Origin of the sequence: Burkholderia sp. Ac-20384 (assembly GCF_017104605.1) — a bacterium.
In the GTDB taxonomy this organism is placed as follows: Bacteria; Pseudomonadota; Gammaproteobacteria; order Burkholderiales; family Burkholderiaceae; genus Burkholderia; species Burkholderia lata.
This window is the reverse complement of sequence record NZ_JAAGPE010000026.1, coordinates 1-56,906: the sequence shown is the minus strand read 5'-3', so window position 1 is coordinate 56,906 and position 56,906 is coordinate 1. Positions and strand designations below refer to the sequence as shown.

At 65.7% G+C, this 56,906-nt stretch carries 50 protein-coding genes, 2 tRNA genes and 1 pseudogene (1 of these 53 running past the window's edge); 33 read left to right on the top strand and 20 right to left on the bottom strand.

The features are described 5' to 3' along the window. Nucleotides 1-819: the 5' portion of a glycine betaine/L-proline transporter ProP gene (gene proP, locus G3O00_RS07820; protein WP_206142630.1), read on the bottom strand. 669 nt of this gene lie to the left of the window's left edge; only the first 819 of its 1,488 coding nucleotides appear in the window; its start codon is at nucleotides 817-819; its stop codon lies off the left edge, out of view. A gap of 538 nt (nucleotides 820-1,357) precedes the next feature. Between proP and G3O00_RS07815 the strand changes: the two genes are divergently transcribed. Further along, complete coding sequence (locus G3O00_RS07815; RefSeq protein WP_011351591.1) at nucleotides 1,358-1,690, top strand: YnfA family protein; 333 nt, start codon at nucleotides 1,358-1,360, stop codon at nucleotides 1,688-1,690. Between the two features lie 36 nt (nucleotides 1,691-1,726). Here G3O00_RS07815 and dnaQ read toward each other — a convergent pair whose 3' ends face one another. From dnaQ to G3O00_RS07800, 3 genes are read right to left on the bottom strand one after another with little or no spacing between them, the layout of a single operon-like run. After that, nucleotides 1,727-2,461 (bottom strand): DNA polymerase III subunit epsilon, encoded by a 735-nt coding sequence (gene dnaQ, locus G3O00_RS07810; RefSeq protein ID WP_174935428.1) that lies wholly within the window; start codon nucleotides 2,459-2,461, stop codon nucleotides 1,727-1,729. 37 nt (nucleotides 2,462-2,498) lie between these two features. After that, nucleotides 2,499-2,942 carry a ribonuclease HI gene (gene rnhA, locus G3O00_RS07805; protein WP_011351593.1) on the bottom strand — a complete coding sequence of 148 codons (444 nt, stop codon included), beginning with the start codon at nucleotides 2,940-2,942 and terminating at the stop codon, nucleotides 2,499-2,501. Then, a complete protein-coding gene (locus G3O00_RS07800; RefSeq protein WP_011351594.1) occupies nucleotides 2,939-3,751 on the bottom strand; it encodes a class I SAM-dependent methyltransferase in 813 nt (270 codons plus the stop codon). Before G3O00_RS07800 ends, rnhA begins: the two co-directional genes overlap by 4 nt. 18 nt (nucleotides 3,752-3,769) lie before the next feature. On the opposite strand from G3O00_RS07800, the gene gloB reads away from it, so the two are divergent. From gloB to G3O00_RS07750, 10 genes are all read left to right on the top strand, one after another. Then, entirely contained in the window at nucleotides 3,770-4,576 is an 807-nt protein-coding gene (gene gloB / locus G3O00_RS07795) for a hydroxyacylglutathione hydrolase (protein ID WP_174935426.1), read from the top strand. 151 nt (nucleotides 4,577-4,727) lie between these two features. Further along, a complete protein-coding gene (locus G3O00_RS07790; protein WP_011351596.1) occupies nucleotides 4,728-6,302 on the top strand; it encodes a transglycosylase SLT domain-containing protein in 1,575 nt (524 codons plus the stop codon). A gap of 157 nt (nucleotides 6,303-6,459) precedes the next feature. Then, a complete protein-coding gene (locus G3O00_RS07785; protein WP_206142629.1) occupies nucleotides 6,460-7,677 on the top strand; it encodes an MFS transporter in 1,218 nt (405 codons plus the stop codon). A 365-nt stretch (nucleotides 7,678-8,042) separates the two neighbouring features. Further along, nucleotides 8,043-9,188, top strand: a complete 1,146-nt coding sequence (carA, locus tag G3O00_RS07780; protein ID WP_041492797.1) for a glutamine-hydrolyzing carbamoyl-phosphate synthase small subunit — start codon at nucleotides 8,043-8,045, stop codon at nucleotides 9,186-9,188. Nucleotides 9,189-9,225: 37 nt separating this feature from the next. After that, a complete protein-coding gene (gene leuE, locus G3O00_RS07775; RefSeq protein ID WP_174935422.1) occupies nucleotides 9,226-9,885 on the top strand; it encodes a leucine efflux protein LeuE in 660 nt (219 codons plus the stop codon). A gap of 109 nt (nucleotides 9,886-9,994) precedes the next feature. Next, nucleotides 9,995-11,086, top strand: coding sequence for a toxic anion resistance protein (locus G3O00_RS07770; protein ID WP_206142628.1), 1,092 nt, complete (start codon nucleotides 9,995-9,997; stop codon nucleotides 11,084-11,086). Then, a complete protein-coding gene (locus G3O00_RS07765; RefSeq protein WP_206142627.1) occupies nucleotides 11,086-12,147 on the top strand; it encodes a hypothetical protein in 1,062 nt (353 codons plus the stop codon). Before G3O00_RS07770 ends, G3O00_RS07765 begins: the two co-directional genes overlap by 1 nt. 65 nt (nucleotides 12,148-12,212) lie before the next feature. Continuing rightward, nucleotides 12,213-15,467 carry a carbamoyl-phosphate synthase large subunit gene (gene carB / locus G3O00_RS07760; protein WP_011351600.1) on the top strand — a complete coding sequence of 1,085 codons (3,255 nt, stop codon included), beginning with the start codon at nucleotides 12,213-12,215 and terminating at the stop codon, nucleotides 15,465-15,467. Between the two features lie 118 nt (nucleotides 15,468-15,585). Further along, on the top strand, nucleotides 15,586-16,062 hold the full coding sequence (gene greA, locus G3O00_RS07755; protein ID WP_011351601.1) for a transcription elongation factor GreA: 477 nt from the start codon (nucleotides 15,586-15,588) through the stop codon (nucleotides 16,060-16,062). 14 nt (nucleotides 16,063-16,076) lie between these two features. Then, nucleotides 16,077-16,535 (top strand): DUF4149 domain-containing protein, encoded by a 459-nt coding sequence (locus tag G3O00_RS07750; protein WP_011351602.1) that lies wholly within the window; start codon nucleotides 16,077-16,079, stop codon nucleotides 16,533-16,535. Nucleotides 16,536-16,614: 79 nt separating this feature from the next. On the opposite strand, the gene G3O00_RS07745 is transcribed toward G3O00_RS07750, so the two are convergent. Then, nucleotides 16,615-17,142: a YhbY family RNA-binding protein gene (locus G3O00_RS07745; protein ID WP_011351603.1), complete on the bottom strand. Its 528-nt coding sequence runs from the start codon at nucleotides 17,140-17,142 to the stop codon at nucleotides 16,615-16,617. A gap of 193 nt (nucleotides 17,143-17,335) precedes the next feature. Between G3O00_RS07745 and G3O00_RS07740 the strand changes: the two genes are divergently transcribed. The 11 genes from G3O00_RS07740 (at nucleotide 17,336) to phoR (ending at nucleotide 29,581) form a co-directional block, all read left to right on the top strand. After that, nucleotides 17,336-17,998 carry an RlmE family RNA methyltransferase gene (locus tag G3O00_RS07740; protein ID WP_011351604.1) on the top strand — a complete coding sequence of 221 codons (663 nt, stop codon included), beginning with the start codon at nucleotides 17,336-17,338 and terminating at the stop codon, nucleotides 17,996-17,998. A 166-nt stretch (nucleotides 17,999-18,164) separates the two neighbouring features. Then, on the top strand, nucleotides 18,165-20,063 hold the full coding sequence (gene ftsH, locus G3O00_RS07735) for an ATP-dependent zinc metalloprotease FtsH (RefSeq protein ID WP_011351605.1): 1,899 nt from the start codon (nucleotides 18,165-18,167) through the stop codon (nucleotides 20,061-20,063). Between the two features lie 36 nt (nucleotides 20,064-20,099). After that, nucleotides 20,100-21,041: a dihydropteroate synthase gene (gene folP / locus G3O00_RS07730; protein ID WP_174935421.1), complete on the top strand. Its 942-nt coding sequence runs from the start codon at nucleotides 20,100-20,102 to the stop codon at nucleotides 21,039-21,041. 28 nt (nucleotides 21,042-21,069) lie between these two features. Beyond that, the gene (gene glmM / locus G3O00_RS07725) at nucleotides 21,070-22,425 is read left to right on the top strand and encodes a phosphoglucosamine mutase (protein ID WP_174935418.1); all 1,356 of its coding nucleotides are present in this window, start codon (nucleotides 21,070-21,072) and stop codon (nucleotides 22,423-22,425) included. 453 nt (nucleotides 22,426-22,878) lie between these two features. After that, nucleotides 22,879-23,913, top strand: a complete 1,035-nt coding sequence (pstS, locus tag G3O00_RS07720) for a phosphate ABC transporter substrate-binding protein PstS (RefSeq protein WP_166963134.1) — start codon at nucleotides 22,879-22,881, stop codon at nucleotides 23,911-23,913. A 94-nt stretch (nucleotides 23,914-24,007) separates the two neighbouring features. Continuing rightward, a complete protein-coding gene (pstC, locus tag G3O00_RS07715) occupies nucleotides 24,008-24,994 on the top strand; it encodes a phosphate ABC transporter permease PstC (protein WP_206142626.1) in 987 nt (328 codons plus the stop codon). Continuing rightward, nucleotides 24,991-25,884 carry a phosphate ABC transporter permease PstA gene (pstA, locus tag G3O00_RS07710; protein WP_206121885.1) on the top strand — a complete coding sequence of 298 codons (894 nt, stop codon included), beginning with the start codon at nucleotides 24,991-24,993 and terminating at the stop codon, nucleotides 25,882-25,884. Before pstC ends, pstA begins: the two co-directional genes overlap by 4 nt. A gap of 15 nt (nucleotides 25,885-25,899) precedes the next feature. Beyond that, nucleotides 25,900-26,748, top strand: coding sequence for a phosphate ABC transporter ATP-binding protein PstB (gene pstB, locus G3O00_RS07705; protein ID WP_206142625.1), 849 nt, complete (start codon nucleotides 25,900-25,902; stop codon nucleotides 26,746-26,748). Nucleotides 26,749-26,766: 18 nt separating this feature from the next. Beyond that, nucleotides 26,767-27,471, top strand: coding sequence for a phosphate signaling complex protein PhoU (gene phoU / locus G3O00_RS07700; RefSeq protein ID WP_174983237.1), 705 nt, complete (start codon nucleotides 26,767-26,769; stop codon nucleotides 27,469-27,471). A gap of 31 nt (nucleotides 27,472-27,502) precedes the next feature. Continuing rightward, nucleotides 27,503-28,204: a phosphate regulon transcriptional regulator PhoB gene (gene phoB / locus G3O00_RS07695; RefSeq protein WP_011351614.1), complete on the top strand. Its 702-nt coding sequence runs from the start codon at nucleotides 27,503-27,505 to the stop codon at nucleotides 28,202-28,204. A 57-nt stretch (nucleotides 28,205-28,261) separates the two neighbouring features. Next, nucleotides 28,262-29,581, top strand: a complete 1,320-nt coding sequence (gene phoR / locus G3O00_RS07690) for a phosphate regulon sensor histidine kinase PhoR (protein WP_174935416.1) — start codon at nucleotides 28,262-28,264, stop codon at nucleotides 29,579-29,581. A gap of 127 nt (nucleotides 29,582-29,708) precedes the next feature. Here phoR and ppk1 read toward each other — a convergent pair whose 3' ends face one another. Continuing rightward, nucleotides 29,709-31,772 (bottom strand): polyphosphate kinase 1, encoded by a 2,064-nt coding sequence (gene ppk1, locus G3O00_RS07685; protein WP_206142624.1) that lies wholly within the window; start codon nucleotides 31,770-31,772, stop codon nucleotides 29,709-29,711. Nucleotides 31,773-32,051: 279 nt separating this feature from the next. On the opposite strand from ppk1, the gene ppx reads away from it, so the two are divergent. After that, the gene (gene ppx / locus G3O00_RS07680) at nucleotides 32,052-33,566 is read left to right on the top strand and encodes an exopolyphosphatase (RefSeq protein WP_011351617.1); all 1,515 of its coding nucleotides are present in this window, start codon (nucleotides 32,052-32,054) and stop codon (nucleotides 33,564-33,566) included. A gap of 95 nt (nucleotides 33,567-33,661) precedes the next feature. Here the strand turns inward: ppx and G3O00_RS07675 are convergent, their stop codons facing one another. Continuing rightward, entirely contained in the window at nucleotides 33,662-34,096 is a 435-nt protein-coding gene (locus G3O00_RS07675; protein WP_206142623.1) for a hypothetical protein, read from the bottom strand. Nucleotides 34,097-34,450: 354 nt separating this feature from the next. Continuing rightward, a tRNA-Pro gene (locus G3O00_RS07670) sits at nucleotides 34,451-34,527 on the bottom strand. A gap of 160 nt (nucleotides 34,528-34,687) precedes the next feature. Here G3O00_RS07670 and sixA point away from each other — a divergent pair. Both sixA and G3O00_RS07660 read left to right on the top strand, forming a co-directional pair. After that, the gene (gene sixA / locus G3O00_RS07665; protein ID WP_174935381.1) at nucleotides 34,688-35,149 is read left to right on the top strand and encodes a phosphohistidine phosphatase SixA; all 462 of its coding nucleotides are present in this window, start codon (nucleotides 34,688-34,690) and stop codon (nucleotides 35,147-35,149) included. Nucleotides 35,150-35,319: 170 nt separating this feature from the next. Further along, entirely contained in the window at nucleotides 35,320-36,126 is an 807-nt protein-coding gene (locus G3O00_RS07660; protein WP_011351620.1) for a GNAT family N-acyltransferase, read from the top strand. 201 nt (nucleotides 36,127-36,327) lie between these two features. On the opposite strand, the gene G3O00_RS07655 is transcribed toward G3O00_RS07660, so the two are convergent. Continuing rightward, the gene (locus tag G3O00_RS07655; protein ID WP_011351621.1) at nucleotides 36,328-36,498 is read right to left on the bottom strand and encodes a hypothetical protein; all 171 of its coding nucleotides are present in this window, start codon (nucleotides 36,496-36,498) and stop codon (nucleotides 36,328-36,330) included. A 136-nt stretch (nucleotides 36,499-36,634) separates the two neighbouring features. Here G3O00_RS07655 and G3O00_RS07650 point away from each other — a divergent pair, with 136 nt between their 5' ends. Continuing rightward, on the top strand, nucleotides 36,635-36,811 hold the full coding sequence (locus G3O00_RS07650) for a hypothetical protein (RefSeq protein WP_206142622.1): 177 nt from the start codon (nucleotides 36,635-36,637) through the stop codon (nucleotides 36,809-36,811). A 19-nt stretch (nucleotides 36,812-36,830) separates the two neighbouring features. Here the strand turns inward: G3O00_RS07650 and G3O00_RS07645 are convergent, their stop codons facing one another. From G3O00_RS07645 to G3O00_RS07620, 6 genes are all read right to left on the bottom strand, one after another. Beyond that, a complete protein-coding gene (locus tag G3O00_RS07645) occupies nucleotides 36,831-38,195 on the bottom strand; it encodes an MATE family efflux transporter (RefSeq protein WP_206142621.1) in 1,365 nt (454 codons plus the stop codon). 10 nt (nucleotides 38,196-38,205) lie between these two features. Beyond that, entirely contained in the window at nucleotides 38,206-38,529 is a 324-nt protein-coding gene (locus tag G3O00_RS07640) for a DUF2288 domain-containing protein (RefSeq protein ID WP_206142620.1), read from the bottom strand. A 76-nt stretch (nucleotides 38,530-38,605) separates the two neighbouring features. Next, entirely contained in the window at nucleotides 38,606-40,225 is a 1,620-nt protein-coding gene (locus tag G3O00_RS07635; RefSeq protein WP_206142619.1) for an acyl-CoA synthetase, read from the bottom strand. A 152-nt stretch (nucleotides 40,226-40,377) separates the two neighbouring features. Continuing rightward, nucleotides 40,378-40,524, bottom strand: a complete 147-nt coding sequence (locus G3O00_RS07630) for a hypothetical protein (protein ID WP_174935323.1) — start codon at nucleotides 40,522-40,524, stop codon at nucleotides 40,378-40,380. Between the two features lie 68 nt (nucleotides 40,525-40,592). Continuing rightward, on the bottom strand, nucleotides 40,593-41,294 hold the full coding sequence (locus G3O00_RS07625) for a peptidoglycan DD-metalloendopeptidase family protein (RefSeq protein ID WP_174935375.1): 702 nt from the start codon (nucleotides 41,292-41,294) through the stop codon (nucleotides 40,593-40,595). A 152-nt stretch (nucleotides 41,295-41,446) separates the two neighbouring features. Next, nucleotides 41,447-42,358, bottom strand: a complete 912-nt coding sequence (locus G3O00_RS07620; RefSeq protein WP_206142618.1) for an aldose epimerase — start codon at nucleotides 42,356-42,358, stop codon at nucleotides 41,447-41,449. Nucleotides 42,359-42,838: 480 nt separating this feature from the next. Between G3O00_RS07620 and G3O00_RS07615 the strand changes: the two genes are divergently transcribed. Next, the gene (locus G3O00_RS07615) at nucleotides 42,839-43,669 is read left to right on the top strand and encodes an undecaprenyl-diphosphate phosphatase (protein ID WP_011351628.1); all 831 of its coding nucleotides are present in this window, start codon (nucleotides 42,839-42,841) and stop codon (nucleotides 43,667-43,669) included. 167 nt (nucleotides 43,670-43,836) lie between these two features. Beyond that, nucleotides 43,837-43,913, top strand: a tRNA-Arg gene (locus G3O00_RS07610). A 51-nt stretch (nucleotides 43,914-43,964) separates the two neighbouring features. Here the strand turns inward: G3O00_RS07610 and glmS are convergent. Next, complete coding sequence (gene glmS / locus G3O00_RS07605; protein WP_206142617.1) at nucleotides 43,965-45,782, bottom strand: glutamine--fructose-6-phosphate transaminase (isomerizing); 1,818 nt, start codon at nucleotides 45,780-45,782, stop codon at nucleotides 43,965-43,967. Between the two features lie 48 nt (nucleotides 45,783-45,830). After that, nucleotides 45,831-46,919, bottom strand: coding sequence for a hypothetical protein (locus tag G3O00_RS07600; protein WP_174935369.1), 1,089 nt, complete (start codon nucleotides 46,917-46,919; stop codon nucleotides 45,831-45,833). 1,317 nt (nucleotides 46,920-48,236) lie between these two features. Here G3O00_RS07600 and wecB point away from each other — a divergent pair. Beyond that, nucleotides 48,237-49,454, top strand: a complete 1,218-nt coding sequence (gene wecB, locus G3O00_RS07595) for a UDP-N-acetylglucosamine 2-epimerase (non-hydrolyzing) (RefSeq protein WP_206142616.1) — start codon at nucleotides 48,237-48,239, stop codon at nucleotides 49,452-49,454. 109 nt (nucleotides 49,455-49,563) lie between these two features. Here the strand turns inward: wecB and G3O00_RS07590 are convergent, their stop codons facing one another. Both G3O00_RS07590 and G3O00_RS07585 read right to left on the bottom strand, forming a co-directional pair. After that, nucleotides 49,564-50,085 carry an ureidoglycolate lyase gene (locus G3O00_RS07590; protein ID WP_206142615.1) on the bottom strand — a complete coding sequence of 174 codons (522 nt, stop codon included), beginning with the start codon at nucleotides 50,083-50,085 and terminating at the stop codon, nucleotides 49,564-49,566. 23 nt (nucleotides 50,086-50,108) lie between these two features. Further along, a complete protein-coding gene (locus tag G3O00_RS07585; protein WP_206142614.1) occupies nucleotides 50,109-51,056 on the bottom strand; it encodes a LysR family transcriptional regulator in 948 nt (315 codons plus the stop codon). Between the two features lie 366 nt (nucleotides 51,057-51,422). On the opposite strand from G3O00_RS07585, the gene G3O00_RS07580 reads away from it, so the two are divergent. From G3O00_RS07580 to G3O00_RS07565, 4 genes are all read left to right on the top strand, one after another. Continuing rightward, a complete protein-coding gene (locus G3O00_RS07580) occupies nucleotides 51,423-52,508 on the top strand; it encodes a branched-chain amino acid ABC transporter substrate-binding protein (RefSeq protein ID WP_241025024.1) in 1,086 nt (361 codons plus the stop codon). 656 nt (nucleotides 52,509-53,164) lie between these two features. Then, complete coding sequence (locus G3O00_RS07575; protein ID WP_011351636.1) at nucleotides 53,165-53,626, top strand: (2Fe-2S)-binding protein; 462 nt, start codon at nucleotides 53,165-53,167, stop codon at nucleotides 53,624-53,626. Beyond that, complete coding sequence (locus G3O00_RS07570; RefSeq protein ID WP_206142612.1) at nucleotides 53,623-55,947, top strand: molybdopterin cofactor-binding domain-containing protein; 2,325 nt, start codon at nucleotides 53,623-53,625, stop codon at nucleotides 55,945-55,947. Before G3O00_RS07575 ends, G3O00_RS07570 begins: the two co-directional genes overlap by 4 nt. 68 nt (nucleotides 55,948-56,015) lie before the next feature. Further along, nucleotides 56,016-56,783, top strand: coding sequence for a class II aldolase/adducin family protein (locus tag G3O00_RS07565; RefSeq protein WP_206142611.1), 768 nt, complete (start codon nucleotides 56,016-56,018; stop codon nucleotides 56,781-56,783). Here the strand turns inward: G3O00_RS07565 and G3O00_RS07560 are convergent. Continuing rightward, nucleotides 56,780-56,906, bottom strand: a pseudogene (locus G3O00_RS07560) (IS481 family transposase); the annotation flags it as partial. The gene G3O00_RS07565 and the pseudogene G3O00_RS07560 overlap by 4 nt on opposite strands.

Here is a 56,906-nt window from a genome sequence, read left to right as displayed (position 1 = left end):
CAGCAGGGCACGCCAGTTGCGCATCAGCGTTTCGCGGAAGCGCGTCTTCGGCACGGCCTTGTCCTGCGCTTCGCGCTCTTCGGCCTGGCGCTTGAACGCCGGTGTTTCCTCGAGCTTCATCCGGATGTAGAGACCGATCAGGCCGAGCGGGCCGGCGATCAGGAATGGCACGCGCCAGCCCCACGACAGCAGCGCTTCCTGCGACAGCGACGCGGTGAGCAGCGCGACGACGCCCGCACCCATCACGTAACCGATCAGCGTGCCGAATTCGAGGAAGCTGCCCATGAAGCCGCGGCGCTTGTCGGTCGAGAATTCGGCGATGAAGGTGGCGGCACCACCGTATTCGCCGCCGGTCGAGAAACCCTGCACGAGGCGGGCGACGAGCAGCAGCACGGGGGCCATGATGCCGATCGACGCGTAGCTGGGGATCAGGCCGATCGCGAAGGTACCGACGGCCATCATGATCATCGTGGCGGCGAGCACGCGCTGGCGGCCGATGCGGTCGCCGAGCGGGCCGAACACCATGCCGCCGAGCGGGCGCACGAGGAACGCGGCCGCGAACGTGCCGAAGGTCGCGAGCAGCTGCGCGGACGGGCTGCTGGACGGGAAGAACACCTTGCCGAGCGTGACGGCGATGTAGCTGTAGACGCCGAAGTCGAACCATTCCATCGCGTTACCGATGGCCATCGCGCTGACGGCGCGCTTGAGGAGGCTCTGGTCGACGACGGTTATGTCGTCCGCGACGAGCGGGGCTTCGCCGGACGACGAAGCGGAGGAAGAAGCAGCGGTCGGGCTGGCGTGTGTTGCGGTCAAGGTCATGCACTCCTTTGACTGCGCCGAACGGGCGGGCCGTCCGACACGGTTTGCCGGCGAGCGCGGTGTCGGGTGCGGCGCGTCGGGGCAAACCTTTAAGCACTTACTGCACGATGGGCGGTAAAGGGCCGTAAGGGGCTGCTTCGACGCGGGCCCGATGGGCCGTCGCGACAGTGCGCTCATGAAGAATGGGCCGCGTGATGCAGGCGGCAGATGCCGGGGCGGACGGTGTCCAGCGTTCCGGCAAGCGCCCCGGAGGGGCAACGAAACGAGAAAAGCGGGCCTGTCGGGCGGGCTTTCCTGTATGTGCAATTTCGGTCGAAGGGCCGGCCCGCAACGCGCGGACGGACTTCTCTCGAAATCGAATAGACAGAGATTGAATGTTGAAACAGGCGACATGATAGCACGATGACGGATGATCGTGCAAATTGCCGGGAAACGCCCGTCTGGCGGGGCGCCCGGCGGGGGCGGCTCGGGTATGATCGGCGGCGCGCGGCGGAGCCGTGCGGCCCCCGGTGACGGGGCCGAATTCACGAGGAACCGGATGACCGAACTGATGAGGATCGCGGCGTTGTTTGCCGCCACCGCGCTGGCCGAAATCGTCGGCTGTTACCTGCCGTGGCTCGTGCTGAAGGAGGGCCGGCCGGTGTGGTTGCTGGTGCCGGCCGCGCTGTCGCTCGCGCTGTTCGCGTGGCTGCTGACGCTGCACCCGAGTGCGGCGGGGCGCACCTATGCTGCGTACGGCGGCGTGTATATCGCGGTGGCGCTGGTCTGGCTGCGGGTGGTCGACGGCGTCGCGCTGACCCGCTGGGACGTGGCCGGCGCGGTGCTCGCGCTCGGCGGGATGGCGGTCATCGCGCTGCAGCCGCGCGCGTGAGCGCGGCCGCGGCGCGTGCCGCACCGTGTGCCTGCCTTAAGCCGTTTCTGCGGCGCCCGCGTCGGCCGACGTGCGCCACACGCAGGTGCCCTTGACCGATTTGTCGAGCTCGTCGAGCTGTGCCTGGTGGGCGGCGAGTTCGTCGTCGCTCGCGGCCACCACGGGCAGGTCGAGTGCCGCGAGCGACACGCGCTGACCATTGCCCGCACCGCCGTCGGCGCCCGCGTCGTCGAGCATGTCGATCACGAGGCTGTCCTGGCCGCGCGTCATCGCGAGATACACCTCGGCGAGCAGCTCCGAGTCGAGCAGTGCGCCGTGCAGCGTACGGTGCGCGTTGCTGATGCCGAAGCGGTCGCACAGCGCGTCGAGCGAGTTGCGCTTGCCCGGGAACATCTGTTTGGCCTGCACCAGCGTGTCGATCACGCCGCCGCAATGCTCGGTGAACGGCGGCAGGTCGAGCCGCGCGAATTCCGCGTCGAGGAAGCCAAGGTCGAACGGCGCGTTGTGAATGATCAGCTCGGCGTCCTGCACGAAGTCGCGAATCTGGTTGGCGACTTCCGCGAATTTCGGCTTGTCGCTGAGGAATTCGGTCGTGAGCCCGTGCACCGCCAGTGCGCCCGGATCGCTGTCGCGCTCGGGGTTCACGTAGAAGTGCAGGTTGTTGCCGGTGAGCCGCCGGTTCAGCAGCTCGACGCAGCCGATTTCGATGAGGCGGTCGCCCGTGCGGGCGTTCAGGCCGGTGGTTTCGGTATCGAGAATGATCTGGCGCATGTCGGGAAAAACGTAGAAAACAGGGGGCGGCTGGTGTTCAGGCCGTGAGCGATTCGACGCCGCGATTCGCGAGTGCGTCCGCGCGCTCGTTTTCGGGATGGCCCGCGTGGCCCTTGACCCAGCGCCACTCGACCTCGTGCTGCGCGACGAGCGCGTCGAGCCGCTTCCACAGGTCGGCGTTCTTCACGGGCGTCTTTGCCGCGGTGATCCAGCCTTTCTTCTTCCAGCCGTGGATCCACTCGCTGATGCCTTTCTGCACGTATTGCGAGTCGGTATGCACGATCACCTGGCACGGGCGCTTCAGCGCTTCGAGCGCGGCGATCACGCCCATCAGCTCCATGCGGTTGTTGGTCGTGTTCGGCTCGCCGCCGAACAGCTCCTTCTCTTTGTCGCCGTAGCGCATCAGTGCGCCCCAGCCGCCGGGGCCGGGGTTGCCCTTGCAGGCGCCGTCGGTATAGATGTCGATGGTATCGGTAGTCATGAATGTTCTTGATGGGTGGTCGGGGAGGCCGCCGGCGTCAGGCCCGGTGCGAGCACGGGCTTCTTCATCTTGATCTGGCCGACGAGGCGCATGCCGCGCACGCGCTTGACGGCCGTCACCATGTAGACGGCGCCGAAGATCGGCCACCAGCGGTCGCCGGCGGCTTCCATGAAGCCGTAGCGGGCCAGCCACTTGTCGGTGACGAGCGGCGGCCGGTAGCAGCCGAAGCGGCCGCGTTCGAGATCGAAGCCGAGCAGCTTGATCCAGTCCTTGAGCCGGATGAACGCGATCTGGTCGCGCGTGGCCGGCACGAACGGGCGGTTCGCCATGCGCCCGAACGATTGCCGCATGCCCCACAGGCTGAGCGAATTGAAGCCGGTGATCACGAGCTGGCCTTCCGGCATCAGCACGCGCTCGGCCTCGCGCAGCAGCCGGTGCGGGTCGGACGTGAATTCGAGCGTGTGCGGCATCACGATCAGGTCGACGCTCTGCGACTCGAACGGCAGGTCGAGCAGGTCGCACCAGGTCGTGCTGCGGCCGTCGGGCGCGTGCTCGGGCGCGTGCGCCTCGCGCGCCCACGGATACTGGTACGGCGCGCTCGCGCCGCTCGCCGGATCGAGCACGAGGCCGCGATACGGCATGCGGTTCTCGCGCAGCGCGTCGAGTTGCGGCAGGCCGAGCTGCAGCGCGTGGAACCCGAAGACGTCGGACACGATCCGGTCGAGCTGCGCCTGCTCCCAGCCGAGCACGTAGCGGCCGGGCGGTGAGTCGGTCCAGGCGGGCCAGTCTATAATTTGACGGTCAGACATAACGATGATTGCGCGCCCATGAACGAGCTGGAATACGTGCCGGTTCCGGCATTCGATGACAACTATATCTGGCTCGTCTCGGACGGCCGCGATGCGATCGCCGTCGATCCGGGTGAAGCCGCGCCGGTGCGCCGGGTTCTAGCCGAACGAGGCTGGCGGTTGACCGCTATTTTACTCACGCACCATCACGCCGACCACGTCGGCGGTGTCGCGGCACTGCGCGATAGCCAACCGGACGATGCTCCGCTCACTGTTTACGGCCCCGCGGCTGAAGCGATCGGCGTGGTCACGCGGCCGCTTTCGGGCGGCGATCGCGTGACGCTCGACGCGCCCGCCGCCACGTTCGACGTGCTCGACGTGCCGGGCCATACGCGCGGCCATATCGCCTATTTCCAGGCGGCCGGGCAAGGCAACGCGGCGCCGCACGTGTTCTGCGGCGACACGCTGTTCTCGTGCGGCTGCGGCCGCCTGTTCGAAGGCACGCCTGCGCAGATGCTCGCGTCGCTCGACGCGCTCGCGGCATTGCCGGGCGACACGCACGTGCATTGCGCACACGAATATACGCTGTCCAATATCCGCTTCGCGCTCGCGTGCGAGCCCGGCAATACGGCGCTCGCCACGTGGCGCGACGATGCGCAGGCGCTGCGCGCGCGCGGCGTGCCGACGCTGCCTACTACGATCGCGCATGAGCGTGCCGTTAACCCGTTCATGCGGGCGGACAGCGATGCGATCCGCGCGACGCTCGAGGCCGAGTTGCACGAAACAGTGCCGGATCGTCTGGCGGCGTTCACACTGATGCGCGAGTGGAAAAACCGGTTCCGATGATGATTTCCGGAGGACTCCAAAGCTCAAGCGGAGTCTGTAAAAATTGCTCCAAATGTAGGATTTCGCTGAGTTTTCGGTGTTTTTATTGACGTGAAGCACGCACTTCCGTAGTATCGCCTGCAATTTCCAGCCGTCGGAAGCCGAGATTTTCATGCGACTTATATTGAGTGCGATGGTGGTGCTGCTGCTCGCCGCTTGTGCGAGCCAGGCCCCTGTCGCCAACAACGCCGCCGATTCGCAGGCGACGTCCACCTACCTCCGTAAATCAGCCACCGCCAAAGAAACTGTCGACGTCGACAAGCAATCCGTCGGCGACCTGACCAGTGCGGACTCCGATCTCTGGGGTCGCATCCGCCGCGGTTTCCAGATGCCTGACCTGCAGACCGACCTCGTCGACATGCAGACCACGTGGTACACGCAGCGCCCGGATTACGTGCAGCGCATGACCGAGCGCTCGCAGAAGTACCTGTATCACATCGTCGAAGAGCTCGAGGCGCGCCACATGCCGACCGAGCTCGCGCTGCTGCCGTTCATCGAGTCCGCGTACAACCCGCAGGCGCTGTCGGTCGCGAAGGCGGCCGGCATGTGGCAGTTCATGCCCGGCACGGGCCGCACGTACAACCTGAAGCGCAACATGTGGCAGGACGAGCGCCGCGACGTGCTCGCGTCGACGAGCGCCGCGCTCGACTACCTGTCGCGCCTGCATGACATGTTCGGCGACTGGTATCTCGCGCTGGCCGCGTACAACTGGGGCGAGGGCAACGTGCAGCGCGCGATCGCGCGCAACCAGGCGGCCGGCCTGCCGACCGACTACCTGAGCCTGCGGATGCCGAACGAGACGCGCAACTACGTGCCCAAGCTGCAGGCGGTGAAGAACATCATCGCGAATCCGCAGCAGTACGGCCTCGCGCTGCCGGACATCCCGAACCACCCGTATTTCGTGACGGTCACGACGTCGCGCGACATCGACGTGGCGGTGGCCGCGAAGCTCGCGAACCTGTCGCTCGACGAATTCCGCTCGCTGAACCCGTCGTTCTCGAAGCCGGTGATCCTCGGTGCGACCGAGCCGCAGATCCTGCTGCCGTTCGACAACGCGTCGGCGTTCGAGAAGAACCTGAAGGCGTACAACGGCCAGCTCTCGACGTGGACCACCTACACGGTCAGCGAACGAGCGCGGCCGGCCGCGATCGCCGAGAAGATCGGCGTGGACGCCGATACGCTGATGTCGATCAACAAGATTCCGGCCGGCATGCGCCTGAAGCCGGGCTCGACGATCGTCGTGCCGCGCGGCGATGACGACGACGAGGACATCAGCGCCGACGTCGCCGAAAACGGCGCGCTCGCGATGGAACCCGATGTCCCCGACACGCGCAAGATGCTGATCCGCGTGCGCCGCAAGCAGTCGATGGCGGCGATCGCCGGCCGCTACGGCGTGTCGGTCGGCCAGCTCAAGGCGTGGAACCGCACGCACCGCGATCTCGCGATGCCGGGGCAGGCGCTCGTGCTGCACGTGCCGGTCGGCCGTTCGGTGCCGGCGGAACCCGGTCCGGAGCGGATCGCGACGTCGGCCGGCGGTGCGCACATCGAGCGCGCGAGCCTGGCGGTGGGCGGCAAGTCGCACGGCGCGAAGCGCGGCGCGGCGAAGCCGGCAGCCAAATCGGCGAAGGCGGCTCCCGCGAAAGCGGCGCCGGCCAAGGCCGCAGCGCACAAGGGCAAGAAGAAGTAACGCAGTCGCGAGCGCATCGTGCGGCCGGCCCGGTTTGCGCGATTGCGGTATCATCCGACGAAATACAAGGAAACGCCGTCACCGAGGTGACGGCGTTTTTGTTTGTACGCAGCGCGGGGGCGCCGCTTCGAAGGTCTTCATATAACAAGGGGAAGTGATGTCGTCGGTGCAGGTGAGAGTGCTCGCGCTGTTTTCGGTCGGGTATTTCGTGTCGTATGTGTTTCGCGGCGTCAATCTGGGCTTCGCGCCGTTCGTCACGCACGAGCTCGGCTTGTCGGCCGCCGATCTCGGCCTGCTGACCAGTCTCTACTTCCTCGGCTTCGCGGGCGCGCAGATCCCGGCCGGCGTGATGCTCGACCACTTCGGCCCGCGCCGCGTGACGGCCGGCATGCTGCTGTTCGCGGCCGCCGGCGCGGCCGTGTTCGGTGCCGCGCACAGCCTCGGCACGATGATGGTGGGCCGGCTGCTGATCGGCGTCGGCGTATCGGTGTGCCTCGGCGCGGCGTTCAAGGCGCTCGCGCAACATTTCCCCGTCGGCCGGCTGCCGCTCGTCAACGGCCTCGTGATGGCCGTGGGCGGCCTCGGCGGCGTGATGGTCGGCTCGCCGCTGACCTGGCTGCTCGGCTGGACGAGCTGGCGTGCGATCTGCTTCGGCCTCGCGGTGCTGACGGTGATCGTCGCGGCGTCGATCGGCCTGGGTGCGCCGGAGGCGAAGCAGGTGCGCCACCAGGGCGGGATCGTCAGCCAGTTCAAGGGCACGTGGCACATCCTGAGCAGCCGCGCGTTCTGGAAGATTTCGTCGTTCTCCGTCGTCACGCAGGGCGTGTTCTACGCGATGCAGTCGCTGTGGGTCGGGCCGTACCTGCGCGATGTCGCGGGGTTCGATGCGCCGCATGCCGCGCGCCTCGTGTCGGTGCTCGGCTTTGCGATGATGGCCGGCTGCGTCGGCTTCGGCGCCGCGGCGCGCGTGCTCGAGCGGCGCGGCGTGTCCGTGTATGCGTTCTGCGGCGTCGGCATGGCGCTGTTCGTCGCGACGCAGGCTGCGATCGTCGCGCGCGTGCCGTTGCCGCCGGCCGTGTTGTGGGCCGCATACGGGATGTTCGGCGGTGTCGGCATCCTGACCTACGCGGTGATGGCCGGGCATTTTCCCGCTCACCTGATCGGCCGCGCGAACACGACGCTCACGCTCGTGATCTTCCTGCTGATCTTTGCGTTCCAGATCGGTGTCGGCGCGGTGCTGTCGCACTGGCCGGCGGTCGACGGCCGCTATCCGGCCGCCGCGCACTTCACCGCATGGGGCGTGCTGCTCGCGCTGCAGCTCGCGAGCGCCGTCTGGTACGTCTGGCCCGCGCGCGGCGCTGGTCAAGCGCACTGATCCGGCGGTACGCTGGCGGGTAGGGCGGCCGCGGAAACGGGGCCGCAGCGCGTTGCGCCGCGTCGCCGGACGCGGCGCGCGCACGATCGGACGGCCATATCGATTGAAGATAGGGCCATTTTCAGGCTATAATTTGAAAGTTTGTGCTGATCAACCTCGCACCCTAGCGCCCACCTCATTCATCCCGTTCATCCGCCGCACGCCGCCTGCCGGGCGATGCCGCGAAGCCTCGTGCGCCACGCGCCGGGTTCGCGTCTCGACAACGCAGGCCGCGTCCAGCAAGCGACCACGCGCGCCCACGCAGCGCGGCGCTCGCGCGGCAGGGTAGACAGGTCGGCAGCAGGGTGTTCCCCAAGGAGCCTCCCGTGTTGCCGTCTTTTACTCCCGCCTTGCTTGCACTCGCCGACGGCACGGTCTTTCGTGGTTATTCGATCGGGGCCGAAGGCCACACGATCGGCGAAGTCGTGTTCAATACCGCGATCACCGGCTATCAGGAAATCCTGACTGATCCGAGCTACTCGCGCCAGATCGTCACGCTCACCTATCCGCATATCGGCAACGTCGGCGTCAACGCCGAAGACGTCGAAGCCACGAAAGTCCATGCCGCCGGCCTGATCATCCGTGATCTGCCCTCGCTCGCGTCGAACTTCCGCATGGACCGCACGCTCGGCGATTACCTGCGCGACGAAGGCGTCGTCGCGATCGCCGGCATCGACACCCGCAAGCTGACCCGCATCCTGCGCGACAAGGGCGCGCAGAACGGCTGCATCCTGACGGGTTCGGACGACGAAGCGAAGGCGATCGAGCTCGCGCGCTCGTTCCCGGGCCTCGCGGGCATGGATCTCGCGAAGGTCGTGTCGACCACGAAGCCGTTCGAGTGGAAGCAGACCGAATGGCGCCTCGAAGGCGGCTACGGCATGCAGGAAGCGCCGAAGTACCGCGTCGTCGCATACGATTTCGGCGTCAAGTACAACATCCTGCGCATGCTCGCGGAGCGCGGCTGCCACGTGACGGTGCTGCCGGCACAGGCGAGCGCGGAAGATGCGCTTGCGCTGAATCCGGACGGCGTGTTCCTGTCGAACGGCCCCGGCGATCCGGAGCCGTGCGACTACGCGATCGCGGCCACGAAGCAATTCATCGAGCGCGGCGTGCCGACCTTCGGCATCTGCCTGGGTCACCAGATCATGGGCCTCGCGGTCGGCGCGAAGACGCTGAAGATGAAGACCGGCCACCACGGCGCGAACCACCCGGTGAAGGATCTCGGCGACGGCCGCGTGGTGATCACGTCGCAGAACCATGGCTTCGCGGTCGATGCGGATTCGCTGCCGGCCAACGCGCGCGTGACGCACGTGTCGCTGTTCGACGGCACGCTGCAGGGCTTCGAGCTGACCGACAAGCCGGCATTCTGCTTCCAGGGCCACCCGGAAGCGTCGCCCGGCCCGCACGACATCGGCTATCTGTTCGACCGTTTCACCGCGCTGATGGACGCGGCGAAGCAGCGCAACGCTTAACGTCAACGACGCAACCGAAGGACGGGAGATTCGCATCATGTTCGGCCACGCACTCGGCATCACGGATATCTGGACCTACGTGTTCGGCGTGATCTTCATCATCCTGCTGCCGGGGCCGAACTCGATGTACGTGCTGTCGCTCGCGGCGCAGCGCGGCGTGAAGGCCGGCTATCGCGCGGCGTGCGGCGTGTTCGTCGGCGACACGGTGCTGATGGTGCTGTCGGCCGCCGGCGTCGCGTCGCTGCTGAAGGCGAACCCGCTGCTGTTCTCCGTCGTGAAATATGGCGGCGCCGCGTATCTGCTCTACATCGGCACCGGCATGCTGCGCAGCGCGTGGCAGAAGCTGCGCGCGCCGGCCCATGCGCCGGCCGATGCGCCGCCCGCGGTCGACGGCGAGCGGCCGTTCCGCAAGGCGCTGATCGTGAGCCTGCTGAATCCGAAGGCGATCCTGTTCTTCATCTCGTTCTTCATCCAGTTCGTCGACCCGGCATTCCCGCATCCCGCGCTGTCGTTCGTCGTGCTCGGGGCGATCGCGCAAAGCGCGAGCTTCCTGTACCTGAGCACGCTGATCTTCGCGGGTGCGCGGCTTGCCGAGCACTTCCGCCGCCGCCGCAAGCTTGCAGCAGGCGCGGCGAGCAGCGTGGGCGGCCTGTTCATCGGATTCTCGGTGAAGCTCGCGCTGGCGACGATGAGTTAAGCAATTCGCCCGACCAGCGAACGCTCGCGGGTCGGGTGTCGGACCAATAAGAAGAAGCGACCAAACATCCGGGGGAACCATTTTGACTGACACGCCAGGAAGCAATTCATTGAGCGAGAGCACTGCATCGATCGATTTGACGGCCGCACCCACGGCTGCCGCGCCGCGGAACGAAGCGGACGGGGCGGTCGCACGCATCCGCACGTCGATCGACATCGAGTCGTCCACCGCCGTGCTGTCCTTCGGCGACGATGCGATGCGCGAGCTCAGCGCGTATTCGGATCGCATCCTGGCGGACGTGAAAGGCAAGGATGTCGGCGAAGCGGGGGCGCTGCTGTCGAATCTGCAGGACCAGATCCGCTCACTGGATCCGGAGTCGTTGCAGAAGCAGGGCTTCGTCTCGCGGATGCTCGGCACCGCGCAGCGGGCAGTCGAGCGCTTCGTGCGCCGCTACGAGGATGTGGCGGGCCAGATCAACGAGGTGGCGCTGCGGCTCGAGATATGGCGCGAGGCGATGCGTCGCGACATCGCGATGCTGGACGACCTGCACGCGAACGGCGTCCAGTACGTGAAGAACCTGGACACCTACATAGCGGCGGGCGAGCAGTACGTCGCCGAATTCCGGCAAAGCCGTATGCCGGAGCTGCAGGCGGCGATGAGCGGCCTGTCGGACGATGAGCGCGCGCTCCAGCAGGAGAAGGTGCAGGATCTCGCGCGCAACATCGATCGGCTCGAGCGCAAGGTGCATGACCTGAAGCTCGCGCGAATGGTCGGGTTGCAGCGCCTGCCGCAGATCCGCATCGTGCAGAACGGCGACGCCCTGCTGGTGGACAAGATCCATACGGCGATTCATACCGCGATTCCCGCATGGAAGGCGCAGTTCATCACCGCGCTTGCGCTCGAGCGGCAGAAGCAGGCGTACGAGACGCAGCAGGCCGTGGTCGACATGACCAATGAACTGCTGCGCAAGAATGCCGAGCAGTTGCACCGCAGTGCGACGTCGATCGAGCAGGCCAGCCAGCGTAGCGTCATCGATATCGAATCGGTGCGCCATGCCAATGAACTGCTGCTGCGCACGGTCGGCGACGTGATGGAAATCCAGGCGGAAGGTCGGAAGAACCGCGCAGCGGTCGAGGTCGAGCTGAAGAAGCTCGAATCGGATCTGCGGACGTCGCTGGCGCGTCAGGCGGCGGGGGCGTAATGCTGCGTTGGGGCGGACGTCTCCAATTGCCCAAGATGCGGCCGAAAGGCGGCACCCGGCTCTTTGTCCGTGCGCTGTGGATGAGCTTGTGGCACGGATTCGTGGCTTACGGTTCCGCGTTCGCGGGAACGGCGGTCGGGGTCGGCGCGGCGTCGCTGGTCGCCGCGGTCGGCCTGGTGGACAGGTTGCACGAATTCGACAAGCACGCCCGGTTCGTGGATTTTGGAGCGTGGGTGATCGCGGTGGTGACCGCGGGTGCAGGCATGTCGCTCTTCCTGATGGGAGCGGTGATGGGGTTGGCGTTCCGCCACCTGTACCTGGTGCCGCGCGTCCACCTTGCCGTCGGGCTCCTGACCGCTTTTGCTTTTTTTCTGCCGACGGTCGGGCTGAGCGTAGGATGGATCGTGTTGCCGGCTGCGCTGCTCGTCTGGTGGGGGCTGCGCGCGCTGGAAACCCCGGACTCCGCGCGGATCGAGTGGCTGTTGCACAAGTATTACCGCGGGTTCCCGGAACTGCAGGACTGGATTCGGGAATACATCGTGACCGCGTGGATGTCGGCGTCTCGGCCGGCGCCGCAGCCATTGCCGCAAACGGAGCTTCCGTCCGTGGCAACTGCGGTGGTGAACAGGCGCGGACTGGCATCAAGCCTCTTCGACGAACATTTGTCCGAGATGAGCCAGATGTACCCGCGGCTGAAGGGCAGTGTGATCGAGGACGAGTGGAGCGCGCTGATCAGGACCAGCAAGCGTATTCATCAAATGGTGGGCACCGATGCCGAGAGGTACAGCCTGTTGAACCACTTTCTCGCGTCGCAAATGCCCAACGCGATCAGGCTCGGTTGGTTTTTCGTCAAGGCTGACGGATTGACCGAATCGAATCCGTCTCGAGCGGAACACATGCATGAAATCGAGGCGGGTCTCAAGGGGCTGCTCGGGCAGTTCGAGAAGGTGCAGAACCAGATGGCGGAGAGTGATCTGGAGGGACTCCAGGCGCTACTTCGCGTCCTGAATGAAGATTTGAAGCAGGCAGAGCAGCGGGAGGCCAGCGCGCCTCCCCTGTGAAGTCGGCGGCCGGCAAACCGGTCGCGACGTGCAGCATTAACGTTTATTTATTGATTGACAGAGCCATGCCAAAACGCACAGACATCAAGAGCATCCTCATCATCGGCGCCGGCCCGATCATCATCGGCCAGGCGTGCGAGTTCGACTATTCGGGCGCGCAGGCTTGCAAGGCGTTGCGTGAGGAGGGCTACAAGGTCGTTCTCGTCAACAGCAACCCGGCGACGATCATGACCGACCCGAACACGGCCGACGTGACCTACATCGAGCCGATCACGTGGGAAGTCGTCGCGCGCATCATCGAGAAGGAGCGCCCGGACGCGATCCTGCCGACGATGGGCGGCCAGACCGCGCTGAACTGCGCGCTCGACCTGCACCACCACGGCGTGCTCGAGAAGTTCGGCGTCGAGCTGATCGGTGCGTCGCCGGAAGCGATCGACAAGGCGGAAGACCGCCAGAAGTTCAAGGACGCGATGACCAAGATCGGTCTCGGTTCCGCGAAGTCGGGTGTCGCTCACTCGATGGAAGAAGCGACCCAGGTGCACGCCGAGATCATGGCGCTCACCGGCGGCAGCGGCTACCCGGTCGTGATCCGTCCGTCGTTCACGCTCGGCGGCTCGGGCGGCGGCATTGCGTACAACCGCGAAGAGTTCGAAGAGATCTGCAAGCGCGGCCTGGATCTCTCGCCCACGCGCGAGCTGCTGATCGAAGAGTCGCTGCTCGGCTGGAAGGAATACGAGATGGAAGTCGTGCGCGACCGCGCCGACAACTGCATCATCGTCTGCTCGATCGAGAACCTCGACCCGATGGGCGTGCACACCGGCGACTCGATCACGGTCGCGCCGGCGCAGACGCTCACCGACAAGGAATACCAGATCCTGCGTAACGCATCGCTCGCGGTGCTGCGCGAGATCGGCGTCGACACGGGCGGCTCGAACGTGCAGTTCTCGATCAACCCGAAGGACGGCCGCATGGTCGTCATCGAAATGAACCCGCGAGTGTCGCGTTCGTCGGCGCTCGCATCGAAGGCAACGGGCTTCCCGATCGCGAAGGTCGCGGCGAAGCTGGCAGTTGGCTACACGCTCGACGAGCTGAAGAACGAAATCACCGGCGGCCTGACCCCGGCGTCGTTCGAGCCGACGATCGACTACGTCGTCACGAAGATCCCGCGCTTCGCGTTCGAGAAATTCCGCGAAGCCGATTCGCGCCTGACGACGCAGATGAAGTCGGTCGGCGAAGTGATGGCGATCGGCCGCACGTTCCAGGAATCGTTCCAGAAGGCGCTGCGCGGCCTCGAAGTCGGTGTCGACGGTCTCGACGAGAAGTCGACCAACCGCGACGAGATCGCGATCGAGATCCACGAGCCGGGCCCGGACCGCATCTGGTACGTCGGCGATGCATTCCGCATCGGCATGACGGCCCAGGAAATCTACGCGGAAACCGCGATCGATCCGTGGTTCCTCGAGCAGATCGAGCAGATCGTCCTGAAGGAAAAGGCGCTCGGCGGCCGCACGCTCGCATCGCTGTCGTTCGACGAACTGCGCTACCTGAAGCAGAGCGGCTTCTCCGACCGCCGCCTCGCGAAGCTGCTCGGCGCGAGCCCGGAAGACGTCCGCAAGCGCCGCGTCGAACTCAACGTGCGCCCGGTCTACAAGCGTGTCGACACCTGCGCGGCCGAGTTCGCGACGAAGACCGCGTACATGTACTCGACCTACGAGGAAGAGTGCGAGGCGCAGCCGACCACCAACAAGAAGATCATGGTGCTGGGCGGCGGCCCGAACCGGATCGGCCAGGGCATCGAATTCGACTACTGCTGCGTGCACGCGGCGCTCGCGATGCGCGAGGACGGCTACGAAACGATCATGGTCAACTGCAACCCGGAAACGGTGTCGACCGACTATGACACGTCCGACCGCCTGTACTTCGAGCCGCTGACGCTGGAAGACGTGCTCGAGATCGTCGACAAGGAAAAGCCGGTCGGCGTGATCGTCCAGTACGGTGGCCAGACGCCGCTGAAGCTCGCACTCGACCTCGAAGCGCATGGTGTGCCGATCGTCGGCACGTCGCCGGACATGATCGACGCGGCCGAAGACCGCGAGCGCTTCCAGAAGCTGCTGCAGGACCTCGGCCTGCGCCAGCCGCCGAACCGTACCGCACGCGCCGAAGACGAAGCGCTCGCGCTCGCGGAAGAGATCGGTTATCCGCTGGTCGTGCGCCCGTCGTATGTGCTGGGTGGCCGCGCGATGGAAATCGTCCACGAGCCGCGCGACCTCGAGCGCTACATGCGCGAGGCCGTGAAGGTGTCGAACGATTCGCCGGTGCTGCTCGACCGCTTCCTGAACGACGCGATCGAGTGCGATGTCGACTGCATCTGCGACGGCGAAGCCGTGTTCATCGGCGGCGTGATGGAGCACATCGAGCAGGCGGGTGTCCACTCGGGCGACTCGGCATGCTCGCTGCCGCCGTACTCGCTGTCGAAGGAGACCGTGGCCGAGCTGAAGCGCCAGACGGGCGCGATGGCAAAGGCGCTGAACGTGGTCGGCCTGATGAACGTGCAGTTCGCGATCCAGCAGGTGCCGCAGGCGGACGGTTCGAAGCAGGACATCATCTACGTGCTGGAAGTGAACCCGCGCGCATCGCGCACGGTGCCGTACGTGTCGAAGGCGACCAGCCTGCCGCTCGCGAAGATCGCGGCGCGCGCGATGGTCGGCCAGAAGCTCGCGCAGCAGGGCGTGACGAAGGAAGTCGAGCCGCCGTACTTCAGCGTGAAGGAAGCGGTGTTCCCGTTCGTCAAGTTCCCGAGCGTCGATCCGGTCCTCGGGCCTGAAATGCGTTCGACCGGCGAAGTGATGGGTGTCGGCCAGACGTTCGGCGAAGCGCTGTTCAAGTCGCAGCTCGCGGCCGGTTCGCGCCTGCCGGAGTCGGGCACGGTGCTGCTGACCGTGATGGATGCGGATAAACCGAAGGCAGTCGAAGTCGCGCGCATGCTGCACGACCTCGGCTACCCGATCGTCGCAACCAAGGGTACGGCTGCCGCGATCGAAGCGGCCGGCGTGCCGGTGAAGGTCGTGAACAAGGTGAAGGACGGCCGTCCGCACATCGTCGACATGATCAAGAACGGCGAGATCGCACTCGTGTTCACGACGGTCGACGAAACGCGCCAGGCGATTGCCGATTCGCGTTCGATCCGCATGAGCGCGCAGGCGCACAAGGTCACGTACTACACGACGATGTCGGGCGCGCGCGCGGCGGTTGAAGGCTTGCGCTACCTGAAGGATCTGGAAGTCTATGATTTACAAGGTCTTCACGCTCGCCTAAACTAAGCAGTCAGTTACCTGTCGAAGCAACACGTGCCGCGATTAGGCGGTGTTTCCAGTGCATCGGAAACGCGCTTAATCGCGGTGATTTTTTTTATAGCCGTTTTTAGCGATTGAGCCGTTTATGAGCACCATTCCGTTGACAAAGCGTGGCGCAGAACTCCTGCGCGATGAATTGCAGCGCCTCAAGTCCGTCGAGCGGCCGGCCGTGATCAACGCGATCTCGGAGGCCCGCGCACAGGGCGATCTGTCCGAAAACGCCGAATACGATGCTGCGAAGGAAAAGCAGGGCTTCATCGAGGGTCGTATCGCGGAACTCGAATCGAAGCTGTCGGCTGCGCAGGTCATCGATCCGACCGTGCTCGATGCAGAAGGCCGTGTGGTTTTCGCATCGACCGTCGAACTCGAGGATCTCGAGTCGGGCGATACCGTCAAGTACCAGATCGTCGGTGACGACGAAGCCGATATCGATCACGGCCTGATCTCGGTCAGCTCGCCGATCGCACGCGCACTGATCGGCAAGTCCGAAGGCGACGTCGCGGCCGTGCAGGCGCCGAGCGGCGTGCGCGAGTACGAAATCATCTCGGTCAGCTACATCTGAAGCGGGGCGACGTGATGCCGCATCGCGTGTTCCGTCTGCTGTCGGCCGTATGGGTCGGCAGCCTGCTGACGATCGGGTATGCGGTCGCGCCCGTGCTGTTCAAAACGCTGGAGCGGATGACGGCCGGTTCGGTCGCCGCCCAGCTGTTCCGTATCGAGGCGATCCTCGGTGTCGTATGTGGCGTGCTGCTGCTCGCGCTGTCGAACCAGCAGGTGCGGCGGGGCAGCAACGAATATCGCCGCGTGCGCTGGGTCGTCGCCGCGATGGTCGTGTGCGTGCTGGTCGGGTATTTCGCGCTGCAGCCGTTCATGAACGCGCTGCGGGTAGCCGCGATGGACGCGGGCACCGATATCGCAAACTCGCCGTATGCGAGCCGCTTCGGGATGCTGCACGGCGTCTCGAGCGTGTTCTACCTGGTCGAGAGTGTGCTGGGGCTGATGCTGATCTGGCGTCTGCCGGCGCGCGACGCCTGACGCAAATGCCGCGCAGGCCCGGTCGATGCCGGGCCCGCGGGCAGGGCAGCGGTACGGCGCAGCCGTACCGCCTCGATGCTTACTTGTCCTGGAACGGACGCTTCGTGCTGGCCTGGCGCTTCTTGGCGCGCTTCACGTTGCCGCCTGCCGTCACACGCTCGTTGCCGCGCACGACGACCTTCGTCGGCTTCGGACGGCGCACCGGGCTCGCGTTCGGCGACACCTTGACGACCTTGACGGTGCGCGGTGCACGGCCTTTCTTGTCGTCGATGGCTTCGGCCGCGCTCGGCACGGTGCCGGCACGACGGCCGCGGGCCGGGGCCGCCACGGCGGCTTCGGGTTTCCAGATCACCAGCAGCTTGCCGATGTGCTGGATCGGCGCCGCGCTCAGGCGATCGCAGATCTCGTCGTAGATCGCGATGCGCTCGTCGCGCTCGTCGCCGAACACGCGGATCTTGATCAACTGGTGCGCGTCGAGGTGCACCTTGATTTCCTTCAGCACGGCGTCGGTCAGCCCTTCGGCGCCGATCAGCACGACGGGCTTGAGCGCATGGGCCTGGGAGCGCAGCGCGGAGCGCTCGGCGGGAGAAAGCGAAAGGGCGGGCATGGAAATGTCGAAATCTAAATAAGGGCGCGCTGACCGAATAGCGATCGCGGGAAGTTACCGCGTCAGCCGTGCGCCGAAACCACGTAAAATCGCGGCTTGGGCCTGAAAAGGGGCCGCAGCCGCGCGAAGAAGACGCGTATTATCCGCTAAAAGCGCGGCTTCACGAAGCAATTAGCAGCAATCTCTCTCTCGAATGGCAAAAAACCGCTTCAACCAGCACTGGCTGCACGACCACATCAACGACCCCTACGTCAAAATGGCGCAGCGGGAGGGCTATCGCGCGCGCGCCGCGTACAAGCTGAAGGAAATCGACGAGCAGGACAAGCTGATCCGTCCGGGCCAGGTGATCGTCGACCTCGGCGCGACGCCGGGCAGCTGGAGCCAGTATGCCCGCAACAAGCTCGCGCAGGGCAAGAAGCGCGACACGGAGCGCGAAGGCGGCATCGACGGCACGATCGTGGCGCTCGACATCCTGCCGATGGAGCCGATCGCCGACGTCCACTTCCTCCAGGGCGACTTCCGCGAGGACGAAGTCCTTCACCAGCTCGAAGAAGTGCTCGAAGGGCGCGACGTGGACCTTGTTATTTCCGACATGGCCCCCAACCTCTCTGGCGTGGCCTCGGCGGACGCGGCGCGCATCGAGCATCTATGCGATCTGGCGCTCGAATTCGCGCAGAATCATCTGAAGCCGGACGGTGCGCTGCTCGTGAAATGCTTTCACGGCAGCGGCTACAGCCAGATCGTCGAGAAATTCAAACAGCAGTTTAAGACCGTCGCGCCGCGCAAGCCGAAGGCGTCCCGCGACAAATCGTCCGAAACGTTCATTTTGGGTCGGCATCTGAAACGTCCGCGCTGATGCGCAACGAGGTGCCGCAAACGGGCTCCGGCCCTTGCCAGACAAGCGAAGCGCTATCGCGGCGGTTGTCAATGCTTATGGCGAGGGTGGTCGGACTGGATTAGAATGACCGAGGGGCGCCGCAAGGAAAATGTAGGCGCTCGTCTACGAGTGAAGGAGTGGTGCTTTGAACAACAATATGTTTTCGAAGGCAGCGGTGTGGCTGGTGATCGCACTGGTGCTGTTTACGGTGTTCAAGCAGTTCGACAAGCCCCGCGTCCAGGAAGGCGTGTCCTATTCGCAGTTCATGGACGACGCCAAGAACGGCAAGGTCAAGAACGTCATCGTTCAGGGGCGCAACCTCACCGTCACTCCGGCTGATGGCCAGAAATACCAGATCGTGTCGCCCGGCGACATCTGGATGGTTGGCGATCTGATGAAGTACGGCGTGCAGGTCAGCGGCAAGGCCGACGACGAGCCGAACGCGCTGATGTCCGCGCTGTACTACCTCGGGCCGACGATCCTGATCATCGTGTTCTGGTTCTACATGATGCGGCAGATGCAGGGAGGCGGCAAAGGCGGCGCATTCTCGTTCGGCAAGTCGCGAGCGCGGCTGATCGACGAGAACAACAACGCGGTGAACTTCTCCGACGTCGCGGGCTGCGACGAAGCGAAGGAAGAAGTGTCCGAGCTCGTCGACTTCCTGCGCGATCCGCAGAAATTCCAGAAGCTGGGCGGTCGCATTCCGCGCGGCGTGCTGCTCGTCGGCCCCCCGGGTACCGGCAAGACGCTGCTGGCCCGCGCGATCGCGGGTGAAGCGAAGGTGCCGTTCTTCAGCATCTCCGGTTCGGACTTCGTTGAAATGTTCGTCGGCGTCGGCGCGGCTCGCGTGCGCGACATGTTCGAACAGGCGAAGAAGCATGCACCGTGTATCGTGTTCATCGACGAAATCGACGCGGTCGGCCGTCATCGCGGCGCCGGCATGGGCGGTGGTAACGACGAACGCGAACAGACGCTGAACCAGATGCTCGTCGAGATGGACGGCTTCGAGGCGAACTCGGGCGTGATCGTGATCGCCGCAACCAACCGTTCCGACGTGCTCGACAAGGCGCTGCTGCGTCCGGGCCGTTTCGACCGCCAGGTCTACGTCGGTCTGCCAGACATCCGCGGCCGCGAACAGATCATGCGCGTGCACCTGCGCAAGGTGCCGATCGCGAACGACGTCGATGCGGCAGTCATCGCACGCGGCACGCCGGGCTTCTCGGGCGCCGATCTCGCGAACCTCGTGAACGAGGCTGCGCTGTTCGCCGCACGTCGCGGCAAGCGTATCGTCGAGATGCAGGATTTCGAAGACGCGAAGGACAAGATCTTCATGGGTCCGGAGCGCAAGTCGGCCGTGATCCGTGAGGAAGCGAAGCGTGCGACTGCTTATCACGAGTCGGGCCACGCGGTGGTCGCGAAGCTGCTGCCGAAGGCCGACCCGGTGCACAAGGTCACGATCATCCCGCGCGGTCGCGCGCTGGGTGTCACGTGGCAACTGCCGGAGCATGACAACGAAACGTACTCGAAGGACTACCTGCTGGACCGCCTCGCGATCCTGTTCGGTGGCCGGGTGGCGGAAGAGCTGTTCATGAACCTCGTCAGCACCGGCGCATCGGACGACTTCAACAAGGCAACGCAGACGGCACGCGCGATGGTGGCCCGTTTCGGCATGACCGACGCGCTCGGGCCGATGGTCTACGTCGACGACGAGAACGATGCATCGCCGTTCGGCCGTGGCTTCACGCGCACGATCTCGGAAGCGACGCAGCAGAAGGTCGACTCGGAAATCCGCCGCGTGCTCGACGAACAGTACAGCCTTGCGCGCCGCCTGCTCGACGAGAACCGCGACAAGGTCGAGGCGATGACCGCGGCACTGATGGAGTGGGAGACGATCGATGCCGATCAGATCAACGACATCATGGAAGGCCGTCCGCCGCGCTCCCCGAAGAGCTCGCCGGCTGTCGGCGGCGATTCGTCGGGTGGTGGCAGCAGTGCCGAGGTGAAGCCCGGCAACGCACCGGCACCTGCTTCGCCGGCGGCGTAATCTCCGCTTTAGCGCTTTAGCGCCGTTCACGGGCTGGTGTGGCTTCACACCGGCCCGTTTTGCATTCATTCACGCCAGTTGCTCGTGTCCGATCCTGCTGTTTCCCCATTCATTCCCGCGCCACTCCAGTGCGGCCGCTTCGAACTGACGTTCGAACGCCCGCTGGTGATGGGCATCCTCAACGCCACGCCTGATTCGTTCTCCGACGGCGGCCGCTTCCTCGCGCGCGACGATGCGCTGCGCCAGGCCGAGCGAATGATCGCCGAAGGCGTCGACCTTCTCGATATCGGCGGCGAATCGACGCGCCCGGGCGCACCGCCCGTGCCGCTCGACGAGGAACTCGCACGCGTGATCCCGCTCGTCGAAGCGCTGCGGCCGCTGAACGTGCCGTTGTCGATCGATACGTACAAGCCGGCCGTGATGCGCGCGGCGCTGGCCGCAGGCGCGGACCTGATCAACGACATTTGGGGGTTCCGCCAGCCGGGCGCGATCGATGCGGTGCGTGACGGTAATTGCGGGCTATGTGCGATGCACATGCTGGGTGAGCCACAAACGATGCAGGTCGGCGAACCCGATTACGGCGACGTCGTGACCGACGTGCGCGATTTTCTCGCCGAGCGCGCGCAGGCGCTGCGCGATGCGGGGATTGCGCCGGAGCGGATCTGCGTCGATCCGGGCTTCGGATTCGGCAAGGCGGTCATCGACGACAACTACGCGCTGCTGGCCGCGTTGCCGGACACGGCACCCGCGCGGCCCGACGGGCGCGCGTATCCGATCCTCGCGGGCATGTCGCGCAAGTCGATGCTCGGCGCGGTGATCGGCGGCAAGCCGCCGATGGAGCGCGTCGCGGCGAGCGTGGCAGCCGCAGTGTGTGCGGTCGAGCGTGGGGCGGCGATCGTGCGCGTGCACGACGTCGCGGCGACGGTCGACGCGCTGAAAATCTGGAATGCCGTGCGCGAAGCCGCGCGGCAACGATAAGTCAGAAGACGAAGGAGGAAGATTCGCTATGGGACGTCGATATTTCGGCACGGACGGTATTCGCGGCACGGTGGGCGAGGCGCCCATCACACCGGATTTCGTGTTGCGCCTCGGCTACGCGGCCGGCAAGGTACTGGCCAGCTCGGCCGAGGTCGCGGCGGGCTCGCGTCCGACCGTGCTGATCGGCAAGGACACGCGCGTGTCGGGCTACATGCTCGAAGCCGCGCTCGAGGCCGGGTTCTCGGCGGCGGGCGTCGACGTGATGCTGGCCGGCCCGATGCCGACGCCGGGCGTCGCGTACCTGACGCGTGCGCTGCGCCTGTCGGCGGGCGTCGTGATCAGCGCATCGCACAACCCGTATCACGACAACGGGATCAAGTTTTTCTCCGCTGACGGCAACAAGCTGCCGGACGACACCGAAGCCGCGATCGAAGCGTGGCTCGACAAGCCGCTCGAATGCGCATCGTCCGACGGTCTCGGCAAGGCGCGTCGCCTCGACGACGCGGCCGGCCGCTACATCGAGTTCTGCAAGAGCACGTTCCCGGCCGCGTTCAACCTGCGCGGGCTGAAGCTCGTGATCGACTGTGCGCACGGTGCCGCGTACCAGATCGCGCCGCACGTGTTCCACGAACTCGGCGCGGACGTGATCCCGATCGGCGTCGCGCCGAACGGCTTCAACATCAACGACGGCGTCGGTGCGACCGCGCCTGACGCGCTGGTGCGCGCGGTGCGTGCGAACCACGCCGATCTCGGCATTGCGCTCGACGGCGATGCGGACCGCCTGCAGGTCGTCGACGCGACCGGTCGCCTGTACAACGGCGACGAGCTGCTCTACGTGCTCGTGAAGGACCGGATCGCGACCGACGGGAAGGTCGAAGGTGCGGTCGGTACGTTGATGACGAACCTTGCGGTCGAAGTCGCGCTGCAGCGCGAGGGCGTGAAGTTCGTCCGTGCGGCGGTCGGCGATCGCTACGTGCTCGAGCAGTTGCGCGAGCACGGCTGGCAGCTCGGCGCGGAAGGTTCGGGCCACATCCTGTCGCTCGATCGCCATTCAACCGGCGACGGCATCGTGTCGGCGCTGCTCGTGCTGGCCGCGCTGAAGCGCAGCGGCCAGACCCTCGCGCAGATGCTCGACGGCGTCACGCTGTTCCCGCAGAAGCTGATCAACGTGCGGATGAAGCCGGGCGCCGACTGGAAGGGCAGCACGTCGATTCGCGCGGCGATCGACACAGCCGAAGCCGCGCTCGCCGGCAGCGGCCGCGTGCTGATCCGCGCATCGGGTACCGAGCCCGTGCTGCGCGTGATGGTCGAAGCGCAGCAGGCCGCTGACGCGGTCCGCCATGCGGAGACGATCGCCGACGCGGTGCGCGCGGCGACGACCTGACGCGCGGACCCGGCGCGGACAGGTCAAACGCCTGCGCGCCGGCGCTCCAGTGAATCCGCTCGCGGCGCCTTCGGGGCGCCGCGATTTCGTCAGACGCAAAGGTTTGCGATACCTGTAAGTGGGGCGCGTCGCCCACCTTGTTCCACGGTCGAGAAATCGTCTGACCCCTGATATCGGGCCAGTCACGAGCGGGGGCTTTCCATTGCGCAGACGCTGCGCTACGATCCGCTCGCACCCAGGTGAAACGGGTAGTCTCCCGTCCCTTCCGGGCAGGCAATTCTTGCCGCCACCGCCGTTCCGGCGCCGTCCGGGCGCCGCGCGCACCGCACCCGATACTCCCTTTCAACCAGTCATGTTACTGTCACGCCAGTTTCATCGATTGTCACATTACCGTCATGAGGACCCCCTAACCTTCGCGGTGCCGTAGTCATCCGCTCACACACTGGAGGTCTCATGAAATTGATGCAAACCGCGATTGCCGGCCTGGCTGGCGCGCTTTTCGCCGTCGCCGCTCACGCTGCCGACATCACGGGCGCAGGCAGCACGTTCGCGATGCCGATCTATACGAAATGGGCTGCTGACTACCAGCAGACCGGCGGCGCGAAGGTCAACTACCAAGGTATCGGCTCGTCGGGCGGCCTGAAGCAGATCGTCGCGAAGACGGTCGATTTTGCCGGTTCGGACGCTCCGCTGAAGGATGACGAGCTTGCAAAGGAAGGCCTGTTCCAGTTCCCGACGGTGGTCGGCGGCGTGGTGCCGGTCATCAACGTGCCGGGCGTGAAGGCCGGTGAACTGACGCTGTCGGGCCCGGTGCTCGGCGACATCTACCTCGGCAAGATCAAGAAGTGGAACGACCCGGCGATCGCCGCGCTGAACCCGAAGGTCAAGCTGCCGGACACGGACATCGCCGTGGTTCGCCGCGCTGACGGCTCGGGCACGAGCTTCATCTGGACGAACTACCTGTCGAAGGTCAACGACGAGTGGAAGTCGAAGGTCGGCGAAGGCACGACGGTCAACTGGCCGACGGGCACGGGCGGCAAGGGCAACGACGGCGTCGCAGCCTTCGTGCAGCGCCTGCCGGGCGCGGTCGGCTACGTCGAATGGGCGTACGCGAAGAAGAACAACATGGTCTACACGGCCCTGAAGAATTCGACGGGCACGGTGGTCGAGCCGAAGACGGAAACGTTCAAGGCCGCTGCTGCAGGCGCGAACTGGTCGAAGTCGTTCTACCAGATCCTGACGAACCAGCCGGGCAAGGAAGCATGGCCGGTCGTCGGCGCGACGTTCGTGCTGCTGCACGCGAAGCAGGAGAAGCCGGAGCAGGGCGCGGAAACGCTGAAGTTCTTCAGCTGGGCGTTCAAGAACGGCGAGAAGGCTGCTGACAGCCTCGACTACATCTCGCTGCCGCCGGCAGTCGAAGTGGAAATCCGCAAGCAGTGGAAGGCGAAGGTGACGGACGCTTCGGGCAAGTCGGTCGCCGCCGAGTAAGTATTGCAGCGGTTCGCTGCCCGGCCGTACCGGTCGGGCAGTGTGTGCGGTAAAGCCGGGCGTTACGGCGCTCGGCAATCAAAAGCAGGCACCCATGTCTGATATTTCCTATACGTCCTCACGGTCCGCCGACGTTGCGCAGCAACGCGCGCCGAGCCGCCTCGGGGATGTCGTATTCGGCGGTCTTGCACGGCTTGCCGCCATCGTGACCCTGCTGCTGCTCGGCGGGATCATCGTTTCCCTGATCATTGCGTCGATGCCGACCATCCAGAAGTTCGGCCTCGGCTTCCTGTGGCAATCCGAGTGGGATCCCAACTCGGACATCTACGGCGCGCTGGTGCCGATCTACGGCACGATCGTGACGTCGATCATCGCGCTCGTCATCGCGGTGCCGGTCAGCTTCGGCATCGCACTGTTCCTCACCGAGCTGTCGCCCGTGTGGCTGCGCCGCCCGCTCGGCATCGCGATCGAGCTGCTCGCCGCGATTCCGTCGATCGTGTACGGCATGTGGGGCCTGCTCGTGTTCGCGCCGATCTTCGCGGAATACTTCCAGAAACCGCTCGGCCACCTGTTCAAGGACGTCTGGATTCTCGGGCCGCTGACCGCCGGCCCGCCGATCGGTATCGGCATCCTCGCAGCCGGCGTGATCCTCGCGATCATGATCATCCCGTACATCGCATCGGTGATGCGTGACGTGTTCGAAGTCACGCCCGTGCTGCTGAAGGAATCGGCATACGGGATCGGCTGCACGACCTGGGAAGTGATGTGGAAGGTCGTCCTGCCCTATACGAAGACCGGTGTGATCGGCGGCGTGATGCTCGGCCTCGGCCGCGCGCTCGGCGAGACGATGGCCGTGACCTTCGTGATCGGCAACACGAACCTGCTCGACAGCATTTCTCTGTTCGCGCCGGGCAACAGCATCACGTCGGCGCTCGCGAACGAATTCGCTGAAGCGCAACCGGGCCTGCATACGTCCGCGCTGATGGAACTGGGCCTGATCCTGTTCGTGATCACGTTCATCGTGCTGTCCATCTCCAAACTGCTGCTGCTTCGTCTCGAGAAGGGAGAGGGCAAGAAATGAGCGAGCCCATCATGAATTTCCCGGGTCCGGACGGCGCCGTGCTCGACGCGATGCGCAACCGCCTGCAGCGCAAGCGCAAGGCCATCAACGCGATCGCGCTGGCCGCATCGCTCGGCGCGATGGCCTTCGGCCTGCTGTGGCTCGTGTGGATTCTCTACACGACGGTGCATCTCGGCGTGAGCGGCCTGTCGCTGCAACTGTTCACGGAATCGACGCCGGCACCGAACACGGAAGGCGGCGGTCTCGCGAACGCGATCGTCGGCAGCCTGCTGCTGTGCGGCTTCGGCACGCTGGTCGGCACGCCGATCGGCATCCTCGCGGGCGTCTATCTCGCCGAATACGGCCAGAAGAACTTGCTGGCGAGCACGATCCGCTTCATCAACGACATCCTGCTGTCCGCGCCGTCGATCGTGATCGGCCTGTTCGTGTATGCGATCGTCGTCGCGAAGTCGGGGCGCTTCTCGGGCTGGGCCGGCGTGATCGCGCTCGCCCTGCTGCAGATTCCGATCGTGATCCGCACGACCGAGAACATGCTGAAGCTCGTGCCGAACGCGCTGCGTGAAGCGGCCTTCGCGCTCGGTACGCCGAAATGGCGCATGGTGCTGAAGATCACGCTGCGCGCGTCGGTCGGCGGGATCGTGACGGGCGTGCTGCTCGCCATCGCACGGATCGCCGGCGAAACGGCGCCGCTGCTGTTCACCGCGCTGTCGAACCAGTTCTTCTCGTGGGACATGAGCCAGCCGATGGCGAACCTGCCGGTCACGATCTACAAGTTCGCGATGAGCCCGTTCGCGGAATGGCAGTCGCTGGCGTGGGCGGGCGTGTTTCTGATTACGCTCGGGGTGCTCGGACTCAACATCCTGGCGCGCTCGATCTTCTCGAAAAAGTAACGGCGGAGCAATCCGATGAATATGGCAGAAAGCCACCTGAATCCTGTCGAGCGCACTGCAGCGCCGGCCGGCACGCAAGAAGCGGCGCACGGCCGTCCGCTCGAGCCGCTGAACGCGAAGATCGAGGTCAACAACCTCAACTTCTTCTACAACAAGTTCCATGCGCTGAAGAACATCAACCTGAGCATTCCCGAAGGGAAGGTGACGGCGTTCATCGGCCCGTCGGGCTGCGGCAAGTCGACGCTGCTGCGCACGTTCAACAAGATGTTCGCACTCTATCCGGAGCAGCGCGCCGAAGGCGAAATCATGATGGACGGCGAGAACCTGCTGACGACGAAGCGCGACATCTCGCTGCTGCGCGCGCGTATCGGCATGGTGTTCCAGAAGCCGACCCCGTTCCCGATGTCGATCTACGACAACATCGCGTTCGGCGTGAAGATGTTCGAAAAGCTCACGCGCTCGGAAATGGACGACCGCGTCGAGTGGGCGCTCACGAAGGCCGCGCTGTGGAACGAAGTGAAGGACAAGCTGAACCAGAGCGGCTACGGCCTCTCGGGCGGCCAGCAGCAGCGTCTGTGCATCGCGCGCGGCATCGCGATCCGTCCGGAAGTGCTGCTGCTCGACGAACCGTGCTCGGCGCTCGACCCGATCTCGACGGGCCGCATCGAAGAGCTGATCGCGGAGCTGAAGAGCGACTACACGGTCGTGATCGTCACGCACAACATGCAGCAGGCTGCACGCTGCTCGGATTTCACGGCCTACATGTACCTGGGCGAGCTGATCGAATTCGGCGAGACCGAAAGGATCTTCATCAAGCCGGTACGCAAGGAAACGGAAGACTACATCACCGGCCGCTTCGGCTGATGACGGAGAACAACAGCCATGTCGGATAAACATCTGTCGAGCCAGTTCGACGCGGACCTGAATGCCGTGTCGTCGAAAGTGCTGGAAATGGGCGGGCTCGTCGAGTCGCAGATCGTCGGCGCGATGCACGCGCTGAACGAATTCGATCGCGATACGGCCGAGAAGGTCATCGCGGCCGAGGAAACGCTGAATGCGATGGAAGTCGACATCGACCAGGAGTGCGGCAACATCATCGCGCGGAGACAGCCTGCTGCGCGTGACCTGCGCCTTTTGATGTCGATTTCGAAAACGATTACGAACCTCGAGCGCGCAGGCGACGAGGCCGAGAAGATCGCGAAGCGTGTACGCCGCCTGGTCGACGAGCCGGCCGCGCGCACGGTCAACATCGCCGAGATCAAGGTGTCGGGCGAGATGGCCGTGACGATCCTGCGCCGCGCGCTCGACGCGTTCGCGCGTCTCGATACGGTGGCCGCTGCACAGATCGTCAAGGACGACAAGGAAATCGACCTGGAATTCCGCGCTTTCGTGCGCAAGCTCGTGTCGTACATGCAGGAAGATCCGCGCACGATCTCGGTCGGCCTGGAATACCTGTTCATCGCGAAGGCGATCGAACGGATCGGCGACCACGCGAAGAACATCGCCGAATTCATCATCTACATCGTGAAGGGCACCGACGTGCGGCACCAGCCGCGCGACACGCTCGATCGCGAAGCCAACAGTTAATCGACTCCGTACAGGAAGAATAGAGGTGCCGATGCCCAGCAACATTCTCGTCGTTGAAGATGAGCCCGCGATTTCCGAACTGATCTCGGTGAATCTCCAGCACGCCGGTCACTGCCCGATCCGCGCGTACAACGCCGAACAGGCTCAAAACCTGATCAGCGACGTGCTTCCCGATCTCGTGCTGCTCGACTGGATGCTGCCGGGCAAGTCCGGTATCGCGTTCGCGCGCGACCTGCGCAACAACGAACGGACCAAGCACATCCCGATCATCATGCTGACTGCCCGCGGCGACGAGCAGGACAAGGTGCTCGGCCTCGAAATCGGCGCGGACGACTACGTGACGAAGCCGTTCTCGCCGAAGGAACTGATGGCGCGGATCAAGGCCGTGCTGCGCCGCCGCGCGCCGCAGCTGACCGAGGACGTCGTGGCGATCAACGGGTTGCGCCTCGACCCGGCCACGCATCGCGTCGCCGCGCATGCGGAAGGCAGCGAGATCAAGCTCGATCTCGGCCCGACCGAGTTCCGCCTGCTGCATTTCTTCATGACGCATCCGGAGCGCGTGCACAGCCGCACGCAACTGCTCGACCAGGTGTGGGGCGACCATGTATTCGTCGAGGAGCGTACCGTCGACGTGCACATCAAACGATTGCGCGCGGCCTTGAAACCCGCCGGCTGCGATGCGATGATCGAGACCGTGCGCGGCAGCGGCTACCGGCTCGCCAAGCACGCGTAACGTATCCACGCATGCCGTGTGCCACGGCATGCCGTTCATTCTTTCGGGCGCTGAATCATGAACATCATCTGGGCGCGCTTTCTGGTGTCGCTCGTGCTGCTCGTGCTGATCGGCGTATTGGTCGGCGTCTTCGCCGGCCCGACCGCGGGCCTCGTGTTCGTGGTCGTGATGCTGGTCGCGCAGGGCTTTTTCAGCACCTTTCATACGCAGCGTCTGTGGCGGCTGCTCGATGCGCCGGTCTATGGCGAGGTGCCGAGTGCGCCGGGCATCTGGGGTGAGATCTACTATCGTCTGCACAAGCTCGCGAAGCAGTGGCATGCCCAGGTGCGTCAGGTCGAGCAGCAACATTCGCGCTTCATCCAGGCGATCCAGGCGTCGCCGAACGGCGTTGCGATGCTCGACGATCACGACCAGATCGAGTGGTGCAATGCGATCGCCGAGGTCCATTTCGGCCTCGACGCGAAGCGTGACTTGCGCCAGCACATCACCAACCTGGTGCGCCATCCCGAGTTCGTCCGCTACCTGAACGCACAGCATTACGACGAGACGCTCGTGATGCGCGGCATGGGCGACTCGCGGCAGAACGTGCTGGAAGTACAGGTGTTTCCGTACGGCGAGAATCGCAAGCTGCTGCTCACGCAGGACATCACCGAGCTCGAGCGGACCGATGCGATGCGGCGCGACTTCGTCGCGAACGTGTCGCACGAGTTGAAGACGCCGCTCACCGTGCTGTCGGGGTTCCTCGAGACGATGCGCGAGCTGCCGCTGAACGAGGAAGACCGTGCGCGCTATCTCGAGATGATGGAGCAGCAGGCCTCGCGGATGCGGCACATCGTGACCGACCTGCTGGTGCTCGCGAAGCTGGAGGGCGAGAGCAAGCCGCCGCTCGATCGCGCGATCGACATGCGTGCCGTGTTCGACCATCTGAAGGAGGACGCGCAGACACTGTCGAACGGGCATCACGACATCGCGTTCACGATCGACGAGACGCTCGGCGTCACCGGCGCGCAGACGGAGCTGTTCAGCGCATTCGCGAATCTCGTTACCAACGCGATCCGCTATACGCCGGAAGGCGGCAAGATCGTCGTGACGTGGCGGCGCGAAGGTGCACAGGGCGTGTTTTCCGTCACGGACAGCGGCTTCGGGATTCCGGCCGCCGACCTGCCGCGGCTGACCGAGCGTTTCTACCGCGTCGATCGCAGCCGTTCGCGCGACACGGGCGGCACGGGGCTCGGGCTCGCGATCGTCAAGCACGTGCTGCAGCGTCATGACGCGCACCTGTATGTGCAAAGCGAGGAAGGGCGCGGTAGCACGTTCACCGCGCGGTTCCCGGGCTCGCGCATCATCGCGATCCGGCCGGCCGCATACGAGGCATGATCGTGTAACGGCATCCGTCGCTCGTTCGGCGAGCGGCGGCATGCTGGATCCGCAATAAAAAAGCGCAGCCCGCGGGCTGCGCTTTTTTGTGGGCGACGCGGCGCGCGACTCGCGCCGCGCTACCGGTTCAAGAACAGAACTTCGCGAGCAACCCGAGTTGCGCGTTGCGGATCGTCTTGCCGGCGCGACGGCGACGGTAGTGGCCGTCGCTGTGCATCTGCCATGCCGACTGGTTGTCGCCGAGGCACACCGACAGGCCTTCGGCGATCACGCGCCGCTTGAGCTTGCGATCGCGGATCGGGAACGCGACTTCGACGCGGCGGAACAGGTTGCGGTCCATCCAGTCGGCGCTCGACAGATAGACGTCCTCGGCACCGTTCGCGTGGAAATAGTAGATCCGGTGGTGCTCGAGGAAGCGGCCGACGATCGAGCGTACGGTGATGTTTTCCGACAGCCCCGGCACGCCGGGCTTCAGCGCGCAGACGCCGCGCACGATCAGGTCGACCTTGACGCCGGCCTGCGACGCTTCGTACAGCGCGGCGATCACCGTCGGCTCCAGCAGCGCGTTCATCTTCGCGACGACGCGTGCGCGCTTGCCGGCGCGCGCATTGTCGATCTCCGCACGGATCGCGTCGATGATGCGCGGATGCAGCGTGAACGGCGACTGCCACAGCTCGTGCAGCGTGAGCTCGCCGCCGATGCCGGTCAGTTGCTGGAACACGTGATGGACGTCCTCGCAGATCTTCTGGTCGGCCGTCATCAGCCCGAAGTCGGTGTAGAGGCGCGCCGTGCGCGGGTGGTAGTTGCCGGTGCCGAGGTGCACGTAGCGGCGCAGCGATGCCTTGCCGGCCTGCACGACGCGCCGCACGATCAGCATCATCTTCGCGTGGCACTTGTGGCCGACCACGCCGTACACGACATGCGCGCCGACGGCTTCGAGCTGCGACGCCCAGTTGATGTTGGTTTCCTCGTCGAAGCGCGCGAGCAGTTCGACGACGACCGTCACTTCCTTGCCGTTGCGCGCGGCTTCCATCAGCGCGTCCATCAGCGGCGAATCGGTGCCGGTGCGGTAGATCGTCTGCTTGATCGCAACGACGCTCGGATCCCGCGCGGCCTGCTGCAGCAGTTCGAGCACCGGCTGGAAACTCTCGTACGGGTGGTGCAGCAGGATGTCGCCGTTGTCGATCGCGTCGAACATCGTCGGCGCGTTCGTGATCGCGGACGGGGTCGACGCGGTGAACGGCGTAAACTTCAGGTCGGGGCGATCGACGAGATCGGGGATCTGCATCAGCCGCACGAGGTTCACCGATCCGGCCACGCGATAGCAGTCCTTCTCGCCGAGTTCGCTTTCCACGAGCAGGCGTCGCACGATGTGCGCCGGCGTGTCGGCCGACACCTCGAGGCGCACCGCGTTGCCAAGGTGGCGCGCGGGCAGTTCGCCCTGCAGTGCGACGCGCAGGTTCGTGATTTCGTCTTCGTCGACGAACAGCTCGCTGTTGCGCGTGATGCGGAACTGGTTGCAACTCTTCACGGTCAGTTGCGGGAAGAGCTCGCCGACGAAGTACTGCATGAACGAGCTCAGCAGCACGAAGCCGTGCTCGAAGCCCGACAGCGCGTGCGGCATGCGCACGACGCGCGGCAGCGCGCGCGGCGCCTGCACGATGCCCATCACGGCCTGGCGGCCGAATGCGTCGCGGCCTTCGAGTTCGACGACGAAGTTCAGGCTCTTGTTCAGCACGCGCGGGAACGGGTGGGCGGGATCGAGGCCGATCGGCGTCAGCACGGGCAGCAGCTCGTCGAGGAAGTAGTGCCGCGCCCATTCGAGCTGCTCGTCGTTCCACGTGTCGCTCGCATGGAAGTAGATGCCTTCCTGTTCGAGCGCGGGCAGCACGGTTTCGTGCAGCATCGTGTACTGTCGATGGACGAGCCGTTGCGCGCGTTCGACGACGAGATCGTAAGCATGTTGTAACGACATGCCGTCGGGCGTCAGTGCGCCGGGGTTGTCGCGGATCTGCTCCTGCAGCCCGGCCATCCGGACTTCGAAGAATTCGTCGAGGTTGCTGCTGGTGATGCAGATGAAGCGGAGGCGCTCGAGCAACGGGACTTGCGGATCGGCTGCCTGGGCCAGCACGCGCTCGTTGAAACCGAGGATGCCGAGTTCACGATTGAGAAGCGGATAACGGACGGACATCGGCAGAGTAGGGGGTGATTCGGGCGATGATTCGAAAGGACGCTCGGAAACTCTCACGGTACGATGACGTGCTGATGACAATAATGTAGTTATATCGGGAAATTCTACGCTGTAACCGTTTCGTCTCATAAATGTTTCGACGATATGCAAACGAGCGGTGTGCATGCCCGTGAAGCGTGGCAATGGCAAGCGTTCCACGCTTAAAATGTCGCCTTTGATTGATCGCCCAGGGTCGCCGCATAGGCTGCCGCGGGAGAACGCGCACGGAGCCCCCTTCTGATGGTTACAACCCCCCACTTGCTGGCTGCCGTGGATCTCGGCTCGAACAGCTTCCGGCTGATCGTCGGTCGTGTCGAGGAAACGCCGGCAGGCAGCCAGATCTATCCCGTCGACGCGTTGCGCGAGCCGGTCCGGCTGGCCGCGGGCCTGTCGAGCGACAAGATGCTCGATCGCGCGTCGCAGGAGCGTGGCTGGGAGGCGCTCAAGCGGTTCGGCGAGCGCCTGCGCGATTTCCATCCCGATCATGTGCGCGCGGTGGCGACCAACACGCTGCGCGTCGCGAAGAACGCGGGCGAATTTCTCGGTGAGGCCGAAGCGGCACTCGGTTTCCCGATCGAAGTGATTGCAGGCCGCGAAGAAGCGCGGCTGATCTATGCGGGTGCCGCGCACTCGGTGCCGGCAAGCGCCGGCAAGCGGCTCGTCGTCGACATCGGCGGCGGCTCCACCGAATTCATCATCGGCTCGCACTACACGCCGATCGTGATGGAGAGCCTCTATATCGGTTGCGTGAGCCACAGCCGCACGTTCTTCCCGGCAGGCAACGTCGACGAATACACGATGCGGCAGGCCGAACTCGCGGCCAAGCGCGAGATCCAGATCATTTCGAGCGAGTACAAGAAGGCGGGCTGGGACCAGGCGATCGGCTCTTCGGGCACCGCGCGTGCGCTTGCGGAGCTCGTCGAGGCGAATGGCTTCAACGATCCGGGGATTACGCACGGCATTTCGCGCGGCGGCCTCGAGCGGCTGAAGCGTGCGCTGATCAAGTCGGAGAACGTCAACCGGCTGAAGCTGGTCGCGCTGAAGCCCGATCGCGTGCCGGTGCTCGCGGGCGGCCTCGCGATCATGCTCGCGGTGTTCGAGGAGCTCGGTGTCGACTACGTCGATACGACCGACGGCGCGCTGCGTCTCGGTGTGCTGTACGACCTGCTCGGCCGGACGCAGCACGAGGACATGCGCGCGGTGACCGTCGAGGGCTTTACGCGCCGCTACGGTGTCGATCGTGCGCAGGCCGAGCGGATCGGCGCGCTGGCGGGGCGTTTCTTCGACGAACTCGAGGAAGCCGACGAAGAAGCGCGCGAGGAAGGGCGGATGTTCCTCGGCTGGGCGGCCGCGTTGCACGAGATCGGTTTGTCGATCTCGCACAGCTCATATCACAAGCATTCGGCTTATATCGCGAGCAACGCGGACATGCCGGGTTTTTCGCGCACCGACCAGGCGCGCCTCGCCGCGCTGGTGCTCGGTCACGCGGGCAAGCTCGGCAAGCTGTCGCAGGCGCGCGAGGTCGAGTGGCCGCTGCTGTTCTGCCTGCGGCTCGCGGCGCTGCTGTGCCGGCGCCGGACCGATGCCGGGCTGCCGGACATTTCCGTTTCGCAGATGAAGAAGGGCGGCTATGAAGTGCGCCTGCCGAGCGCGTGGGTCGAGCAGAACCCGCTGACCGACTACAGCCTCAGCCAGGAGGCGGCCGAGTGGGAGAAGGTCGGTATCCCGTATCGCGTGGTGTATACCGGCGCGTAACAGGTCAAGCGAGGTCGATAGCAGGGCTGGGAGGGGGCGGCAGCAGGAAGGCTGGGCGTCCCTCAGGCTTGCCGCATGATCGTCCTGACGGTCGCTCAGTCCGACGAGCAGACGATCGCAGTCAGGAACGGAAACGCCTGCTTGACGGTTGCGTCGCTGCCGGCCTTGCGCACGGCTTCCTCCACCGCACTTTTCGTACCGCGCACCACGACGCCATAGGCCCAGTCGCCGATCGGCGTGCCGTCGCCCGCGCGGAAGATCGGGTCGTTCGCCTGGTATCCGAGCACGACATAGACGCCGAAGCCGTACGCCGTCAGCGCATGGCTCGTGCGGAATGCATTGACCGAGTTCGATTCGACGTGCATCGGCTCCGACTGGATGTCGCCGGCGGCGAGCAGCGGTGCGACGAACTTGTGGCCGGTCGTATGGCAGTCGAGTGCGTCGTCGAGCGCTTTGGCCGACGCGGCGCCGGAAGTCGCGAGCGCGAGCAGCGATGCGCAGAGGGCGGTCTTGAGGATGTTGTTTTTCATGCGCGGAGGCGGGTTGTCCACGCGCATTATCGCGTGTTCCGGCAAGTGCCGTATGCGGGCTGCGGATGGCGCGTTGGCTCGGATGCCGTCGGCAACCCGATGGGCCGGCGAGGCGGGCGCTCGATCATTTCCAGCCAGTTTTCCTGCATCGAAAGCGAAAGGGCATCGGGCCATTCGCACTGCGCTGACCATTGAAGAATGGCCGCCGTGGCGCGTCGATCGTTGTCGCGTCGACGCCTCAATTGATCCCTACAATGAAATGAGGCGCTGCGAGCCGGGAATCCCGGTTGACGCTCAAAGGGCCCAGAAACGGAAAAGGGGCTACGGTGTTTAACCGTAACCCCTTGATTCCTTTGGTCGGAGCGATAGGATTCGAACCTACGACCCTCTGATCCCAAATCAGATGCGCTACCAGGCTGCGCTACGCTCCGACGAGCCAAAGATTGTATCTTTGAATGTCCGATCCGGTCAATCCCTATATGCGGGTAAATGCCGCGGCGGCGAGCCGTCCCGATTTGCGACAATTCGCCCGGTAATCGGCGGGCCCGGACGCATGGGCGCGGGGCCGCTCGCCGAAGCAAGGAGAACATCATGATGAACCTGATCCTGTGGCGCCACGCCGAAGCCGAAGACTACGCGTCGAGCGATCTCGCACGCCAGCTGACCGTCCGGGGCCGCAAGGACGCGCAGGCGATGGCCAAATGGCTGCGCGGGCGGCTCGAGACGAACTCGGTGATCCTCGCGAGCCCGGCGGCCCGCACCGTGCAGACCGTCGAAGCCCTGACCGACCAGTACCGGACGGTCGATGCGCTCGCACCGGGCGGCAGCGTCGACGACGTGCTGGCGGCGGCCGGCTGGCCGGAAGGCATCGCGCCGACGGTCGTGATCGTCGGGCACCAGCCGACGCTCGGCAGCGTGGCCGCGCAACTGATCGCCGGCGGCGACGACAGCTGGAGCGTCAAGAAGGGGGGAATCGTGTGGCTGGCGAGCCGCACGCGTGACGGCAGCCGGCAGGCCGTATTGCGCGCGGTATTGACGCCCGATCTGCTGTGAGGCCCGCCTGAAGGGCTTTGAAGGGATTCATCATACGGTTTCGCAAGCTTTCTGCTAAAGTCAATTCGGCGACACGTCATTGAAAGGACACGGTCGTGCCACATAACGGTCACGGCCGATTACTACATTGGCGGGCATGTCGTCCTATTCCTTACGACCAGGAAAGCCTAATGCGAGAACTGCCGACGCCTACGCTCCCTTTTGCCTCGCTGCCCCTCGACACGTCGCGGCGCCACCTGCCGCGCGCTGCTGAAACCGTCACCTCGGAGTATCGCCTGCGCGCCGCGTGGGCGCGTACGGAAGACGAATTGCGCGAAGCCCAGCGCCTGCGTTACAGCGTGTTCGCCGAAGAGATGGGCGCGCAGGTCAGCGGCCCCTCCGGTCTCGACGTCGATCCGTTCGATGCGTACTGCGACCACCTGCTGGTTCGCGATCTCGACACCCTGAAGGTCGTCGGCACGTACCGCGTGCTGCCGCCGCACCAGGCCGCGCGTGTCGGCCGCCTGTACGCCGAAGGCGAATTCGACCTGTCGCGCCTCACGCACCTGCGCGGCAAGATGGTCGAGGTCGGCCGTTCGTGCGTGCACAGCGACTACCGCAGCGGCGCCGTCATCATGGCGCTGTGGGGCGGTCTTGGCGCGTACATGATGCAGAACGGCTACGAGACGATGCTCGGCTGCGCGAGCGTGTCGATGGCCGACGGCGGCCACTATGCCGCGAACCTGTACCAGTCGCTGTCGGCAGGCTCGCTGACGGCGCCCGAATATCGCGCGTTCCCGCACACGGCCCTGCCGGTCGACGAACTGCAGACGGGCACCGTCGTGGCGCCGCCGCCGCTGATCAAGGGTTATCTGCGTCTCGGCGCGAAGATCTGCGGTGCGCCGGCCTGGGATCCCGACTTCAACTGCGCGGATTTCCTGACGCTGTTCCGCCTGTCCGACATCAACGCGCGCTACGCCCGCCACTTCCTGGGCTGAGCCGTCTGAACCGCGTCGCGCCCGTCCGGGCGCGCGCAAGCGAACGCCGCCGCGTGGCACGAGCCGCGCGGCGGCGTTCGTCCATCTGATCGATGTGTGTGAGTCGGACCCTGTTAATTTCGGCGATACGCAATCACCGGCGTGCCGCGGGACGGCACGTTCGGGAACGGCCCGGGGAAGGGCCGGACGGCAGCGGCGCGCTTAGTGCTTGCGCCGCCAGTCGAGCAGGTGGTGTTCGGCCATCCAGTGATGGATCATCCCTTCGCCTTCATGGCTGCGCTTGTATTCGCGCGACTCGAAGAACGACAGCGCGACGAGCACCATCAGACCGACGAACAGGCCGATCAGGCCGGCAATTTCTTCAGACGACATGGCAGCCTCCTTTCCACGGCACAGCGCCATGCGTACATAGTAGGACATGCGCGGCGCGACTCCGAAGCAGGATTTCCGCTAGACTCGGCGCGGTCCCGGCGTGCGATGGGCGCGCCGATTTCCGGAGCCATACCCGATGACCCGTTTCAAGCTGGCCGTGCTGGCCGCATTTTTCCTCGCCGGCTGTACCAGCGATCCGCATCAGGCCCGTCGCGGCCATCCGCCGGAAGATCCGGCCGACTATCACGGCGTGCCGACCGACATGACGCCGCCGTCGATGCTCGACGCGCCGCCGCCGAAACCCACGCAATAACGGCCGGTTCGGCCCGCCGTCAGGCGCGGGCCGTGGGCGCGTCGGTGCCGATGTGCCGCAACAGCGGAGGCAGGTAGCGCGCCAGCGTCGCGCCGCGCGCGGCCATGAACAGCAGCAGCGCGAACCAGAGGCCGTGATTGCCGAACGTGCCGACGGCGGCGAGCGTGGCCACGACGAAGATCGCGAACGATGCGACCATCGCACGCATCAGCGATTGCGTCTGCGTGGCGCCGATGAAGACGCCGTCGAGCAGGAAGCCCCAGACCGACACGATCGGCGAGATCGCGGCCCACGGCAGGTAACGCAGCGCCACTTCGCGGATCTCGGCCTGGTCGGTCAGGCGCGCGACGATCCAGCCGCCGGCGGCCCAGTACACGAGCGCGAACAGGAGCGCGCCGAGCGCCGACCAGAACAGCGTGACGCGCACGGCCTGCCGGAACGCGCTGCGGTCGCGCGCGCCGGCCGCCGCGCCGACGAGCGCCTCGGCCGCATGCGCGAAGCCGTCGAGGCCGTACGCCATGAACGTCTGGAAATTCAGCAGCAACGCGTTTGCCGCGAGCGTCGCATCGCCCTGTTTCGCACCGAGGTGCGCGAACCAGCCGAATGCGCCGAGCAGGCACAGCGTGCGCAGGAAGATGTCACGATTGAGTACGATCAGCCGCTTGAGCGCGACGCGATCGACGAGCGCACGTACCGCGATCGGCGCAAGGCCGCGCGGCCGCAGTCGCCACAGCATCCACGCGCCGAGCGCGAAACCGCATGCGTCGGCGGTGGCCGTCGCGGCGCCGATGCCGGCAATGCCCCAGCCGAAGCCATACACGTAGAGCAGCACGGCGCCGATGTTCACCGCATTGATGAACACCTGCGCGACGAGCGCGAGCCGCACGCGCTGCATGCCGAGCAGGTAGCCGAGCACGACGTAGTTCGCGAGCGCGAACGGTGCGCTCCAGATTCGCGCATGGCTGTAGGCAAGCGCCGTGGTGCGGACGGCATCGCTGCCGCCGAGCGCGGACAGCGCAAAGGACAGCAGCGGCACCTGCAGCGCCAGCACTGCGGCGCCGAGTGCGAACGCGACGATCAACGCGCGCAGCAGGTTCAGGCGGATTCCGGCAGCGTCGCCGGCACCGTGCGCCTGCGCGACGAGGCCGGTTGTCCCCATCCGCAGGAAACCGAACCCCCAGAACACGAAATTGAAGAACAGCCCGCCGAGCGCGACGCCGCCGAGGTACTGCGCGCCGTCGAGGTGGCCGGCGACGGCCGTGTCGACGGCGCCGAGGATCGGCTGGGTCAGGTTCGCAAGGACGATCGGGAACGCGAGCGCGAGGACACGCCGATGCGTGACGGCGGCGGAGCTCGCCCCGTTCGGTAACGCGGATTCGGACATGGCGGACGCGTCAGGCGCGTTCTTGCACGCAGACCCACGGCGATACGACGACCGCCCACAGCTCCGGGGTGCGCGCGGCGTAATCGGCGGCGGTTTCGGCCGGCATGCGCGCGACGAGGCCTGCCGACAGCCAGCGCGTGACCTGCTCGGCATCGTCGCCGGCAACGGCTTCCGCGACGCTGACGAGATCGAGGTCGCGTGCAACGGACAGCAGCTTGCCCTGCGCGAAGAAGCGTTCGAGATCGCACCAGTCGATCTTGGCGGTTTCGCCGAGGAGTTTGGCGTAGAGCGGGCTGTGCGACGCGCCCGCGTCGGAGTGGTGATCAGAGGACATCGTTTTCTTGGAAAGACTGCGTAGTGGCGCCACTATAAACCATCCGGCCCAGCGGGCGGCTCGGGTGGCGGCCGGCCTACGCGTCGCGCAGCGCGCGGCGCACGATCTTGCCGGTCGCGGTCATCGGCAGGCTGTCGACGAAGTCGATCGCGCGCGGATACTCGTGCGCGGCGAGGCGTGTGCGCACATGTGCCTGCAGCGCCTGCACGAGCGCATCGTCGCCGGTGTGGCCGGGATTCAGCACGATGAACGCCTTGACGATCTCGGTGCGTGTTGCATCGGGTATGCCGACGACGGCCGCCATCCGCACCGCAGGATGCGTGAGCAGGCAGTCCTCGATCGGGCCCGGGCCGATCCGGTAGCCGGCGCTCGTGATCACGTCGTCGTCGCGGCCGACGAAGCGCACGAAGCCGTCCGCGTCGATCGTGCCCGTGTCGCCGGTGAGCAGGTAGTCGCCGGCGAACTTGGCGCGCGTCGCGTCGGCGTTGCGCCAGTATTCGAGGAACATCACCGGGTCGGGGCGGCGCACCGCGATGCGTCCTTCGACGCCGGGCGGCAGTGGCATGCCGTCCGCGTCGACGATCGCGACCGCATGGCCGGGCACCGCCTTGCCGATTGCGCCCGGCTGCGCGTCGAACAGCGCCGCGCACGACGACAGCACCATGTTGCACTCGGTTTGCCCGTAGAACTCGTTGATCGTCACGCCGAGCGCGTCGCGCCCCCAGGCCGTCAGCTCGGTGCCGAGCGACTCACCGCCGCTCGCGACGGATTTCAGCGACAGCGCGTAGCGTTCGCGCGGTGCCGCGACGGTGCGCATCAGCTTCAGCGCGGTGGGCGGCAGGAACGCATGGGTGACGCCGTGCCGTGCCATCAGCGCGAATGCCGCATCGCCGTCGAATTTCTCGAAGCGGCGCGCAAGCACCGGCACGCCGTGATGCCACGACGGCAACAGCACGTCAAGCAGGCCGCCGATCCATGCCCAGTCGGCGGGCGTCCAGAACAGGCGCGCGTCGCGCGGGAAGCACTGCTGCGACATCTCGACGCCCGGCAGGTGGCCCAGCAGCACGCGATGCGCGTGCAACGCGCCTTTCGGTTTGCCCGTCGTGCCGGACGTGTAGATGATGACCGCCGGATCGTCGGCGGCCGTATCGGCCGGCACGAAGTCGGGCGTTTCGGCGGCGAGCGCCGCGTCGTAGTGCAGCACGCCCGGCTGATCGGGCGCATCGTCGCCGATGCAGTAGACGGTATGCAATGCCGGCAGCTGGGCGCGCAGCGGCGCGATTTTCGCGTAGCCGGCTGCGTCCGTGACGAGCGCAGCCGCCTCGCTGTTTGCAAGCCGGTATTCGAGTGCATCGACGCCGAACAATGTGAAGAGCGGCACCGCGATCGCGCCGAGCTTGTACGCGGCGAGGTGCGCGACGGCCGTTTCGGGGCCCTGCGCGAGAAAGATGCCGATGCGGTCGCCGCGCCTCAGGCCTGCGCGCACAAAGCTGTTCGCGAGCCGGTTAGAGGCATTCTTCAAGTCGTCGAACGTGATGCGAAAAACGTCGCCTTGCGCCGTTTCGTGGATCAGCGCGAGGCGTCCGCTGCCGTCGGCCCATTTGTCGCAGACGTCCACGCCAATGTTGTAGCGCGCCGGAACGCCCCACGCGAAGCGGGAGAGCAGGTCGTCGTAGCGGTCGGCGGCGGGCAGCATCGAGGTGTCTCCTGGGGGCGAAGTGGTGTTGCGCGAGCGGCTTACATCAGGATTTCACGCAGAAAAATCCACAATGGCGTCTGAGGGTAGGGAATCTTCGTACTCGTCCAATAGCCTTGGCTCAGTGCACGATTCCACAATGACGCATAAGATCACGAAAAAATCAGTGTGTGACCATGGATTTGCTTTTGATAGCTGCGGGGTTCAGCCTGATCGGAATCGGCGTACTGGTAGCGTTTGCCCGTCACGTCGATCCGTTGTCCGGCCGGTTCACCGGACGTCTGCGCAAGCGCTGACATCACCTTTCCCGATTTTCACCGCGACGACACGCGATGCGTGCCGGCATCGCGTGTCGCCCATCGGGCGCTCAACGTGCCGGCAGGTAGCGTGACGGGTCGATCGATCGGCCGCCGTAGCGCAGCTCGAAATGCAGCGCGACGCGATCGCTGTCGCTGTTGCCCATCTCGGCGATCGACTGCCCCTGCGTGACCTGCTGGCCTTCCTTCACCAGCAGCGCGCGGTTGTGCGCGTAGGCGGTCAGGTAGTCGGCGTTGTGCTTGAGGATGATCAGGTTGCCGTAGCCGCGCAGCCCGTTACCCGCATAGACCACCACACCCGGCGCAGCCGCGACCACCGGCGTGCCCGGCGAGTTCGCGATGTCGATGCCCTTCGATTTCGAACCGTCGAACGTGCGGACCACGTTGCCGGCTGCCGGCCAGATCAGCGCGATGCTCGTGGCCGGCTTGACGGCCGATTCGACCGGTGCGGAAGGCGCGGGGCGGGCCCGGCCGGCACTGCCGGTGCCGGTGGTCGACGGCGTCGATGCGGTGGTCGTGCCGGGTGGCGGCGCGACGCGCAGCACCTGGCCGACCTCGATCGCATCGGGGTTCGTCATCTGGTTCCAGCGCACGACGTTCGATACCGACGTGCGGTTGTCGCGCGCGATCTTGTAGAGCGTATCGCCGCGCTCGACGCGATAGAACCCGGGGCCGACAGGCGCGGAGCCGCACGCGACGAGCAGGGCGGCGCAGGCGGCTGCGAAGAGTCGCTTCGTTGTTGTTCCGAACATTGAACCTCGCAAAACCCTGCCGCTCGTGACGCGGCAGGCAACACAAAACGTCCGATTTTAACGGGTTCGACCCGCGCACCGCAGTTTGGGCCGTTGCCGGGGCGGCGGCGCGCCGGTTCGGAGCGCTGCTTGATGACGTCTCGGCCTACGTATCAGCCGGCGAGCGGGAGGACGCGAATCCGCAGCGTGGCGGTTTCCGTTGCGCCCGGCGCGAGCATGCGCAGCCCGAGGCCGTTGTGGATCGCGTCCGGCAGGCCGAGCCACGGTTCGACGCAATAGAAGTCCGAATCGGGCTTCTCGGTCCAGGTCGTCACCGCGTACCACGGGATCGAACCCGGCACGTCGAGCGCGATCTCGATCGTGCGGCCGCGGCCCGGCATCACGATGCGCACCGGCGTGGCCGGCACGCCGTCGAGGCAATGGAAGCGGTCGAGGATGTCCGGGTTGTCGAGGCGATAACGGGCTTCGCCCGGTTCGGGCGCACTGATCGAACCGTCCGCCTGCTGCGCGCAACGACGCGTCGGCGGCAGTTCGAGCGTGGTTTCGGCGCGTTCGCCGTGCGGCAGCGCGAAATAGAAATGGTGGCCGGCGTAGTAGGGCAGCGGCGTGTCGCCGCGATTGGTCGTCGTCAGCGCGACTTCGAGCGTGTGCGAGTCGGCCAGCCGGTAGGTCGTTTCGAAGCGGAAGTCGAACGGGTAACTTGCGCGCAGCGCGTCGGTCGCGTCGAGCGTCATCGACAGCGCGGCGCCATCGGCCGACGGCTGCGCGGCGAACGGCAGGTCGCGCGCGAAGCCGTGCATCGGCAGGTCGCGCACCACGCCTGCGGCGTCGCGCCATCGGCCGAGTTCGCCGTCGACACGGTGACGGCCGAGGAACGGGAACAGCAGCGGGTTGCCGCCGCGCACGCGCGCGAGGTTGCTCCAGTCGGCCGTTTCCGGCCAGAAGATCACCGGTTCGCCGTCGACATGCCACGACAGCAGGCGGCCGCCGAATTGCGGAGCGACCCGGACGAGCGACGGGCCGGCGTGAAGTTCGTGAATCTCGTGTTGCTGGAAGGTCGGCATGGCGAATCGGGTTGGGCGGGTGGACGGGAACGGCGCGCTCCATTATCGGGCCGTGGCGGCTCGGGGAAAACCCTTCTCGGGAAATCGCGAGTTTTTAAGACTGTCAACGGTCGGGATAATGCCTCTAAACCGGTGATGTTGCCGGGTCATGACACTTCGTGGAGGGGGCCATGGATCTGGCAATGGCAATGGGTATCGCACTGTTCGGCATGTTCACCGGCAGCACGGTATTATTTTTCTATCAGCTCGGCCGCTGACGGCAATTCCTGCCGAAGTCGAAAGGCCCGCCATGCAAATGGCGGGCTTTTTGCTTTCTGATTGCTTACAAGTTGCAAGCGTTTGTGTGCATTGCCGCAATATCCAGCCAAATGCCTTGGCGCAGTAATCCTGGCTCGGCATAATCGGGGCGCGTTTTTTTTCGGACGCGCATCGCGTCGTCCGCTTTTCTTCCCGCTCAATCTTCACTAAAAGGACCGACGCGTGAGTCTCTGGTTTCTGGTATTCCTGAGCGTCCTGCAGGGCGTCACCGAACTCTTCCCCGTCAGCAGCCTTGGCCATACGCTGCTCGTGCCGGCGCTGTTCGGCATGCACATCGACAAGCACGCACCGCAACTGCTGCCGTTCCTCGTCGCGCTGCACCTCGGCACCGCGCTGGCGCTGCTGTGGTATTTCCGCGCACGCTGGGTCGCGCTGATCGGCGGCTTCTTCGCGCAGCTCGGCGGCCGCAAGAACGACGACGGGCACCTGATGTGGGCGCTCATCATCGGGACGATCCCGACCGGCATCGTCGGGCTGCTCCTCGAGAAGCGCATCGAACGCGTGTTCCACGACCTGCGGATCGTCGCGATCGCGCTGATCGTGAACGGCGTGCTGCTGTGGCTCGGCGATCGCATCCAGCGCAGCCGCGCGCATCAGGCGCCCGAGAAGATGACGTTCAAGCAGGCGTTCTTCGTGGGTCTCGCGCAGATCGGCGCGCTGATTCCGGGGTTTTCGCGCAGCGGGCTGACGATGATCGCCGGCAATGCAGCGGGGCTGACGGCGGAGAAGGCCGCGGAATTCTCGTTCCTGCTCGGTACGCCGATCATCTTCGCGGCGGGTGTGCTCGAGCTGCCGAAGCTGTTCCATGCGCGCGACCAGCTCGCCGATGCGCTGCTCGGCGGCGTGCTGACGGCAATCGCCGCGTACCTGAGCGTACGGTTCCTGATGCGCTATTTCGAAGGGCGCGGCCGGCTGGCTTCGTTCGGCGTGTATTGCGTGATTGCCGGTGTGTTCTGCCTCGGCTGGTTCATGCTGCATCCGCAGCCGGTTTGATGCTGGGTTGGCCGGCTCGCGTGATGTGGCGCGATGATCGGGTATAATTTCGGGCTCGGCTTCATGCCGGGCCCGTTTTGTTTCGGGGCTTCGAGTGGGATGGTTTTGTCGTTGCTCGATGCCTTGCGGCAAATGCGGTCCGTGTCAGCCGTGTCTTTTCTCCTCGACCGCCCTTAGCTCAGTTGGATAGAGCAACGGCCTTCTAAGCCGTAGGTCACACGTTCGAATCGTGTAGGGCGGGCCAGTTAAATCCCTCGAAGACCTTCACCAGTCCGCCCCGGGTTACCCAACCCCGTCACTCGACCGTCACCGATTTCGCCAGATTCCTCGGCTTGTCGATATCCGCGCCACGCAAACACGCCGCGTGATACGCGAGCAACTGCAACGGCACCACATGCAGGATCGGCGACAACAACCCGTAGTAATCGGGCATCCGCAGCACCGACACGCCTTCGCTGTTGTCGATCCGCGTATCGGCATCGGCGAACACATAAAGCTGCCCGCCGCGCGCCCGCACTTCCTGCATATTCGACTTCAGCTTTTCGAGCAGCGCGTCGTTCGGCGCAATCGTCGCCACGGGCATCGTGTGCGTCACGAGCGCGAGCGGCCCATGTTTCAGCTCACCCGCGGGATACGCCTCCGCGTGGATATACGAAATCTCCTTCAGCTTCAATGCGCCTTCCAGCGCGATCGGGTAGTGCAGCCCGCGCCCGAGAAACAGCGCGTTCTCGTGCTGCGAGAACTCCGCCGCCCAGCGCTCGATCTGCGGTTCGAGCCCGAGCACATCCTCGAGCGCGCCAGGCAGCCGCCGCAGTTGCATCGTGTAGCGCGCAAGCTGCGCATCGTCGACGTAGCCGCGCAGCCGGCCAAGCGTGACGGCGAGAATGAACAGCGCGACGAGCTGCGTCGTGAACGCCTTGGTGGACGCGACGCCGATTTCCGGGCCGGCCCGGGTCAGGAAGCGCAGGCCGGTCTGCCGCATCATCGCGCTGGTCGGCACGTTGCAGATCGCCAAGGTGTCGATATGGCCGAGCGCCTGCGCGTACTTGAGCGCGGCGAGCGTGTCGGCGGTCTCGCCGGATTGCGACACGCTCACCACCAGCGTATTCGGCATCGCGAGCGCGTCGCTGTAACGGTATTCGCTCGCAATCTCGACCTGCGCGGGCACGCGCGCGATCGTTTCGAGCCAGCGGCGCGCGGTCAGGCCGGAATAGTGACTCGTGCCGCACGCGAGAATCAGCACGTTGTCGATCTGCTCGAACGCCCGTGCGGCGTCCGGGCCGAATACGGCCGGATCGAACAGCCCCGCATCGGGGATGGTCGCGGCCACGGCCTCCGGTTGCTCGAAAATCTCCTTCTGCATGAAATGCCGGTACGGCCCGAGTTCGACCGCGGCCTGCGCGGAGGAAATGGTTTGTATCGCGCGCTCGACCGGTGCGCCGCCGCGATCGAGTACGCGCACGCCGCCCGGCGTCAACTCGACGATGTCGCCTTCCTCGAGAAAGATGAAGCGGTCGGTGATGCCGGCGAGCGCGAGCGCGTCGGACGCAAGAAAGCATTCGCCGTCCTTCACGCCGACGACGAGCGGTGAGCCGACCTTCGCGCCGATCAGCCGTTGCGGCTCGTGCTTGCTGAACACGGCGATCGCGTACGCGCCGTGAAGCTGTGAAGTTGCCGCGCGCACGGCGGCGAGCAGGTCGCCGCGGTACTTGCTGTGGATCAGGTGCGCGACGACCTCGGTGTCGGTCTGGCCATCGAATTCGTAGTGCTCGTCGGAAAGTTGCTTGCGCAACGTTTCGTGGTTTTCGATGATGCCGTTGTGCACGAGCGCGATTTCATCGCGCGAGAAGATCGGATGCGCGTTGCAGGTTGCCGGCGCGCCGTGTGTCGCCCAGCGCGTGTGCGCGATGCCGGTGCTGCCGGTCAGGCCGGCGGTGCGCACGTGCGCGTCGAGATCGGCGACGCGCGATACGCTGCGTTCGCGACGCGCCTGGCCGTCGACGACCGTCGCCACGCCGCATGAATCGTAGCCGCGATACTCGAGGCGACGCAAACCTTCAATCAGAATCGGGACGATGTCCCGTTGCGCGACCGCGCCGACGATGCCACACATGACACGTCACCTCCCTGTTAGTCATCATGGACCGCGCGCACCGTTGCGTCAGCGCGATGCGGTCGCCGTTGCCGCCGCCGTCGTGAATCCGCATCGAGCGGGTATGACGGGGTCGGCCATCCGGCTTTCGAATGCCAGATAAAGCGACTCCTCCAGTACGTTCCAGTGTGCGCCGTGCCGGTATGGGCCCGACCGGGCCTTCCAGCAGGCAACCGTGCCCCAATCGTTCATCTTGAGCGCGACCAGCCCGATCAAGCTCCACGGATAGTCGGTGTCGGCGAGTTGCGGCCAGCTCTTGCCGTACTTCCGCATCCACTGCGCGTAGATCGTCTCGCCGGATTGTTCGGGTACCTGAATACCGGACAGGAGCGGGAGAATCTGCGCGATCTTCGCCGGATAGAAGCTCGTATCGCTGACCTGCTGCGTGCTGGCGCGAAAGCCGGATTCGGTGCCGCGCCAGAAGACCTTCAGGATCGCGGATGCCAGCCGGTCGGCACGCTGGCTCCACGGTCCCGCATGCGTGTAGTCGGCGCGCCGGACGTAGTACGCCGCGAGGGCCTGGAACGCGCTGTGTACTTCGACGTTGTCCATCAGCAATGCGACATGCAGCGACGACGAGATCTGATAGACGCCGGAGGGCTTGTCGAGCAGCGTGTCCAGATGCACGCCGGCGCGGTTCAGGCTGAGCTCCCACGCCGCGGGCAAGCCGTCGGGCGGCGCGAAGCGGGCGAGCAATTCGATCCAGGTCGCCATCATCGCGTCGTCGGTTTCCGCGTCGGCACATGCGCGGTAGCGGCCGTTCTTCACGCAGTAGCGATCGAAGCTGCCATCCGGGCGCTGGCGCGGCAGCAACCATGCGATCCAGGCGAGTGCGGCCTGACGGGCGTCGAGTTGCGCGTCGGATGCGGCGAGCAGCGCCTTCGCCGCGAAATACGGGTCGATGCCGACGCCGTTCAGGCGCACGGTGATCGCGCCATCGGCGCGTTGGTACAGCCCGTTGAGGCGGAGTTCGGCAGCGCTCGCGTGCAGCGCGAAACCGCACGCAGCGATACAGCAGGCGACGTGCCACCGGCGACACAGCGCGACGGTGGCCGCTACGCGCGAGCGTACGGTCGGGCAAAGCGCGGGCCGATTCATGGTCTTGGGCTCCTGCGCGGCGGTCCTGTGCAATCGTCGCCGGGCGCGGCGTTGGCCGCGTCGCGCCCGGCGAGCGTGTCGACGTTGTGGCTCGGTTCACCGTGGCGAGGGTGAACCCGAGGCTGTTGCGTTCACGGGCCGGTTCTCTACTTCGGAGCCGGAACCAGGCTCGTAGATCGCGCGTACTTCAACAGGACACGTCGGCACGTTCGGCGCGCTGGATCGCTGGTCTTTCGCTCCAGGCGGACGCGTCGCGTTTCCTTCCTGTTGTGTTGCCTGGGCGCTCCCGTTCGTCCGCTGCCGGGCGAGTGCTTCGGGGTACGCCTGACTGTCATTAAGCAAGGCGTGAGCCATCGGCCGCGATGCCGCGCGCAGCAAGGGGCGGGGGTGGAGGGTGGGCGCGTGGCGCGAACCACGGCGGCGAATTTTGATTCATCGAAGAATCAGCGTGCGCGCAGGCCGAATGCCCGCGCGCGATCGGCGTTGCAGACCGCACGCGTCGTGCGTCGAGCGAATTGTCTGCCGAACCTGTGCCGCCTTGGCTGCACGACACTGCGCGGAGATGCGCAGCGCGTCGTTCGTTGCGTGTGCATCGGCTGGATTGCCTGAGCGTTCCATGAGAGCGCGTGCGCTGCATGAGCCGGACTCCGATGCAACCACCCCGTTCCGGACCCGCGTTACACATTCGCAACATTTCCCGCCTCGTTGATTCGTGCGACGTGAATGACGTTGCGTGTCGGGTTAATCCCTCGCGCACGACCGTGGCCACGCGTTCGATCGTGCGGCCGGCTGCACTGACAAAAGGAGCGGATCAAGGAAGCGCAACGCGCTTCGACAGATGCGAGCGATCCGATGCGCAATGGACGCTCGACAGGAGTGCGAGATTCGTCGGACGACGTCGTCGAAGGGGGCGTGCGACTGCCCCGATGTTTGCCTGTATCGCGCCTGATTGGCGCTGAGACACGCGTAGCAGTTGTGAAACATTCCGTCGCGCACCGCGTGTGCGCGGGGCATGCAGGGTGAACCGGGCACGGTCGCAGGGCGGCTGGTTTGAATATTGCTGTAGAGGAAAAGACGTGACGAACAGACGTGACGCCTGGCCAAGCGAGGAACGACTCATGACGTGACCGATCAAGTGCAACGGGACGCCGGTAGTACGACGATTCGCGTGGCGTAGACCGCGCGAACCGGGCGGCGCGCTCGCTCCGCGACACCGCAACGTGTCGACCGCGTGCGAGTACGGGAGGTGCCGCCTGAATACATGCTTCGCGCCACGAGCAGGGTCATTCAGCGCGAAATGGCTCAACGAGGATAACGATGAAGAAGATTTTGCTTGTGTTCGGGACTCGGCCTGAGGCCATCAAGATGGCACCGCTGGTGCGTGCATTGAAGGCGCAAGCGGGTGTCGACGCCAGGGTATGCGTGACCGCTCAGCATCGCGAAATGCTCGATCAGGTGCTGACGCTATTCGACATCAAGCCCGACTACGATCTCAACGTGATGCGCCAAAGCCAGACGTTGACCGACGTGACGACCGGCATTCTGCAGGCAATCGGCATCGTCTTCGACGAATTGCGTCCGGACGTCGTGCTGGTACACGGCGATACGACGACCACGCTTGCGGTCAGTCTTGCCGCGTTCTATCGCTATTTGCCTGTCGGGCACGTCGAGGCCGGCTTGCGCAGCGGCGACATCTGGTCGCCGTGGCCGGAGGAGTTGAACCGACGCGTGACCGACGCGGTGTCGTCGTGGCATTTCGCGCCGACCGGGCAGGCACGCGACAACCTGCTCAGCGAGGGCGTACCGGGCGGGGCGGTCGTGCTGACGGGCAACACCGTGATCGATGCGCTGCACGAGGTCAAGCGCATGCTGGACTGCACCGGTGCGCTGACGGAAAAGGTCGCCGAACAGTTTCCGTTTCTCGAACCGTCGCGGCGCGTGGTGCTGATCACCGGGCATCGACGAGAAAGTTTCGGCGAACCGTTCCAGAATTTCTGCGACGCACTGTGCACGCTCGCGAATCGCTATCGCGACGCGCAGTTCGTCTATCCGCTGCACATGAATCCGAACGTGCGGGAGCCGGCGCGCGCACGGCTCGGCCACCTGTCGAACATCTACCTGATCGAGCCTCAGGAGTATCTGTCGTTCGTATTCCTGATGTCGAGAGCACATTTCATCATCACCGATTCGGGCGGCATTCAGGAAGAAGGGCCGGCGCTGGGCAAGCCGGTACTGGTCACGCGCGAGACGACGGAGCGGCCGGAGGCGATCCAGGCGGGCACCGCGCGGCTCGTCGGCACCGATCAGGAGCGGATCGTGTGGGAGGCGTCACGGCTGTTCGACAGCGAGAGCGCGTACGGGGAAATGGCGCGCGCGAGCAATCCGTATGGCGACGGTCATGCGAGCGAGCGGATCGTTCACGCGCTGATGCGCAATCCGGGGGTACCGTCGAAGGCGACGAGCTTTTCGATGGGGGCGTCGGAGATGCCGTTCAACCCGCTCACGCTGGGGTTGCAGGCGTTGAGGTCGCGTTGAACGTGCGATTGCATGAAGCACCTGCGCTCGGCTTCAACACCCGGTGAAGCCGACGGTGTTTCATTCGTGATTCATCCGGCACGGTGGCGCGAGACGGACGACGCCGGACTCAATCGAGACGGTGCGTTTCGATCGCGCCTATCCGGCTTTCGCATGCCGGCGCGCCGGTGCGCAGATGCGCGACCAGGTCGCGGGTCGTCGATGCGCGCGTCAACATCAGGCAGGTGACCTCGGGCTGCTCCACGCGCGTCGCATGCCACGTGCGCGGGTGCATCACGAGCCCCTGCCCGGGGTCGATGCGGAACGCACGCATCGTCGACAGGTCGGGCGCGCCGTCCGGCATCGAACGGGCGACGACATGAACGATCGAACCCGTCAGCGGGACGATCGCCTGCTCGGTCAGGTCGTGTGCTTCGAGCGTGCTGACGCTCATGTCGCGATTGCGATAGCGGACCCACAGAATTTCCGCCGGGTCCGGCGTGCCCGGGTCGAACAGGTGTTCGCGCCAGAAATCGGACGGCGGACTGACGAACACGGGCGTATCGCCATCGGTTCTCGGCGGTTTGCCCAGCATCGTGCCGTACGGAGAGCAGGCGTCCGAGGTGAGCGGCTGAATCGGAATGGTCGGCATGGCGCAGAGGGGTGTCGTCGGGATCAGGTGTTTGAAGGGGGCGCGTTGACGGTTTCCGGAAGCAGCGCGAATTGCGGTCCGTTCACGAGCGCGAAGTCGAGCATGACGGCGAGCGCGAGCCGGGCGATCGACTCGGGCAGCAGGCTGTCGGGGTTGCGCCTGTAGGCGGCGATCAGCGGCAGGGCCGGCACGCGGTGAGTCACTTTCAGCATCTGCAGCCTGGCATCGGCCAGCTCCTTCATCACGAAGGCGCTCGGCAATACGGCAATGCCGAAGCCGTCGATCACCATGTGGATGATGGCGGCGACCGACGACATGCAGTTGATCTGGGCAGTCGGCTCGCCGACCGATTCGAACAGGTCGACCAGGAACGTATGCGGCAGCGAGTGGCGCGCGAACCCGATGATCGGAAAGGCGGCGAGCTCCGCTTCCGACAGCGCCTCGTCCGAAATGTTGAGGGACGGGCTGGCGATCCAGCACATCGGCAAGCTGCCGAGCGCAATGCTCGACGTCTCCGTGCCGGTCGTCACGGTGGTCTGCAGTGCCACGTCGATGTGGCCGCTGGCCAACTGGGCAACGAGATGCGACGAGGTGTCGCCGGTCAGTTCGATGGTGAGATTCGGATATTCGTCGCGTACGCGCTTCAGGAGTTCGGGCAGCCACGTGTGAATGATCGATTCCACGGCGCCGAGCCTCAGCAACCCGGAAATCTTCGAGCGGTCGCCGACGCTGTCGAGCATCAGCTGGTTCAGCTTGAGTATCTGTTCCGCGAAGGGGAGCGCTTTCGTGCCGACCTGGGTCAGCGTGACTTCACGCGACCCGCGGTCGAACAGCCGCACGCCCATTTCCTGTTCGAGTGCGGAAATGCGGCTCGATATCGCCGCCTGGGTCGCGTGCATGCGTTCGGCGGTCAGGCGGAAGTTGCGCAGACGGGCCAACCAGACGAAGGTCTCGAGAAAACGCACGTTCATGTCGCGTGACCCAATTTTTGCGGGGTGAGCGGCAGTTTAGCGCGGCGCGCCGGCCGTCGTGGCAGAAAAGTCTCGTGGTTTACTCGGGAAAATCCGGGCGAGCGAGGGCGCTTTCGTTGCAGCGCGCGGGTCGACGGCCGGGCCGCGCGTGCCATGCGCCGCGATAAGTTTTATTTGTCGGCGGCGAACGGAATTTGTCGTTGGACGCGGAATTTCGGCGATTGAACACTGGGTCGCATGCAGTCGCCCGGTCGGGAATCAGGGCGGTTGCAGCGTTCGTTCACTTCGATCACGGAGCCGCCAGTGAAGCCTATCTCTCCCCGCATGCCGCTCGTCGGCGCAACCGTCGTGCTGGTCGCGGCAAGCATGCAGGCCCGCGCGGACACTCCATCCGTCGTGCTCATCGGGCATGCCGCGCCGCTCACCGGGCAACTGGCGAACATGGGCAAGGACAGCGAGAATGCCGCGCGTCTTGCCATCGATGAAATCAACAGCCGCCAGCCGGTCGTCGGCGGCAAACCGGTGCGCTTCCAGCTCGATTCGCAGGACGACGCGGCCGATCCGCGTACCGGCACGCAGGTCGCGCAGAAGCTGGTGGACGATGGCGTCGTCGCGGTGGTCGGCGACATCAATTCGGGCGTGTCCATTCCGGCGTCCCGGATCTACAACGACGCGCACGTCACGCAGATATCGCAGGGTTCGACGAATCCGGTGTTCACGCAGCAGGGGTATCGGACGACCTATCGCCTGGTCGCGACGGACGCGATGCAGGGGCCGGCGCTGGCGCGATACGCGATCGCGACGCTCGGGGCAAAGCGCGTGGCCGTCATCGACGATTCGACCGCGTACGGCCAGGGGCTCGCGAACGAATTCGAGAAGGCGGCAAAGGCGTCGGGGGCCCAGGTCGTCACGCGAGAGGCAACGAACGACAAGGCGATCGACTTTCGCGCGATCCTCACCAAGATCAAGGGCCTGCAGCCCGACGTGATCATGTACGGCGGCTCGGACGCGACGGCCGGCCCGCTGGTGAAGCAGGCGGCGAATCTGGGGATTCGGGCGCGCGTGCTGGGCGGGGACGGGGCTTGCACCGACAAGATGATCGGGCTGGCGGGCGACGCGATCGACAACCTGGTCTGTTCGGAGGCCGGCCTTGCACTGTCGAAGATGCCGAAAGGGCAGGATTTCAACAATCGGTACGTGGCCCGCTACAACGCGCAGATCGATGCGTACGCGCCGTTTGCGTACGATGCCGTGTACGTCATCTACGATGCGATCAAGCGTGCCGGGTCGACGGATCGGGCGAAAGTGCTCGCGGCGATGCCCGCCACGCAGTATGACGGCGTGACCGGGCCGATCGCGTTCGATTCGCGCGGCGACCTGAAGCATGCCGCGATCACGATCTATCGCTTCAAGGACCACAAGAAGGCCGTCGCGGACGTGGTCCGGATGTAACGAAGCATCGCCGCAAACCCGTCGCGCATCGATTCGCGGGAATTCCCGTCCGGGCGTGGTGCTCGACTCCCGTGGGCACGCACGCCGTCCCGCGTGGGTGGAGCGGCTGCCTCGCGTCCCCGTCGCGCCGCTCGCGGGGACCGGCTCGTCAGTCGGTCCCGTCCGCATGACGCACGTCATGCGTCACCGATTCTCCCTCAACGGTTCCCCCGGATTGCCACGTCAGCGCCGAGACGTCCGGTCACGTCCGGTCGGCGCAAAACTGCCGCACATCAGTTAGAGTTGGAGCCCGAGCCATTCCGCATACGATTCTGGCTCCGCTGAGCAATGTCGAAGCCGCCGGGGCGGAACATGGCACGCAGGTGCCGCGATCCGAGTCGCCGTTTCTGGCAGTCCCGACATGCTCGCGTTGCCTGGGTGACGGTTTGCGTGGGGCAGAATCCGGGGCGGGGGCGTGTCCGCGATCAATCCGGATCGCAGGCCCGACAGCCATCCCCGGCCACCCGCACCGATAACCACGCATTGACCGCTGGTCCTGCCGGCGGAGCAGTCCACAAGACGGCACCGGGCCGGCGCAGCAGAGCGCCTCCGCTGTCGCTCGAATCCCCACCCGGCACCCGTGGTGCGATGCGGGCGCCTCGACCAGGAGGTGAACGATGATCACGCTGACCGTCAACGGTAGCGAGCAGCACTTCGACGGCAATCCCGACATGCCGTTGCTCTGGTATCTGCGCGATGTCCTCGGCCACACCGGCACCAAGTTCGGCTGTGGCATGGCACTGTGCGGCGCGTGCACCGTACACCTCGACGGTGTCGCCATCCGGTCGTGCATCACCCCGGTCGCGGCGGCTTCCGGCAAGCGCGTGACGACGATCGAGGGACTGTCGACCGACCTCGATCATCCGTTGCAGCAGGCCTGGCAGGAACTGAACGTCGCGCAGTGCGGCTACTGCCAGTCCGGGCAGATCATGCAGGCCGCGTCGTTGCTGAAGACGAATCCCCATCCGACCGACGCCGACATCGACGATGCGATGTCCGGCAACATCTGCCGCTGCGGCACCTATACACGCATTCGCGCGGCAATCCGCCTGGCCGTGCGCCGCGGAGGTGCCGCATGAGCGCGCCCGACCTCTCCGTCCATAACGAAAGCCGCCGCGCGCTGCTGCTCGGCTTCGCATCCGGTGGGCTGCTGCTCGCGTTCGGCGTGCCGTCGCTCGCGCGCGCAGCCGTGCCGGTGCAGCCGCCCATCAGCGCGAATCCGCAGTATGGCGGCGCAGGGATGCCACACGGGTTGCGCGACGATCCGCACCTGTTCGTCGCGATCGCGCCGGACGGCACCGTCACCGTGACCTGCATCCGCTCCGAGATGGGGCAGGGCGTGCGCACGAGCGTCGCGCTCGTGGTGGCGGACGAGCTGGGTGCCGACTGGGCACGCGTGAAGGTCGCGCAGGCCGTCGGCGACGAGTCGCGCTACGGCAACCAGAACACCGACGGATCGCGCAGCCTGCGCCAGAGTTTCGCCGCGCTGCGCCGCGCGGGCGCAGCCGCGCGCACGATGCTCGAACAGGCGGCTGCCGCGGCGTGGGGTGTCGATGCGCGTCAGGTCAAGGCGACGGTGCATGAGGTCGTCGACACGAAGAGTGGGCGCAAGCTCGGCTTCGGCGAACTGGCGGCGAAAGCGGCCGCGCTGCCGGCACCGGATCCGGCAACGGTGGCGCTGAAAGCGCCGGCCGAATTCCGCTATATCGGCAAGGGCGAAACGGCGCTGATCGACGGGCGCGATATCGTCGGCGGCCGCGCGCACTACGGGATCGACACGCGGCTCGACGGGATGCTGTATGCGGTCGTCGCGCGCCCGCCGGCCTACGGAGATACGGTGGCGTCGTTCGACGCATCGGCGGCGGAGAAGCTGCCGGGTGTCGTCAAGGTCGTGCAACTCGCGCCGACGCCGCTGCCGTCCGGTTTCCAGCCGCTCGGCGGCGTGGCCGTCGTCGCGCACGATACGTGGACGGCGATCCAGGCGCGCGCACAGTTGAAGATCGACTGGAAGCGCGGGGCCAACGCGAACTACGACTCGGCCGCCTATCGCAAGACGCTCGAAGCGGCTGCCGCGCAACCGGGCGACGTGATCCGCAACGATGGCGATGCAGCGGCGGCGCTGGCCGGTGCCGCGAAGCGCGTGCGTGCGACTTACTACATCCCGCATCTCGCGCACGCGACGATGGAGCCGCCTGCGGCCGTTGCGCGTGCGGCGGACGGCCGCTGCGACGTGTGGACCTGCACACAGGCGCCGCAGACCACGCGCGACGAGGTCGCGAAAGCGCTCGGGTTGCCGACGGAGCGTGTGACGGTCAACGTGACGCTGCTCGGCGGCGGTTTCGGCCGCAAGTCGAAGCCCGACTACGTGGTGGAGGCGGCGCTGCTGTCGAAGGCGGTCGGCGCGCCCGTCAAGCTGACGTTCACGCGCGAGGACGACATCGCGCACGACTATTTCCACGCGGTGTCGCTCGAGGCGTTCGAGGGCGGGATCGATGCATCGGGGAAAGTGGTCGCGTGGCAGCATCGCACGGTCGCACCGTCGATCCAGTCGACGTTCCGGGCCGGCGTCGTGCATGAGCAGCCGGGCGAGCTCGCGCAGGGGATTGCGGACCTGCCGTTCGCGATTCCGAACGTGCGAATCGAAAATCCGGCTGCGCAAGCGCATACGCGGATCGGCTGGTTCCGTTCGGTCTACAACATCCCGCATGCGTTCGGGATCCAGAGCTTCGTGTCGGAGCTGGCGCATGCGGCCGGTCGCGACCCGAAGGATTTCCTGCTCGAACTGATCGGGCCTGCGCGGCGATTCGAGCCGCACATCACGGTGAAGAACGTGAACTACGGCGAGGATCCGGCGCTGTATCCGGTCGATACCGGCCGGCTGCGGCGCGTGGTCGAGACGGTCGCGCGCGAGGCCGGCTGGGGGCGCAAGCGGCCGTTGGGGCACGGGCTCGGGATCGCCGCGCATCGCAGCTTCGTGTCGTACACGGCGGCGGTGTGCGAGGTGCAGGTCGATGCCGACGGCAAGATCACGGTGCCGCGGGTCGACATCGCGATCGACTGCGGGCCGCAGGTCAATCCGGAGCGGGTACGCTCGCAGCTCGAGGGCGCGGTGGTGATGGGGCTCGGCATCGCGCTGCACGGCGAGATCACATTCAAGGACGGCCATCCGGAGCAGACCAACTTCAACGGCTTCCAGGTGCTGCGCATGAACGAGGCGCCGCGCGAAATCCGTGTGCACCTCGTCGCACCGGACGATTTTGCGACCCCGCTCGGCGGCGTGGGCGAGCCGGGCCTGCCGCCCGTTGCGCCGGCGCTGACCAATGCGATCTTCGCGGCGACCGGCACGCGCATCCGCAGCCTGCCGGTTGCCGACCAGCTCGCGAAGCCCCGCGCGGGGTGACACAATCCCCAGGCCGGGCCGCATCGTGCGGCCCGGTACGCATCCATCCTTGAACAAGGAGTGTCGACGTGGCCTCATCCGATGTCAGCGTGAAGCAGGCAGTTTCCCCCACCGAATGGGATGCGCGAGTCAACCTGGCGGCGGCTTACCGCCTCACCGCGCTGTTCGGCTGGGACGATCTCGTGTTCACCCACATTTCCGCACGTGTGCCCGGCCCGGAACACCACTTCCTGATCAACCCGTACGGCATGATGTTCGACGAGATCACGGCATCGTCGCTGATGAAGGTCGATCTCGACGGACGCAAGGTGTCCGAATCACCTTACGAGATCAACCCGGCCGGCTTCACGATCCACAGCGCGGTGCATGCGGCCCGCGACGACGCGCTGTGCGTGATGCATACGCATTCGATCAACGGCGTCGCCGTGTCGGCGCAGGAAGGGGGCTTGCTGCCGCTCTCGCAGCAGTCGCTCGGCGTGCTGGCGTCGCTCGGCTATCACGACTACGAGGGCATTGCGCTCAACGAGGGCGAGAAGGCGCGCCTCGTGCACGACCTCGGCGCCAACACGAACCTGATGCTGCGCAACCACGGCCTGCTGACCGTCGGCGCGACGCCGGCAGACGCGTTCGTCGCGATGTACTTCTTCGAAGCGGCCTGCATGATACAGGTCCGTGCACAGGCGGGCGGCTCGGCGCTGTTGCCGATCGCGCAACCGATTCTCGACGGCATCAAGCAGCAGATCGCTGCCGTGACGCGCGGGATGGGCGCCGGGGCGCTCGTCTGGCCCGGCCTGCTGCGCCGGCTCGATCGACGCAATCCCGGTTACGCGGACTAGCTGTGAAGCGTCAAGAGGTTGTTTCTCGACGGGGGAAGTCTCGCCATCGGCGCAATGCCGCCGATGGCACTATGAGCCCGATGCCAGTTGTAGTGATGCTGCCAACTCGCCAGGGCTTCGATG

Bases quoted from the DNA above. Each gene is read 5' to 3' on its own strand.
- gloB (WP_174935426.1), top strand. From the start codon at position 3,770: ATGAACGAGCTGGAATACGTGCCGGTTCCGGCATTCGATGACAACTAT.
- G3O00_RS07750 (WP_011351602.1), top strand. From the start codon at position 16,077: ATGCCGCATCGCGTGTTCCGTCTGCTGTCGGCCGTATGGGTCGGCAGC.
- G3O00_RS07745 (WP_011351603.1), bottom strand. From the start codon at position 17,142: ATGCCCGCCCTTTCGCTTTCTCCCGCCGAGCGCTCCGCGCTGCGCTCC.
- phoU (WP_174983237.1), top strand. From the start codon at position 26,767: ATGTCGGATAAACATCTGTCGAGCCAGTTCGACGCGGACCTGAATGCC.
- G3O00_RS07590 (WP_206142615.1), bottom strand. From the start codon at position 50,085: ATGCCGACCATTCCGATTCAGCCGCTCACCTCGGACGCCTGCTCTCCG.
- sixA (WP_174935381.1), top strand. From the start codon at position 34,688: ATGATGAACCTGATCCTGTGGCGCCACGCCGAAGCCGAAGACTACGCG.
- G3O00_RS07570 (WP_206142612.1), top strand. From the start codon at position 53,623: ATGAGCGCGCCCGACCTCTCCGTCCATAACGAAAGCCGCCGCGCGCTG.
- G3O00_RS07815 (WP_011351591.1), top strand. From the start codon at position 1,358: ATGACCGAACTGATGAGGATCGCGGCGTTGTTTGCCGCCACCGCGCTG.
- phoB (WP_011351614.1), top strand. From the start codon at position 27,503: ATGCCCAGCAACATTCTCGTCGTTGAAGATGAGCCCGCGATTTCCGAA.
- G3O00_RS07790 (WP_011351596.1), top strand. From the start codon at position 4,728: ATGCGACTTATATTGAGTGCGATGGTGGTGCTGCTGCTCGCCGCTTGT.
- G3O00_RS07785 (WP_206142629.1), top strand. From the start codon at position 6,460: ATGTCGTCGGTGCAGGTGAGAGTGCTCGCGCTGTTTTCGGTCGGGTAT.
- carB (WP_011351600.1), top strand. From the start codon at position 12,213: ATGCCAAAACGCACAGACATCAAGAGCATCCTCATCATCGGCGCCGGC.
- rnhA (WP_011351593.1), bottom strand. From the start codon at position 2,942: ATGACTACCGATACCATCGACATCTATACCGACGGCGCCTGCAAGGGC.
- leuE (WP_174935422.1), top strand. From the start codon at position 9,226: ATGTTCGGCCACGCACTCGGCATCACGGATATCTGGACCTACGTGTTC.
- dnaQ (WP_174935428.1), bottom strand. From the start codon at position 2,461: ATGCGCCAGATCATTCTCGATACCGAAACCACCGGCCTGAACGCCCGC.
- glmS (WP_206142617.1), bottom strand. From the start codon at position 45,782: ATGTGTGGCATCGTCGGCGCGGTCGCGCAACGGGACATCGTCCCGATT.
- G3O00_RS07630 (WP_174935323.1), bottom strand. From the start codon at position 40,524: ATGTCAGCGCTTGCGCAGACGTCCGGTGAACCGGCCGGACAACGGATC.
- G3O00_RS07675 (WP_206142623.1), bottom strand. From the start codon at position 34,096: ATGAAAAACAACATCCTCAAGACCGCCCTCTGCGCATCGCTGCTCGCG.
- G3O00_RS07645 (WP_206142621.1), bottom strand. From the start codon at position 38,195: ATGTCCGAATCCGCGTTACCGAACGGGGCGAGCTCCGCCGCCGTCACG.
- G3O00_RS07650 (WP_206142622.1), top strand. From the start codon at position 36,635: ATGACCCGTTTCAAGCTGGCCGTGCTGGCCGCATTTTTCCTCGCCGGC.
- G3O00_RS07585 (WP_206142614.1), bottom strand. From the start codon at position 51,056: ATGAACGTGCGTTTTCTCGAGACCTTCGTCTGGTTGGCCCGTCTGCGC.
- pstS (WP_166963134.1), top strand. From the start codon at position 22,879: ATGAAATTGATGCAAACCGCGATTGCCGGCCTGGCTGGCGCGCTTTTC.
- G3O00_RS07580 (WP_241025024.1), top strand. From the start codon at position 51,423: ATGCAGGCCCGCGCGGACACTCCATCCGTCGTGCTCATCGGGCATGCC.
- G3O00_RS07660 (WP_011351620.1), top strand. From the start codon at position 35,320: ATGCGAGAACTGCCGACGCCTACGCTCCCTTTTGCCTCGCTGCCCCTC.
- G3O00_RS07625 (WP_174935375.1), bottom strand. From the start codon at position 41,294: ATGTTCGGAACAACAACGAAGCGACTCTTCGCAGCCGCCTGCGCCGCC.
- G3O00_RS07740 (WP_011351604.1), top strand. From the start codon at position 17,336: ATGGCAAAAAACCGCTTCAACCAGCACTGGCTGCACGACCACATCAAC.
- pstC (WP_206142626.1), top strand. From the start codon at position 24,008: ATGTCTGATATTTCCTATACGTCCTCACGGTCCGCCGACGTTGCGCAG.
- G3O00_RS07640 (WP_206142620.1), bottom strand. From the start codon at position 38,529: ATGTCCTCTGATCACCACTCCGACGCGGGCGCGTCGCACAGCCCGCTC.
- glmM (WP_174935418.1), top strand. From the start codon at position 21,070: ATGGGACGTCGATATTTCGGCACGGACGGTATTCGCGGCACGGTGGGC.
- pstB (WP_206142625.1), top strand. From the start codon at position 25,900: ATGAATATGGCAGAAAGCCACCTGAATCCTGTCGAGCGCACTGCAGCG.
- G3O00_RS07655 (WP_011351621.1), bottom strand. From the start codon at position 36,498: ATGTCGTCTGAAGAAATTGCCGGCCTGATCGGCCTGTTCGTCGGTCTG.
- G3O00_RS07620 (WP_206142618.1), bottom strand. From the start codon at position 42,358: ATGCCGACCTTCCAGCAACACGAGATTCACGAACTTCACGCCGGCCCG.
- phoR (WP_174935416.1), top strand. From the start codon at position 28,262: ATGAACATCATCTGGGCGCGCTTTCTGGTGTCGCTCGTGCTGCTCGTG.
- G3O00_RS07575 (WP_011351636.1), top strand. From the start codon at position 53,165: ATGATCACGCTGACCGTCAACGGTAGCGAGCAGCACTTCGACGGCAAT.
- G3O00_RS07765 (WP_206142627.1), top strand. From the start codon at position 11,086: ATGCTGCGTTGGGGCGGACGTCTCCAATTGCCCAAGATGCGGCCGAAA.
- ppk1 (WP_206142624.1), bottom strand. From the start codon at position 31,772: ATGTCCGTCCGTTATCCGCTTCTCAATCGTGAACTCGGCATCCTCGGT.
- greA (WP_011351601.1), top strand. From the start codon at position 15,586: ATGAGCACCATTCCGTTGACAAAGCGTGGCGCAGAACTCCTGCGCGAT.
- wecB (WP_206142616.1), top strand. From the start codon at position 48,237: ATGAAGAAGATTTTGCTTGTGTTCGGGACTCGGCCTGAGGCCATCAAG.
- pstA (WP_206121885.1), top strand. From the start codon at position 24,991: ATGAGCGAGCCCATCATGAATTTCCCGGGTCCGGACGGCGCCGTGCTC.
- ppx (WP_011351617.1), top strand. From the start codon at position 32,052: ATGGTTACAACCCCCCACTTGCTGGCTGCCGTGGATCTCGGCTCGAAC.
- G3O00_RS07635 (WP_206142619.1), bottom strand. From the start codon at position 40,225: ATGCTGCCCGCCGCCGACCGCTACGACGACCTGCTCTCCCGCTTCGCG.
- G3O00_RS07600 (WP_174935369.1), bottom strand. From the start codon at position 46,919: ATGAATCGGCCCGCGCTTTGCCCGACCGTACGCTCGCGCGTAGCGGCC.
- G3O00_RS07800 (WP_011351594.1), bottom strand. From the start codon at position 3,751: ATGTCTGACCGTCAAATTATAGACTGGCCCGCCTGGACCGACTCACCG.